Source organism: Glutamicibacter sp. JC586 (genome assembly GCF_009805585.1).
Lineage (GTDB): Bacteria > Actinomycetota > Actinomycetes > Actinomycetales > Micrococcaceae > Glutamicibacter.
The window spans coordinates 1-57,671 of the sequence record NZ_VHIN01000022.1; the positions used below are offsets into that span (position 1 = coordinate 1).

Consider the following 57,671-nt stretch of genomic DNA (forward strand, 5'->3'; position numbering starts at 1 on the left):
AGGGGTCAGGCTTGGGCTTGGCTTCTTTCCCTGCTTAAAGACCACTGACCAGCCGGCCAGCAACTGGCGCTTTCTCACTGTTGCAAGCAGTAGAGGCAGCCGGTGTCGACAGTACGTTATGAATGGCGGGCACCGTGGCGCCCGCCTATGACGATGAACCATCAGGGTGAAGCCACGGAGAGATCTAAAGAAAGTTGTGCGTGGGTGCAGTACGCCCCTGACTGTCGTAGATGCAGGGACGGACCACTGGCATCAAAACGAAGTAGTAGTTAGCAACGCCCCGCTTGAAATCGTTGGCTGGTCGCACTTGCTAGATGGAACTTGCTAGATAGAACGAGCGCACTGATTGACGAAGTGCACACGTGAACCAGGCATGGTTGCTCATGTGGTGCTCGCTGTGGGCGAGGGGTCCCTAGACAAGGGTTATTTTGGCAACCACTGAATTTGCTGTGGCAGCAGGCGTTGTGGGTATTCGTCCTTCAGGCTTGAGCAATGAATTCTTGATTCAAAAGCGTTGCCACCACTGCTCCATTCTTGTAAGCGACGAACTGTGCACCCTGTGTCGGCCTATGGTGAAGGCCACTCCTTCTAGGGGCCCTCGGATTGGTATAGAGGCCTTCAGACTGATATAGTTATGGAGTTGTCGCAATCGCGGATGACACCGTAGTTTTCCCATGGTTAGCCATGAGGTATAGAGTTACGGCGATCATAGCGTGGGGGAAACGCCCGGTCCCATACCGAACCCGGAAGCTAAGACCCACAGCGCCGATGGTACTGCACTCGGGAGGGTGTGGGAGAGTAGGTCATCGCCGGGCATAATTTGCCGAAGGCCCCGAATCTAATTCGGGGCCTTCGATGTTTAACTTGTAGCTAGCCCACAAAGAAAGCCGGCAACCAGATTTGTTTTCTGGTTGCCGGCTTCTCTCATTGACTAGATGTCTTCTAGACGAGCGCCAGTTTCGGTATCGAAGAGATGCAAGTGCTGCGTACGCGGGGCGATGTTAATCCGCTGTCCACGCGCTGGTGGAGTGCGTCCATCTACACGAACGACAACGATCTGCGATTCTCCGGCTAGTTCAGCTGAACCGTAGATGTACGCATCAGCGCCGAGCTCTTCAACAACATCAACTACGATTTCCACTCCCTGGCCAGCACCGACGATTTCGATGTCTTCGGGACGGAAACCCAAGGTTGTGCCACCGTTTGAGCCTGGAGCTGGGATCAGTGTGTCGCCGAAAGCAACCTGCCCATTGGAGGATTGCAGCTTGACCAAGTTCATGGCTGGGGAGCCGATAAAGCCAGCAACGAAGACGTTGCGTGGACGGTCGTAAAGTTCACGTGGAGTGCCAACTTGCTGCAGCTCACCGTCTTTGAGTACCGCAACGCGGTCACCCATGGTCAGGGCTTCCACCTGATCGTGAGTCACATAAACGGTGGTGACGCCGAGGCGTCGAGTCAACGAAGCGATCTGGGTACGGGTCTGCACACGCAACTTGGCATCCAAGTTAGACAGAGGCTCATCCATCAAGAACACCTGAGGAGAACGAACGATAGCGCGGCCCATAGCCACACGCTGACGCTGACCACCGGAGAGTGCCTTTGGCTTACGACTCAGGTATTGCTCGAGGTCAAGAAGCTTCGCCGCTTCTAGTACGCGACGGTTGCGCTCTTCCTTGTCCACGCCAGCGATCTTCAGGGCAAAGCCCATGTTTTCAGCGACGGTCATATGTGGGTAGAGCGCGTAGTTCTGGAAGACCATTGCGATGTCGCGGTCCTTGGGAGGAACGTTGGTAACGTCCTTGTCGCCAATGAGAATTCGACCCGAGTCCACTTCTTCCAGCCCTGCGAGCATGCGCAGAGTGGTCGATTTACCGCAGCCCGATGGGCCAACGAGTACGAGGAATTCGCCGTCTTGAATTTCGAGGTCGATTGCATCTACTGAGGGTACTAGCGCGCCTGGGTAGATACGGGTGGCCTTATCAAAGGTCACAGTTGCCATGATGACAATCCTTTCACGGGCAGGTACGTGCCCGACGATCCATTGTGAAAGTGAGTTGGGACACTTTAGTTTCGCACGGAAATCAGAAATTGCAAAAGATCTGGTAAATCTTGTGGTGAACCGATACGATGCCGTGCCAAGGTGGTGCCCGAACCGACTTTAACGCCTAGATCGGCAGGAGTTAGTACCTTGAAGCCGTTTTCGTCGGTGACATCATCACCGACAAAGAGCACGGCATCGACCTGTAACAATTCGCGCAGCCACGTCAAACTCTCTCCCTTATCGCCTTGATGTACTGAAGCTTCCAGGACAGATTTACCCTCCAGAAGTTTGACTCCATGAATAGAATTGAGCGCATGTTTAGCTTCGGCTATGGCAGAAATGCCAACCTCGCGTGTTGCGCGGCGCACGTGGAGGACCGTCGCTGAAGGCTTATATTCCAGGGTGACATTTTCGTGGGTCTTGGCAACCATTTCCAGCGCCTGACTCAGCGACTTCAGCCGCTCAGACTGAACCATGGTGAGTGGCTGGTCATCCCAATGCGCGCGTAGACTCTCAGGCAGTCGCCGCTCAGCTCCGTGAGAACCAATGCAAATCTGTGGCATCGGTTCTGGATAAACAGCAGCAAGCGAAGCTAAATTGCGTCCAGACACCAGCGCGGTATGGACCCCTGGTTGCTGGCTCAAGGTTTCAAAAGCTAGCGCTGAGGCAGGCAAAGGACGAGCGTCCTCGGGGCGGTCCACCAGCGGTGACATAGTGCCGTCGAAGTCTAATGCCACCAAGATTTGTTCGTGGGCTGCAAACGTTGCTAATGCAGTGTGCAGGTCGGCGTTGATCTCAGACAAGGCGACATCCATTCTTGTTGTCATCTACAAGGACTCCTGGATTACTTGACGCCAGCGTTGGCCGAGGTTGCAGCACCAATTTCAGCCAGCTCTGCCAAGAAGACTTCTGACCAGCGAGTCACATCGTTGATTTTCAGATGCCGATTCATGCGACGCATCCGCTTTTCTTGTTCAGCTTCATTCATGTTCACGGCGGCGATGATCTTATCCTTCATACCGTCGATGTCGTGTGGATTCACGAGCACAGCCTGAGTGAGCTGATCGGCGGCGCCGGTGTACTCGGAGAGCACTAGCACTCCGCGCCCGTCTTGATGGGCGGCTACGTATTCCTTGGCCACCAGATTCATGCCATCGCGCAGGGCGGTAACGAGCAAAACATCTGCAGCCAGGTACATGGCGATCATCTCGCGCAACGGGTAAGACTGATGTAAATAGCGCAGTGTGGTGTGGCTCAGGGTGTCGTGCTGACCGGTGATCTGCCCGACCATCAGCTCCACCTGATCACGTAGTTCCACATAGGTATCAACGTTCTCGCGGCTGGGACTTGCAACCTGAATCAGGCAGACGTCGCCTGCGCGCAACTGCTCGTCGGCCAATAGTTCTCCATAGGCCTTCAAACGGTGGCGGATGCCCTTGGTGTAGTCCAGCCGATCCACGCCAAGAATGACGGTCTTGGGATTGCCCAGCTCATTTCTAATCTGCGCGGCTCTGGCGATGATTTGTGGATCGCGCGAAAGCTTGGCAATTTGCTCCGTATCAATGGAGATCGGATGCGCCTTGGCTTGGCACAGGTTCTGCATTTGATTGTCTGCGGATGGCGTTGCCACGTCACCCTTGGTTGAGTAGTCAGTAAATCTACGCAGGCAACGAAGGAAGTTTGATGCGTCGGTTTCACGTTGGAAGCCAACGAGGTCTGCGCCGGCCAGGCCCTGCAGGATCTGGGTACGCCACGGCAACTGTGAAAAAAGGCTGGCGGCTGGGAACGGAATATGAAGGAAGAAGCCAATCTTCAGGTCGGGGCGGGCCAAGCGAATCATTTGCGGAACCAGCTGTAGCTGATAGTCGTGAACCCAGACGGTAGCGTTCGGTGCCGCAATTTTCAGGACGGCATCGGCGAAGCGCTGATTGATTTTCTTGTAGCGATCCCACCAAGTGCGGTGGTACTCCGGGGGAACAATAACGTCGTGGTAGAGCGGCCATAGGGTGGAGTTGGAAAAACCTTCATAATAGAGCTCAAGGTCAACTTCACTCAGGGGGACTGGGACCAGATGAATGTCGTCTTTATCAAAGCTATCTAGTTCTTCGTCAATGCCCCCATGCCATCCAACCCAAGCTCCGTCGGAGGAGGCCATTACCGGTGCGAGTGCTGTGACCAAACCACCTGGCGAGCGCCTGAAACCCTGGGTTCCGTCTGGATTAGTGATCCGGTCAACGGGCAGTCGGTTGGCTACGACCACTAGGTCGTAATTCTGTTCGCTGGTGTTGTTTGGTTCTGGGGTACCCACTTTAAACCTCCTGGTTTGATCAAACTGTGCACCGTCGCGGTGCGGACTCGTCGGTTCTGAGTGAATGACTTTGTATTCAGTTATCGTGGTGTTTGGTAACGACCCTAGTGAAAAGTCGTTCTGAAGCAAATCATACTGAATTCTTGCTGGTTTAGTGAGGTATGGCACGTTAAGTGACGTGAGGTGGCGAGGCGTTGATGCGCAATGAAGAGAGTCCCGGGTGACTTGGTTGAATGCTCAAGTAATGCTTTCGGTACTGCTTTGGGCGCTGTGTGCGGAAGTTATGTGAGTCCTGTGAAGGGTGGGCAATCTGAACTTTTCAGGGATATTTGCCTGACCGATTGGCTAAGCTTGATCCAGATGACCGTTCTCCGCTGACTGAGGAACCACCACATTTATGTCTACGAATAATCCGCGCCCATCGAAGGCGCAGCGCAACGCCAGTGCACGCGAAAAAGCTGCCCAGCTGCGCGCGACCGAAGAAGCTGCCAAGAAGCGTAAGTCCCTAATGGTCAAGCTCGGGGTTTTAGCTGCTGTCGTATTGGTCATTGCGCTGGTTGTGACGCTGATCGTGCGCAACAACAATGCAAAGATTGCAGACGCTGGCGCGACACCTCAGGGCGCTACCGCGGCGGGTGGCATTGTTGTCACCTCCTCGGATACGGTCGCACAGAAGACCGCTGATCAGGTGGACATTAGCAAGCTTGAGCAGCCGGAAACGGTGCCAGATACCGCCAAGCCACGCGATTTGACCGTGGCCAAAAAGGGCGAGCCGATCAACATCACCATGTACGTGGACGCTAACTGCGTTCACTGTGCAGACTTCGAAGCAACCTACGGCGATCAGATTGATAACTGGCTGGCTAGCGGAGATGTAAACGTCGAGTACCGCAATGTGGGATACCTTGACGGCGGATCGCCAACCAATTACTCCTCACGTGGCGGCAATGCTTTGGCTTGTGTTGCTGACGTGAGCCCAAGCGCATACATGAAGTTCGTCAAGGCGCTGTGGGGTCACTACCCAGAGGGTGAAATGAAGAACTCCGAATTGGCGCAGATGGCGATCGACAACGGTGCTGACGAATCGGTGAAGGATTGCATCGATAGCGATAAGTTCCGTCCATTCGTGAAGTACGCGACCGCAGCAGGTCAGTACGACGGTGTGAAGGGAACTCCATCGATCTTCATTCAGGGCAAGGAATTCCAGCTGGGCACCGATGACTTCCCAACCGAAGTTGAAGCTGCCATCAAGGCCAACAAGTAAATCCAGCTTGTTGCTCTAGACATCCGTGTGAGATTCGGTAAAATTCGATATTGATCTCGCACCTCGATAAAGGGGAAGAAACTCGTCAACGGGTTTCTTCCCCTTTGTCTTGCGCGCAGTGTTTCTCGATTCGCGGTCTACCGGTGTTTTCGGATATTCTTATCCGGTACGCCCCCTTAGCTCAGCTGGCCAGAGCGTCTGTCTTGTAAACTGAAGGTCACCGGTTCGAATCCGGTAGGGGGCTCCACTAAATCCTCGGAAGATTGGCTCAAGTGCTGATGTCTCCGAGGTTTTTCTGTACCTGCGTCATCCCGCCAAGCAGCGTCGCGCCTTCAGAAGGCCTGTGCGGATCCCCGCTAGAATTATTTCAAGACCACAACACATGAGCAGAGCCACGACGGCTAAATGTTCAGCTTTAGAAGGAGCCGATAATGGCCGGAGGCCTTGTAGCGCTGTTGGACGATGTTGCCGCCCTGGTGAAAGTCACCGCAGCGTCCCTGGACGACGTGGCCATGGGCGCGGCAAAGGCCAGCACCAAAGCCATGGGCGTAGTGGTCGACGACGCCGCGGTCACACCGCAGTACGTGGATGGTATTTCGCCGAAGCGCGAGCTACCGATCATCTGGAAGATCGCGGTCGGATCGATCCGCAACAAGCTTCTGATTATCTTGCCGGTAGCTTTGCTGCTCTCATACTTCGCTCCGTGGGCGCTGACCCCAATCCTGATGCTGGGTGGCGCCTATCTAGTCTTTGAAGGCGCGGAAAAGCTCCTTGAAGCCCTGGGTTGGATCAAGCACCATGGCCCGGGTGAAGAGGGCAAAGACCGCGACGAGAAAGTAATTATCGGCTCGGCGGTCCGCACCGACTTGGTTTTGTCCGCCGAAATTTTGGTGATCTCGCTTAACGAGGTGGCACACGAACCATTCCTGACCCGTGCGCTGATCCTTTTAGTCGTCGCCATCATGATGACCGTGGTGGTTTACGGAGCGGTGGGCCTGATCGTGAAAATGGATGACATCGGTTTGCATCTGGCGAAAAAGCCGCGGGAGTTTTCGAAGAAGATTGGTCGAGGCCTCGTTAAGGGCATGCCTATTGTCATGTCGGTCTTAAGCAAGGTCGGTGTCGTGGCCATGCTGTGGGTGGGCGGACACCTGATTCTTGTGGGTATGGACGAGCTCGGATTCCATGCACCATATGGCTTTGTACACCACCTCGAAGAGGCAGTTCACCACGCCACCGGATCCGCTGGTGCGGTCCTGGGTTGGTGCGTGAACACTGCGCTGTCCTGCGTTGCCGGATTTATTATGGGGTCGATCATCACGGCCATCGTTCTGGGGATCGGAAAGCTGAAAAACAAGGGCAAGACCGAAACCGCCCACTAGGGCCATTAGCGGCCAGCCAAACTGTCTGGTCGCCATGGAAAGATCAATGCGTGTTGAGTAAAGAAGTACAAGAACAGGCCACCGCTCGCCATGCGCGCGGTGCCTACTTCACCCCCGAACCTGTCGCCAGATTTATGGCGCATTGGGCTTTGGCGGACCACGGAACCAGGATTCTGGAGCCTTCTTGCGGAGAAGCGCAATTCCTTGAAGCGGCCCACAGAGAACTGGAAACAACGGATAGTTCTGCGCAGCTCTTTGGCTTTGAGCTCCATCAACCAAGTGTTGACAAAGCGCAGGAACGCCTGGCGGCCCAGGGGATCGAAGCTGAAATTACCCAGGCCAACTTCTTTGAGATGACCGGGGCCGGCGACATGGACGTCGTGATCGGTAATCCGCCCTACGTCCGTTATCAGTTGCACCGTGGGATCGAACGGCAACTGTCGCGACGTGCTGCTAAGGACTCCGGGGTGGAGCTGAGCGAACTGGCCAGCATCTGGGCGGCCTTCGTGGTGCATGCAACCAGTTTCCTGGCTGCCGGTGGTCGAATGGCTTTGGTACTTCCGGCAGAGTTGATGTTCGTGAACTATGCCGGAGCAGTTCGTGAGATGCTGCTCGAACGATTTGCGAACCTGCACTTAGCTGTTTTTGAGGAACGGCTATTTGCTGACGCGCAGGAAGAGGTCGTGTTGCTATTGGCCGAGGGCTACCAGCTGGGGCCGGCCAGTCACTTTAATCTGCATCAATTCCGCAATGCGCAGGAGCTGGAGTCCTTAGGCGCTGGCACCCAACACGTACCAACGCACAAGACCGAGCGCTGGACCGGCTCTCTGGTGGGCATCGAAGCCCAAGGGATCCTGGCCGCAGCACTGGCCCAAGGGCAGATGAGTACGCTCAAAGCCTGGGGTGAAACCTCCCTGGGGGCGGTGACCGGAAACAATAAATGGTTCGCGCTGACCGAGCAGCAAGTCGCCGAGCTGGACCTGGAACAGCACGAGCTGATCCGTATTTCGCCTCCCGGTTCCCGGCACCTGCGGGGGCTGGAACTAGATGAGACTGCGTGGCGACGTCTGGGCGAACACGGTCTGGCAACGTACCTGTTCAGGCCTGCGGCCGATCCAAGTGCCGCCGGTGAAAGCTTCATCGCTCGCGGTGAGCTACAAGGGGTGGATCAAGCCTACAAATGTCGGGTGCGTTCGCCGTGGTGGCGAGTGCCGGTGCTTTCGGTGCCGGATTTGTTCATGACCTACATGAACGCGGATACGCCACGACTGACCACCAATGAGGCCGGTGTGCACCACATCAACTCGATCCATGGTGTCTACCTTGGTGCGGATGTGCGCGAGGTAGGCCGCGAACTGTTGCCGCTGGCGTCACTAAATACGCTGACCATGCTCGGCGCGGAAATGGTCGGACGCTCCTATGGTGGTGGCATCCTTAAGATCGAACCTCGCGAGGCTGACGTACTCCCGGTGCCTGCAATCTCCATGGTCCAGACCCACGCAGAGAAGTTGCGAGAGATCAAACCTACGGTGCGTGAGTTACTGGCCCAAGGAAAAAAGCAAGAAGCGACGTTGCTGGTGGACCAGATCGTTCTGCGAGGCATGCTTGAGTTAGATACCGATGGGGAGCAAGCAATCCGTGCGGCACGAGAAAATATGCTGGCGCGCCGGAAGGCACGGAGCAAAGCGGTGAAGGGCTAAACGTGGCAAATCCTGTTCTTGAAAAGACCTTGGCCTTCGCGGAGTTTGATACCACGCTGATGTCAGCGCCGAAGGACTCGCCGTGGTTGAACAACGGGGCGGTCACCGAAAAATTCAATCCTTCCTTCGCCGTGCTCGAACGCTTGTTAAGCATTCCGGTGCGCACCAAGGCGGTGACCAGATCGGGCCGCTTTGCCCAAGGCGTTGATGCGTGGTTGGCCCATGAACTTCGTCGTGCCGGTTTTGATGCTGACCTTGTCTGGCCTAGGCCCGAAGCCCCGAGGGTGCTTTCTAGCGACATCTTGGATCTGCTGCGCAAGCTGCCAGATCGCCTAGCCGACGAAGTCCATGAATCCATCATGAATGGCAAGGCCGGAAGCACCGACGCAAGAATCCTTGGCCGTGCCTACATGAAGCAGACCGACGTGGTGATGACCCATTGGTCTACCGGACCGGAGCTGCTGCTGAGCACCAAGGCAATGACCTCATCCTTCGGTAAAAACTTGTCCAACCGTTACGAAGAAGCCTATGGCGACGCGGCAAATCTTCGCGCACGCTACCCCTTGGCTGCTGTCGGATTTTTCTTTGTGCAGCGGGCCACCATTCTAGAAAGTGAACCTGCGGCGTTTCGTAGAACAGTTGACATGATCCGCAAGCTACGCGACTTTGGCGACGGCTTTGGCTACACCGCCACCGGACTGTTACTTGTTGACTGGGACGATGACGCGCAAGACCCAGAAGTTCGATGTGTGCACCCACCGGTGCCCGAGGACATTGCCACACCGCAGTTTCTTAATGCGATGGTGGACGCAGTATTGAAGGTGACACCCATCGACCTACATGAAGCTGCTCGCGCTCGCCGTGCCGGTGAAGTTGCCCCGTTGCCCGGCCACGAGTCGGTGGATGAGCAACAGGACGCGCTGTTCTAGAAACTAGATCATTGGTAATACCGACCCCTGATCGCCACTGCGCAGTGGCATACCGAATACTGGTGCACCCACCGCGGACAGCGCAAGAGTTCCGATAGAATCCACCGCTTGTTGCGCGGTGGGTACCGGGGTTATGATGGTGAGCCGATCCTCGGAAGCCTGAGGCAAGTTCTCCACCCACATGAAGGCTGCCTCGGTGGCGCGGTAAATAAACTTGAGGTTCCCGAGGTGTTCGAAGCTGCGCTCGCGTTCCCACAGTTCGGAGCGCTCGTAGTAGGCCCATGAGGCGGGATTTCGGGCATCGATCACCACGATCGCTGTCTTTCTTGAGCGCACGGCATGCTCTAGACGTAAGGAAGTCACGTGCTGGCGGATGCCCAATCGGCGATATTCCGGCCGTACTGCCATGCAGCCTAATTCAACCGCGTTCATCGAATCGGTGGGTGCCACGATCGAGTCGTGCACCAGACCAGCAGCGACCAAGGAACCACGCTCACGGACCGTCACCAGAAGTCTGAGGCGGTCAAATTTCTGGTGCCAGCGCTGGTCTGTTTCGGGGTAGAGTCGCGCTAGTTCTTCACGCTGCTCTGGCTGAAGGCGCAGTGGTGACAGGGAAAAGTTCAGGTTTTCAAACACTGGGTACGGTCCTAGAGAAAAAGAACGAACGAAAATAAGGCTTTGCTAGATAGGCGGTTACCTACCTCGCGGTTTCGTTGGCCTTGAGGGGACCGATGCCGGTGGCTTCCGGCAACTTCCTTGTGGGGTCCAGTTTCAGCTCGCTGAGCTAGAAAAATTATGGAGTCTCTAGTCCCGTTTTGACAAGTGAAAACAGGTACTTTTAAGTGAAGAGAAAATAAACTATCTGGCGCTGTTTTTCGGCTCTAATCACCAGTCGGATCGACAAGCAGAGAGTTGGCCGTGCAAGTTGCTTGCGGGGAAGTGGATTTGGTCTGCAAGTACGCAAACGCTAAGATCGATGAGGTGCTTGATCTTGTGGTCAAAGCCCACTTTGGATCTTTAGCTCAGTTGGTTAGAGCGTTCGCCTCACACGCGAAAGGTCGCTGGTTCGAGTCCAGTAAGATCCACAAAAACGCCACCATTGATGGTGGCGTTTTTCTTTTGTGCAGATCCGGTGCTCACCTAGAGGTCATCCTTTAGCCGGCTTCATCCCTTTCGATGGTGCGGGTCGGGGCTCCCTGAGCATACTGGCCTGGTAGCTCGGACAGGATCTCACCTTCAGCCTTCAGAATTCAGAGATACTCATGCATAAGCTGTTGAGCTTCTTTGGCGGGGATTCGGGTGAAAAATTCGAAACCTTCAATGTTAGGCCTCCAGTGATTTCCCGACTGCCATCGAAGTACACGGCGACAAGACGATAGAATCTCGGTTCATCTTCCGGAATCTCTTGTGGACGCGGCCTAGCTTGGATTGAGCCCGATGGTGGTGTTCTGCACCAGAATGGTTCTAATAGTCACCTGTTGTCCCTGGCGCGGGCTATCCCGATCACGGCAGCATCGATAAACCGTTGAGCATGTGGGCCGGTAAGGATAATGGCCGAGACTGTGCCGTCGGCATCGAGCATTTTGACCGGGTCATGAAGTTCATGGGCAGGTATCTCGACCAAAGAGCTGGCATGACCCACAGTCAATTTTTACGATGCGTATGAATTCTCTGGACGCGACGTCAAATCCCGGCATCGACCTTTCCTCTAGTGAGTTGCTCTCGACAAGAAGAGGCCTGGTTTGGCACCTGCAGGGATCGAGCAAAACAAGAGGCCCTCGCCTTGTTTCTAGTCATAAGCGATGTCTGGTGTTTAGACCGCTAGCAGTTCGTGCACTCGTGGTTTGACTTCCTGACCTAGAAGCTTAATGCTTTGCATCATTGACTCATGGGGCAGGGTGCCAGCGGAATACTTGATATCTGCGCGCGAGAGGCCTAGCAGTTTGGTGGCCGATGCGAGCTTGGCAGCCACGGTTTCAACGCTTCCGGCCATCATGGCGCCTCGTGGGCCCATGGCTGCTTGCAAGCTCATTTTGCTTGCCGGTGGCCAACCGCGCTCAGAACCTAGACGGTTCATGGTTCGTTGATAATGAGGCCAGAGGGTTTCTAGAGCTTCCTCGTCACTGTCGGCCACAAAGCCATGGAAGTGAGCGGCCACGGGCTGCTCCTGATGGCCGTATTCTTTCAATGCGCGTCGGTAGAGGTCGGCGAGGCCGGCGAAGGCAGAGGGCTGCCCGCCGATAATCGCCAAAAATAGTGGGAGTCCGTGGCGTGCAGCGCGAACCACTGATTGTGGGCTGCCGCCAACCCCGACCCAGGTGGTCACCGGCCTGTTTTCGAGCAAGGGGTAGACCTGGGTATTGCGCAAGGCTGCGCGGTGCTCGCCGCGCCACACCACCGGATCTCCATGGCGAAGCTTGGCCATGAGGTCCAGTTTTTCTTCAAAAAGCTTCTCGTAGTCGTCGAGGTTTAGGCCGAAGAGTGGGAAAGATTCTACAAAAGAGCCGCGACCGGCGATGATCTCACTGCGACCATTGGAAATGGCGTCCAGGGTGGCAAAACGTTCGTAGACCCGTACCGGGTCATCGCTCGATAGGACCGTGACTGCGGTGCCTAGTTTGATCTTTTGGGTCGTGCTAGCCAAGGCCGCTAGGACGATTTCCGGTGAAGAAACTGCGTAATCATCACGGTGATGTTCGCCCACCCCAAAGAAATCTAGATCGGCAGCTTCCGCTGCTTGGCCTTCTGCGATCACGTTGCGGATGACCTGCGCGTGGCTGAGTAGGTTACCTTCGGCGTCCTGTGAGATGTCGCCGAATGTCTCGGCACCAATTTCTGGTAGCAGCGGTTCCTGGCTCATGTTCATTCTCCAATTTGCATGCAAAGACATATAAGTTCGTTCAGGTGTAACCGTGCCACTATCCGCTATATTCCGCAGGATCTAAAATCGGGCAAAATGTGTTCGGCGCTACCTAGTGATTTACGTCCGTTCGCCACAAGTTATTGCCCATCGGTTGTATCGTAAATTGCATGAGGAATCGTAGGCTGAGGGGGCAAAAGAGTGGCGCAACGATCTGACGAACAGCACAGCATGCACTCAGGGCCAAAGGGCGAAGATCCAGCACCTTCGGCTATCGCCTTGCCACGGATTTCTAGCAGTGAAATCAACATGGGTTTCCACGCAGAAGAACCGCTGGAAGAAGCACCGGTGGCCTCCGAACTTCCGCTGAACACAGCGGTGAGTGCCAACGTGGCTGCAGCAGATGCCTCCGACATCGAGTGGCGCACAGGTCAAGTTCACACCACCGACGAAGGCATCACCCTGATGCCGACCCGTGCCAACCCTGTGGCTAGACGGTTGTTGGCCAAGATGTGGATTTCAGATACTCCACCGACCGAAGCGCTAAATATTGTTGAGCGACTTCAGGGCACACCTTACGCCAACCCCAAAGTCAATAATCAGCAGGATGCTTCCTCCCGCCGCACCATGGAGTTCGCGTTGGATCTAGGGGAGACCCTGGTCCGCTATGGGGCTGGTTCCTTGGAAGTGGAAACCAGTATCATCGCCGTGACCGCAGCGCTGGGGCTAAGCCACCTAGACGTTGATGTCACCAACCAGTCGTTACACCTGAACTACAGCCCACCAGACGCTGAAAGTTACTCGGTACTGCGTGTGGTTCGTTCCTACACGTCTAACTATGCCGGTCTGGTCTTGGTCCATGAACTGGTCTCAGACATCATCGCCGGTGGCGTTTCACGGACGGCTTCGGCTAAGCGGCTGAAGGAAATCACCAAAAAGCCAAAGCCCTTTCCTCGGTGGATGGTCGCCTGTGGCCGAGGATTGTTCGCTGCTGCCTTCGTGCTGTTTATTGGCGGCTCGTGGCCTGGCGCATTGGTAGCTATGGTTTCCTCCAGCTTGGTCACACAGATTGGCCGTTATGGTTCGCGCTGGCGCGTTCCAGAATTCTTCACCGTTGCTGTGTCTACCATGGTCATTACCGGAATCGCTTTGATCAGCCATCAGCTTCATGCTCCGATGGACCCCGCATTGGTGGTTTCGGGAGGCATCTTGCTGTTGCTACCTTCGGGGCGATTTGTCTCTGCACTTCAAGATGCCATCAACGGCTTCCCAGTCACTGCTGTGGGTCGATTGTTTTCGGCAAGCTTGACCTATGGTGCAATCCTGAGCGGTATTGCTGCCGCCCTGGTGATTTCCGACGTTCTGGGTGGCGAAGAAGTTGACGTGCACCAGATCGTCACGACGCAGTACCCTGCATGGCTTTTGATGCTGCTCGTTGCAGTAGCGATTGTTGCCGGTGCCGTTTCTGAGCAAAGTGCACTGCGGCTCCTGCTGCCCACGGCTGCCATTGCCGTTGTCGGCTACGCGGTGCAAATGCTTGCTGAGCAGTTGGGGTTGGGAGAGCGTGCCATGCCAGCTGTCGTAGCCACCGTCATCGGATTCGCTGCACGTTATTCTGCAGATAAATTGCGGACTCCGCAGCTAGTGCTCGCCACTCCCGCGGTGATGTTCTTGCTTCCAGGTCTGATGATTTTCCGAGCTATGTACGGAATCGTTATTAATATTGACGATATGGCTACCGGACTGGTGGAAATGTTCAATGCTATGGCGATTATGCTCTCGATCGCCGGGGGCGTGGTCTTCGGGGAGACGCTGTGCCGCCCATTGACCTCAAATGCTCGACGTGAACGTCGTCGAATCCGACGCCGTTAGCTCAACGGTAAAGACCAATTGATCGGCTCCTGTCCCTGAAGGGATAGGAGCCGATTGGTTTCTGAGAACGGTTTTGAACCAAAAAACCCACGCGATGCGGACAGCGGAGAAGGGTGCGCCGTGCGGATCTGCGGCGTATTGGAAAGCAGCGCTGAATGCTTTTGAGCATGGTTGCCCCAAAGAATTGAGACCGGAGGAGTAGCGCGATCATTGATCGCGGTGAGGATTGCTTCGAGAACTGGGGACCAACCGATCTTCTGGTGAGCTGCCGCGTGGCCGGCGGCCACAGTAAGTACCTGATTGAGCAATAACACTCCCTGATCTTGCCAGGCGCTCAGATCAGGATGAGGTGCTGGGGTGATGCCCAGATCTGTGTGTAATTCTGTGTAGATGTTATTCAACGAGCGCGGTAGCGGGCGTACATTTTTGTTCGCGGCGAAGGCCAAACCGTTGGCGTGGCCTGGAGTTGGATACGGATCCTGGCCGATGATGAGAACTTTGACCTTGGCTAAAGGTAATGTCAGTGCGCGAAACATCACCTTAGGCTCGGGGAGAATGACTTCGCCCTGAGTCGATCGTGCAGCCAATTCTATTGCTAGCTCACGAAGATTCTTATCTACCGTGGATAGGGTCGAAACCCAGTCGGAGGCAATAAAACCGGTCTCTGACATGGATTGCGCCCCATGAAAAAACGGAAATTCTTCGGGAACATAAACCGGAAGTTTCGGTGGTGGTGGAGCATCGAAGAGGGCCTGTTGCATTTCATCCATAGGTGCCATTGTGCCGTTTTTCTGGCGTGCCTGTGCCCGGCCACACGGCGATAGGCACACGGATTGGTTAGAATATCGGTGGTATGTCTACCAACGGTGGAGTACAAGCATGGCCAAAACGCAGAAAAACTAGGTTCGGAGCAGGGGTGAGAACGCGTGGCTGAGAATGAGCTACTGGCAGATTTTGTGATGAACCCAGACTCGGAACTCGACGAGCGTTCACAACAGATCCTGAGCCTAGAAAAGTTGTGGTGGAAGTATGCAGGAGCCAAAGAGCAAGCGATCACCAAGCAGTTCTCTTTGTCCCCAACCAACTACTATCAGCTGTTGAATCAGCTGATAGAGACGGATGCGGCCATGGCCTACGACCCGATGCTGGTAAAGCGACTGCGCAGAACTCGTTCAACAAAACGACGTGTGGGCGGTAAGGTCGGCTCGGGGAGATAACCCAGCCTGCCGCGACCAGTTAGACCTCGAGCAAGGACAAGAATGACCAACTACCCGCGTGACGAATTTGATCGCGTACCGGAGTTCAACACCCGTGTGGGTTCACATCACGCACATGGGTGGGCACAGTCTGCTACCTCAAAGTCGACCGAAGGCAAGTTGCTGTGGGTAGTGCTCGCTGCAGTGGTTGTACTGATCATTGGTGCGACCTCCTTCATTTTTGGTCCTCAGCTCAAAGACAGCGCTGCCGGGGCTACTGCGAGCGAAAGCTCGCAACCAAGCGAAGATGCTGAATCAAGCGCACCAACCCCCAGCGAATCTGCATCGCCATCAAGCACCATTGATGACGACGATGTGCTTTTTGATCAGCGCTTGGGTGTTTACAACGGCGCCAGCGTTGCTGGGGTGGCCAATGCGGGCAAAGAGGCAGTCATGGAGGCCGGCTTCACGAATGTCATCACCGATAACTGGAACAAGCCAGCAGCAACCTCAACTGTTTATTACATGTCAGAGGCCGAGCGCACCACAGCGGAAAAAGCGGCCGAGGCACTGAATATTGATGAAGTTTTGCAGACCGAGAACATTCCCAACCGAGTTACTGTGGTCCTCGGATCCGATGACCCGCTAGAACTGAAAAAATAATTCAGTAACAATTCGATTCGCTCAGAGCCGATCGGCTTGCACTCGCAATGCGAGAGTGCCAATATTTGTATTAGCACTCTTGCGTTGCGACTGCTAACGCCGGTCGGTTTTTGCGTTCTTTACCGAATGCTTGAGCCACGGCGTGAACGGATCCACGCAAAGTGCGGAAAATACCTCAGATAGCGAGAGCTGAAACGGTCGCTGGCCAGATGCCGCACCGGTGAACTCGTCCGTCGCGGGCGCTGTCTGTCGGTTGCATTTTCGCAAAATCGTCCCGAAAGGACCGAAAGCCACTATGGCCAAGATGATTGCATTTGACGAGGAAGCACGCCGCGGACTCGAGCGCGGACTGAACACCCTCGCTGACGCGGTAAAGGTTACCCTCGGCCCACGCGGCCGCAATGTCGTATTGGAAAAGAAATGGGGCGCCCCTACTATCACCAACGACGGTGTGTCCATCGCTAAGGAAATCGATCTCGAGGATCCTTACGAGAAGATCGGCGCAGAGCTGGTCAAGGAAGTTGCTAAGAAGACTGACGATGTTGCCGGTGACGGTACCACCACCGCAACTGTACTTGCTCAGGCATTGGTCAAGGAAGGTCTGCGTAACGTTGCAGCAGGCGCCGATCCAATCGCACTGCGTCGCGGTATCGACAAGGCTGTAGAAGCCGTCACCGCTGAGTTGTTTGCTGCTGCAAAGAAGATCGAATCCAAGGAGCAGATTGCTGCTACCGCTTCGATCTCCGCAGGCGACAAGGAAATCGGTGGCCTGATCGCTGAAGCTCTCGACAAGGTCGGCGAGCAGGGCGTTATCACCGTTGAAGAGTCCAACACCTTCGGCCTTGAGCTGGAACTGGCAGAGGGCATGCGCTTCGACAAGGGCTACATCTCTGCTTACTTCGTCACCGACACCGAGCGCCAGGAGACCGTTCTTGAGGACCCATACATCCTCATCGTGAACTCCAAGATCTCCTCGGTCAAGGACATGGTGACCCTGTTGGAGAAGGTCATGCAGTCGAACAAGTCGCTGCTGATCATCGCCGAAGACGTTGAAGGTGAAGCCCTGGCCACCCTGATCTTGAACAAGATCCGTGGTCTGTTCAAGTCTGTAGCCGTCAAGGCTCCAGGCTTCGGTGACCGCCGCAAGGCTATGCTTACCGACATCGCACTGCTCACCGGTGGCCAGGTTGTTTCCGAAGAAATCGGCCTGTCCCTGGACAACGTAGGACTCGAAGTTCTAGGTACTGCCCGCAAGGTAGTTATCACCAAGGACGAGACCACCATCGTTGAAGGCGGCGGCGAAGCCGACGCTATCGAAGGCCGCAAGGCTCAGATCGCAGCCGAGATCAAGAACACCGACTCGGACTACGACCGCGAGAAGCTGCAGGAGCGCCACGCAAAGCTCTCCGGCGGTGTCGCTGTACTGAAGGCCGGCGCTGCAACCGAGGTTGAGCTCAAGGAGCGCAAGCACCGCATCGAAGACGCCGTGCGTAACGCAAAGGCCGCCGTTGAAGAAGGCATCGTTGCCGGTGGTGGCGTTGCACTGATCCAGGCTGGCGCAGCAGCATTCGCCAAGCTTGAGCTGGATGGCGACGAGGCAACCGGCGCGAACATCGTTCGTGTTGGCATCGAAGCACCACTGAAGCAGATCGCACTGAACGCTGGTCTTGAGCCAGGCGTTGTCGCTGACAAGGTCAAGGGTCTGGCCGCTGGCCACGGCCTGAACGCCGCTACCGGCGAGTACGTCAACCTGCTTGAAGCTGGTGTGAATGACCCAGTGAAGGTTACCCGTTCGGCACTGCAGAACGCTGCTTCCATTGCTGGCCTGTTCCTCACCACCGAGGCTGTTGTTGCAGAGAAGCCAGCTCCTGCTGGCGCTGCACCAGCTGGTGGCGATGACATGGGTGGCATGGGCGGAATGGGCGGCTTCTAATAAGCCACCCGCTGCACCCGTAGCGTTCATCTACAACTGATGGCCTGGTACCCACGTGGGTACCAGGCCATCAGTGGCTTAAACGGTGCTGACGAAGCAGTCAGAGCCAGCCGCGCAAAAGAATCAGCTCACGATTCAGATTTTCTCGGGCCGCTACTTCCCACAGCTGCTTTCCTCGTGAGGTTCCGTAAATCGAGCCCTTGGCAATCAGCGTTTCTAAAATCTGGATGCGTCCCTGAGCCAGAACGTCGCGGGGTAGATGCTCATACTCTTGATAAATGGCTTGCGCATAACGCTGATAAGCCGGCTCAGGCCGAGCTAAAACTTCCAAATCCGCATCGCACAGTATGCGTCCCAGATTATCGGCGTCGGATGGGGTATGCCCTGCTGTGAGCATGATCAGTTCACTAACCGTAGACACGGAGCGCTGATCGAGGATCCCACTGAGGAGCTTACGGGCAAGAGACGCGGACTTGAGCTCATCCTCGCTTGTTCCCTCGTACACGGCATCATGGAACCATGCTGCCAGCTGTAGTTGCAGTAGCTCTTCACCATAAACTGCACCTTGGGCCAACTGATCAATGGCTTCAAGTACCGAGAGCAGATGAACACGGTCGTGATAGAAGCGATGTGCTTGGGACCAAAGTTCGAGCAGTTCTTTACCCAGAGCAGGCTCGGAAGGCAGAGTCCGACCCCAACGCGTGAGCAAAATACCATCTAACTTTTCCGGACGGTGCTTGGCGGGGATCCGCAACCCTGAGGAGACTAACGACCGAACCAGATGGCTTCCGCTAACCTCGCGCGCACCTGCGCTGACTAGCTGGTCATAACGTTCTTGGGGAACGTCATAATGGTCCTTGTCAAAGGCTCGCGATGAGATTTCTTGCGCCCGGGCGAAGTCATGTAGTTCCTGAAGAGAAACATCGGAGACCAAATGGGAAAAGAGGGTACCGTGCGCCGGCCAGCGCGGCGGGTCGATCAGAATGCTCATGAGCTAAGCCTACTGATCAACGCGCCGCGGCGTAGTCCGGGGCTAATAACGGAACAGTGAGGTGTTGACTTGTTCAACCTCCTCGTACTGCATCGAGGCATGATTCAACGCCGAAGCGATGCTGCTTAGCGCCTCTTCGATCTGAACATGGGTGGAACGCCATTCGGCCACAATGGACTGGAACGAAGCTGCGGCCGATCCCTGCCATGTTCCTTGCAACTGGTCCAGATTCATTTGCATCGTAGAAACTTCATGACGCAAACGATCAATGGTGTTCATGACTGCCTGAGACTTGACCTGCATTTCACCGGTATTTGTGGAGAACGTACTCATGGACTTCTTCCTTTCCTTCAAGGCTGTATCGATTGGTCGATACAACCAAGGTAGAAAGAAAGCAGACGATGCCGTTCAGGGCCTGCGCCAGATGTGGATAACCCTGATGATGGTTATTCCCGAGCGGAATCCTCGTCCTCGATTTCTGGCTCGGGCCGTTCAACCACCGGGACGTATGGCATCGAGATGGACATGGTGGCACCGCCTCCAGCGGTATCGGACAAAGCCACGGAGCCACCATGCTGTTGAACGATGGCTGCAACGATGGCCAAGCCAAGCCCCGAGCCACCGGTTTCGCGTTGGCGGGAGCTATCTGCACGGTAGAACCGCTCAAAGATGCGCTTGGCGTCATCAGGGGGAATGCCCGGTCCGTGGTCACGGACTTCAATGACCGCATCCATGGCACCAGCCACCAGAGAGCGCACGCCGACCGCAATCTCAATCGGCGTACCTTCGGGGGTGTAACGCAAAGCATTGGTGAGCAGATTGGCGATGACCTGGCGAATTCGCGCATCGTCGCCAACCGTACTGGCGGGGCTCGGGCGCTCAGTAGTAAGGCCCACGAGCTTCACCGTACGATCTGGGGCACGAACCTTGGTATCTTCCACGGCATCCTGACCCAGAACCAGCAAGTCCACTGATTGCTTTTCCATGGGGCGCTGCTCATCAAGTCGGGCAAGCATCAAGAGGTCCTCGACCAGTCGAGCCATGCGCTTGGATTCGGACTCAATGCGGCCCATGGCCGAGTCCATGGCTTCAGGATCTGCCAGTCCACCATAACGGTAGAACTCGGAATAGCCTTGAATAGTCACCAGCGGAGTGCGCAACTCATGAGAGGCATCCTGGACGAAGCGGCGCATTTTTCGTTCCGAGGCTTCGCGATCCAAGAAGGCCTTTTCAATCTGTGCCAACATGGCGTTCAGAGAACGGGAGAGCCGACCAACCTCGGTCTCGGCGGGGTAGTCCTTCACACGCTGGGAGAGGTCACCCTCGGCAATCATCGAGGCTGTGCGCTCCACATTGATCAGCGGCCGCAGTGACCGACCGGTGAGCCCGTAAGCGATCATCGACATCAGCAGGGTCGCGAGCATGCCGGTGGACAACACCAACACGGCAGTTTGTCGCACGGTGGTATTCACGTGATCCAACGGAAGGGCCAGAAACAGGTTTAGGTTGCTGCTCTGCAGTGGCACCATCATCGTGCGCCACCCTGCCGAGTTGCGATAGCTTCCGGGCACGGTGGCGGGCACCAGAGGATGTTCTGAGAGCTTTTGGATCTGTTGCGGATCAAGCAGCGGTTGATCTGACCCCGTAGTTGGTGCAACCCGGGATCGAGGCATGATGTACACCAGGGTGCCGTCGGCATCGCGGATGTCGGCATAGGAGCTATTTAGCCCCATCAGCGTCGGATCAAAATCTGTGCTCGAACCATCTTCATTCAGCGAATGAATGTAGGCCTTGTTCAGCCCATAGGCCATGGTGGGCCATGAAGCGTTCAGCTGCGCATCGATCTGTTTGCTCATCGAAATCTTCAGCGTGTGAGCTGAGCTGAGTGCGGTGGCAAAAATAGCAATAACCATCAGCACGAGCATGACGATAACGAGCTTGGTCCTCATTGAGGTACGCCGCCAGTGGGACCTAATCGACTTCATATGCTGACTTTACAAGGCCTTAGAGTTACTTGAAGAATTCCTAGCGACGATCTGGGGTGCGCATCAGATAGCCCACTCCACGCTTGGTCTGAATCAACGCTGGCCACTCAGGACGATCAACCTTACGGCGCAGGTAGGAAATGTAGGACTCAACGATCGACGCGTCGCCGTTGAAGTCGTATTCCCAGACGTGATCCAAGATCTGCGACTTGGAGAGCACACGGTTAGGGTTCATCATCAGGTAGCGCAGGAGCTTGAACTCGGTAGGGGAGAGATCAATGACCTCACCGGCACGAGTGACCTCATGTGCGTCGTCGTTCAGCTCCAAATCGGCGACCACGATTGTGGCGCTTTCTTCTTCTCCGCTGGAGGTGCGGCGCAGTACTGCGCGGATACGAGCGACGACCTCATCGAGGCTAAATGGCTTGGTGACGTAATCATCGCCACCGACAGTCAAACCAGTGACCTTGTCGCTGGTGTCATCGCGGGCGGTAAGGAAAAGAACGGGGAAGTGGCGGCCTGCGGCGCGCAGCTTACGGGTGATGGTGAAACCATCCATGTCCGGGAGCATGACATCAAGGACCGCGAGATCCGGTTCGTCTGCTTCTACGGCTGCAAGTGCCTCGCGACCATTGGCGGCTGCAACAACCTCGAAGCCAGCGAAGCGCAACGAAGTGGAGAGAAGTTCGCGAATATTTGGTTCGTCATCAACTACGAGAAGTTTTGCTTCAGTCGGTTTTGCACTCATGGACTCCAGTTTGCACAAGAAGTCTGGGAGTCGCCTGAGTGAGAGCTGATTTTGATTTTTAGTTGTTGCGACGCTTGGCGATGTTACCTATGACGACAACGATAGCCAGGGCGAAGGCCAGTGGTAGGCCCCAAACGCAGAACGCCATCAGCACTGCAGGGATCGCGATGTTCTGGAAATAAAGAACCAGCGTGCCAACTAAAGCCAGCGCCGAAAGTACTGCGATGATGATCGCTAAACGTGAAAGGACCGTCATGGTTTTGGATGTAGTGCTCACGAGTTCCAGTTTAGCGTCGTTGCCGTAGGAGCAACTCGTCAGGCAAAGCAAAGCACGCAAAGATGAATTGTGCTCTAGAGATGACATAATCTTAGATATAGGACTTGAAGCGATTTCGTAGGTTGAGTACCCGGCAAGAAGCAAAGAAGAATCCCGGCTGTGACTCCGCGACATCGTACGTATGAATATGCATGGCGTAGTGAAAGACTCGGTCATGCAACTTAGCTAAGAACGAACGAGGTAAGTGATCATGCCTAGCGGCAAGGTTAAATGGTATGAAAAGGCCAAGGGCTTCGGTTTTATTACCGCTGAAGACGGCAAAGAGATCTACGTCAACGCCGCCGCGTTGCCCGAAGGCGTACACGATCTGCGCCCTGGAACCCGTTTGGAATTCGGTGTTGCTGACGGGCGACGTGGACCGCAGGCGCTGAGTTTGCGCCTACTTGAACAAGCCCCATCGGTTGCCCGAGCCAAGCGTAAAAAGCCGGAGGCAGAAGCGGTCCTCATCGAGGATCTCATCAAGCTGCTCGACAACGTTTCCAATAGCTTGCACAAGGGGCGTTATCCTGAACAGGCATATGGCAAGAAGGTTGCTACCGTACTTCGTGCGGTAGCCGACGATCTGGACGCATAAATAATGGCCCGTAAACCAAAGCTGGACACCATCCTCGCCGACGCAGTAGATCCTGCTCGTGTCGCGCTCGCAGAGATTGCTAGCGCGTCCGAAATCGGTGAATACCTCGGGGTGACCGCCGAAGGTGAGCGACTTGTCACCCATAGATTTGTCTCCCATAAAAAGGGGTATGAGGGATGGACCTGGTTCGCGACGATCGCACGTGTTCCACGGGCCAAAACCAAGGATCTCACGGTGTGCGAAGTCGGTATTATTGCCGGCGAAGATTCGCTGTTAGCCCCTGCTTGGGTTCCGTGGGCGGACCGTTTGGCCAAGGAAGAGATCGAAGCTGCAAAGGCGGCCGAAGAATCTGAAGCGGCAGGCGAGCATGGCGAACCACAGGATTCTGCGGAGTCAGCTGAAGAATCCTTAGAGGCAGAGTCAACAGAGGCTTCAACAGCGAAAGAACTATCAGAGCAACAGCAAGCTGATCAGGACGCGGCCTCGGAGGATGGCCAAGGTCTAACGCACAAGTCACCGGCAAGACGTCAAGTTCGACGCCGTAGAACTGCTCAACGTACGGCCGCCCGCCGCCGGGCTGCGCAACGAAACCGTACGCGCAAAGACAGCTAGATCGTTATTAAGAAAGAAGCGGGAGCTTCGAAGAATCAGTTGATACTGATCTTCGAAGCTCCCGCTTCTTTAGCTACGCCTTAGAGCTGCTCAATGACGTAGTCAATGCAATTGAGCAAGGCCTGAACATCGCTTGGGTCGATCGCGACAAAGGTCGCGATTCGCAGCTGGTTGCGGCCAAGCTTGCGATATGGCTCAACATCAACCACGCCGTTGGCACGAAGCGCCTTGGCAATGGCCGAAGCATCCACCGATTCATCAAAATCAACCGTGGAAATAACGTTCGAACGGTGCTCTGGATTAGCCACGTAGGGGGAAGCGATCGACGAAGCCTCAGCCCAAGCCTGTACCAGACCGGCAGATTCAGCTGTGCGCTGTGCAGCCCACTTGAGACCGCCATTGGAATTGATCCATTTAACCTGAGCGTCTAGACCTACCAGCGTCGTGAGCGACGGGGTGTTGTAGGTCTGGTTTTTCAGCGAATTATCCAACGCGGTCTTCAGATCCAGGAAGTCTGGGATCCAGCGATCGCTGGCAGCAATTTCTTCGATGCGAGCAATGGCAGCAGGGGAGACGAAAGCAAGCCACAGTCCGCCGTCGGAGGCGAAGTTCTTCTGCGGAGCGAAGTAGTAAACATCGGTTTCGGCCAGATCGACATCCAATCCGCCGGCGGCGCTGGTGGCATCAATGACGATCAGCGCATCGTCGTTGGCGCCAGCAACGCGCTTTACCGGTGCAGCTGCACCGGTAGAGGTCTCATTGTGAGGCCATGCGTAGAGGTCAACATCGGGTTCTGCCACAGGGGCAGGAACGGTACCTGGTTCGCCCACGATGATCGACGATGCTTCCAAGAAGGGAGCCTTGTCGGTGGCCTTGGCGAACTTGGATCCAAATTCGCCGAAGGACAGGTGCTGCGCCTTATTACGCACCAAGCTAAATGTTGCAGCATCCCAGAATGCGGTGGAACCACCAACACCAAGCAGAACTTCGTAACCTTCAGGAGCGTTGAACATCTCTTTGAGCCCGTCTTGAACGGAAGCTACAAGATTCTTTACCGGTGCCTGACGGTGGGAAGTCCCCAACAACTTGGCTCCAGCATCGACGATGGCCTGAACCTGTTCTGCGCGTACCTTGGAAGGCCCCGCACCGAATCGACCATCAGCGGGCAGTAGGTTTTGTGGAATTTGGATGTCCGTGCTCATCGCGCTCCTCTTGTAGCGATCGTTTGAAGTGCCTGTCTGGCCACCGATACCAAAGGTTCGGAATATAGAAGGATGGCCTTGGCGTTTCAATAGATATCTTCGCAAATTGCGGAGCTTGAGGGAAAAGCGAGACAGTCGGTTACGACGACTGTGCGGCGGGTTTCATCACTACTTGGTCTGATAGACCAAGTAGAGTGGGATATATACGCCACGTTAAAATCGAGCGAACTTAATTGTTGTGACTTCCAGGAGCGGCTACCGTGTCTGATCTTATCGATACAACTGAGATGTATCTGCGCACTATTCTTGAACTACAAGAAGAAGAGATCGTGGCTTTGCGTGCCCGAATTGCGGAGCGTCTTGGTCACTCAGGTCCTACAGTGTCGCAAACCGTTGCCCGTATGGAGCGCGACGGCTTGGTCGTAGTTTCTTCGGATCGACACCTTGCGCTGACCGAAAAAGGTCATGAATTAGCAACAAGCGTGATGCGCAAGCACCGCCTGGCCGAACGCCTACTGTCAGACATGATTGGCCTGGACTGGGAATACGTTCACGACGAGGCTTGCCGCTGGGAGCACGTGATGAGTGAACGTGTGGAGCGTCGACTTTACGACCTACTGGGTAAACCGACTGTCTCCCCGTACGGCAACCCCATTCCTGGTCTTGAGGTACTTGGTGGGCCCAGCGTGGCTGAAATCTCACATGAAGTACAGAACTTGGATGACGCATTGCTGGCCGGCAACATTGGCCCAGTGGCCATTGAACGATTGGCCGAGCCGATTCAAACGGACCCAATCCTGCTTGGACAACTGAACGAAGGTGGGATTCGTCCCGGTGCCATCGTCACTTTGGAGCGCGCCGACGACTACGTAGTTGTCCGTGTTCAGGGCATCGAAGGTGCGCTGGAGCTTCCAATTGAAGTCAGCGGACACGTGTTCGTTCGGTCTCAAATTAGATAACGAAATTGTAACTTTACCGGATGACCGGTAACGTTTAGTTTTGATGTCATCGCTCTGATGTGCATCATCCGCCTCTGTCGCCACCGCCGAGTGTTGCCCTGCGTCAGAAGTAGGTAAATGGTTTTTGAGGGCAACAGCGGGGGACCCAATATTTTGGCGTGCAAACGCCTTGGGGTGAAGCTCTGTAATTTACAGGCCGACACAATTCTCCATCGTCGAACCCGACAGCTAACTTCGTAGGCGTAACAGTGAGAGGAATGTTTTGGTCGAAACCAAGACTGCGGGACGACGTCGCGCTGCGGATACCGAGATTGATGTGATTACTGAGATCACCGCCTCCGTTACCCAGCGGGCCAACGGACGCCGCGCATCACGCGCCGCTTCTGCTGCTCCCGCAATTACCCCGGTCAAGCCGGTAAATGCAGACTTTGTGGGTCGTCGCTTCGACTCCATTCAGCGCTACGGTGTAGCGCCAGCTCAAAAAGACCTTGCAGCCAAGGATGCTCAGAGCAACGTTGTTTCGCTGCCGCAACGCACAGAATCCCAGACTGCCCCAGCGGCGTCGGTTGATACTGATAGCAATGTCGAGTTCATCGCCACGGTCAAGCACAAGGATCGTAAGTCAAGCCGCGCCGGCTTCAGCCACAAGATCGCTGCCGTTGCTGCGGTATCAGGTTTGGCGTTGGCCGTCGTTGCTCCACAACTCTCTGGTAGCACCGGTGAAGAAGACAAGGCAGTCGCTGCCGAACAGCGCACAGCTACTTCCGCCGTTATCGACGTCAAAGCACCAGCGAGCGACACGGAAATTTCTGTGGAGCGCGCAGCGCTTTCCTCGAAGGTGAATAAGAAGGTCGCCAGCGAAGATAAGTTCTCTGAGATCATGACTGCCTCGGGCGGCGACGTCGCAACGATCAAGGAAACCGCCGGTTTGCTTGACGCTCCGGTAGACAGCCAGCGTATTACATCGAGCTTCGGGCACCGCAAGAATCCCACTGGTGCAGGTTTCATGATTCACAGTGGCACCGATTACGGCGTTGCTAGTGGAACCAAAGTCTACGCAGCCGCCGATGGTGTTGTTGAAGTTGCTGGCTGGGCCGGGCACTCCGGTAACCGCGTTACGTTAGATCACGGCAACGGACTAGAGACCGGCTACAGCCACAACAGCCAGGTATTGGTCAAGGTTGGCGACAAGGTAAAGCGTGGAGATCTCATCGCTTTGTCGGGAACTACCGGCAACTCAACCGGACCGCACGTGCACTTCGAAGTGATCGTTGACGGCCAGTTCAAAGACCCTGCAGGTTGGTTATAACGACGTTCGTCACTATTTCGTGATCAAAACGTGACATTTCAAAAATCATCCTATAGGCTTATACCCGTGCCATGGGGAACCCATGGGCATCTTTGCGTGAGAACCGAGCACTGCCAACACGCAATGAGCAAGTTTTACACAACTCGTACGGCAGTGGCGGGGGAACCATTATCGGGTCATTAGCTTTGGCTAATAACCCTAGGGGTGAAGTGGATAGAGAAGGAAACTTCGAATCCACCGAGGTAACTCCACTTCGAACCCGACAGCTTACCTCGTAGGTATCAAGGAGAGGCATTATTTTGACCAAGAGTCATGCACATGGACGTCGCCGCGCCGACGTTGCACGTACCAATTCGCTACAGGCGATTTCCCAGGCCGTAGCGTCTAACGCTGGCTCGGTAGGTCGTCAGGCTGCCGTCGTAGCAGCAGCATCAGGTTTGATCGTTACCCTGGGTGTTCCAGGCCAGGCTACCGCGCCACGCGATGTATCGGCAGCTCCTGTCGACACTATCAACCCAGAGCGCGTAGCCGTCAAGTCGGTTAGCGTTGCTGCCGACAAGGATGCTTCGGTAAGCATCAAGCGTGCCAGCTTCACCGCTGACGAGAAGCCAAAGCCAAAGCCAGTTGTTATCGCAGTAGCAGATAACATCGAGCCAACCACTCGCACCAGCCAGGCTTCGACTTCGACCGCGTCGACTTCGACCGCATCGTCTTCTTCGACGTCGACCGCGTCGGCAAGCTCCGATTCAGATTCGTCTGATTCGATGGCTCCTACGACTCGTTCGAGCCGTAGCAGCGCAACGAGCACCCAGACTGCCACTCCAAAGGCAGAAGCAAAGACCGAAACCAAGACTGAGTCCTCATCGCAGGTCGCTGGTCTATCCGGAATTGCTGCTACCGCTGCTCAGTACTCAGGCGTTCCATACGTATGGGGCGGCAACACTCCAAGCGGTTGGGATTGCTCGGGCTTCGTCAAGTACGTTTACGCAAAGCACGGCATCAACATCGCCCGCGGCACCTCGGCCATCCTTGGCTCGGGCCAGTTCAAGCGCACGAGCAGCCCTAAGCCAGGCGACCTTGTGTTCCAGAACGGTGGCGGTCACGTTGGCATCTACCTCGGTGGTGGCAAGATGATCGGTGCACAGAACCCAAGCGTTGGCACTTTGGTTCACGACGTATCGCGTAACCCGCTGTACGGCTACTACACCCTAGCTGGCTAATTCCAGTTTTTTCGATGGCCATCGGACGACAATGTCGTGCGATGGCCATTGTTCGTTTAAAAAGATGAACGAAGAATATCCGTAAGGTGAAAAATGCTGGATTTCTTTCGCAAGACTCCCAAATCACCTTGGTCTTCGCATAGGGTATCTCTAGAGACACTCCGATAAGGACGCGAGCTCCATCAATGCCAGATGGTAGCAATCGGTCCAAGAAGGAAGTACGACACATGCGAACACTGGTATTAAATGCAGGATACGAACCCTTAGCGGTCGTAACTTTTAGACGAGCCTTGGTCATGGTCATGACAGATAAAGCCACCATCGTGCTCCAAGATGATGATTCACCAGTTCGCAGTTCCCACGGGCAGTTACCCAGACCCACTGTTATCGTGCTCAAGCGCTATGTAAGACGCCCCTACCGAGACATGCAACATGTCACGCGTAGGGGCGTTTTGCGTCGAGATGCCTTTACCTGCGCCTACTGCGGTAAGTCTGCGAACACTATCGACCATGTGATTCCACGAAGCCGGGGAGGGCAGAACACTTGGGAGAATCTGGTGGCTGCTTGCCTGCTCTGCAACAGCCGTAAGGCCGATAAGATGTTGTCTCAGCTCGGCTGGCAACTTCGGGTGACGCCTCATCGACCGCGGGTTGGGGGACACTTGGTTTCCGGGTTGCAGCATATCGATGCGGCATGGGACGAATTCCTACAGGCCAGCTAGGCGTTGGAGACTACTATCGTTCGTATCTGTACAGGTGGTCACTTCTGGGCGCTGCTGATTGCTTGAGGGAGCACGAAGTCACGAAGTAGTGGTGCGATGTCCTTTCGGAGCAAGGCATCTTCTGGTGCTATCCATAGCACTTCTTCGAGTTCAGCTAGGGGAGTGAGCTGCCCATCAAAGCGCGCTGAAAACAAGGATGCATGGATGGAGGTATCTTCCTCGTTGGCCGCTGGTCCGACCCACTCACCGTCAAAGGTGAGCTTTTCAGGGGTGAACAAGAGGCCGAGTTCTTCGTGAATTTCTCGAATGACGGTTTGTAACGCAGACTCGCCGATTTCTGGCTTGCCGCCTGGTTGCATGAACTTTGAGGTGCCACGCTTTCGCACTAAGAGGATTTCTCCTCGACTGTTGATTAATCGTGCGGCTGATATCGTCAAAATTTTCTTCACTAAAACACAATATCGCGTGAATCCTCACATTAATAGTGGTAACGTGCTTAATTGGATCTCCAACGTTTTTAGTTGTTTCTCCCAGTGGTCAACTTACTCGCAGTATGGCAGACCAGTAGCTGGTTGACAGTGAATCTGTTGGAACAGAAAGATCGATCCATCTACTTTACAGAACAATGGAGCAATAATGCGACGGGGTACAAATCTAGGCCGCTTGGGCGACTTCAACCAGGCAGTCATTCTCGAATCAATTCGACGCGCGCCTGACGGCATCAGCCGTGTAGAACTTGCCGGTTCCACTGGTCTGTCGCCACAGACCATTTCCAATGTTGTCCGTCGTTTGCTGGATGACGGAATTGTCCGAGAAGACCGAACGATTGTATCCGGGCCAGGCAAGCCTCGCACCGTCTTGGAGCTTGAAGGCAACCGCCTGGTTTCCATTGGCATCCACCTAGACCCGAGCGTCATCACCTTCGTGGCGATGAACCTGCGTGGCGAGGTATTGCGTGAACGTCGTGTTGAACTTCCTAACTTGGAGGTCGCTAACGAGACCATCCAGCTGATGGCCACCACCGTCAAGGAACTGATTGCTGAAATTCGTGTGCCAAAGAAGCACATCGTTGGTGTAGGTATCGCTGTTCCAGGTCCGGTTAACGTGGAAGAGGGAATCGTTCTGAATCCGCCACTGCTGGACGGCTGGGCTGATGTAGAGCTCGTCAACCCACTACGTAAGCTGTTGCGCTTACAGGTCATCATCGAAAAGGACACCATCGCTTCCGCTGTTGGTGAGTTGTGGCAGTCGAAGGAAGAGAAGAACAACGACTTCGTCTTCGTCTACTGTGGCCACGGCTTCGGCGCAGGTCTTGTGCTCAACAACGATGTTCACCACGGCGCGAGCAACAATGCTGGCGAAATCGGACACTACTCCACCGGTCACAAGTCAATCGTCTGTGAAGAGTGTGGCGCCGATGATTGCCTCGCAGCAGGTACTTCGTACGAGTACCTCTCGGCACAGGCCAAGGAACGCGGTCTGGATCTGCCAAGCTACGAGATCGTCGGCCCAGAACAGCGTGCAGAAGGCATGAATAAGCTGTACGAATTGGCCAATAGCGGCAACAAGGTAGCCAAAGAACTGGTAACCGAGTCGATGGCTCTAGTTGCCGAAGTTGCAGGTCAGCTCGCCAACTCACTGGATGTCCGCGAAGTCATCTTCGGTGGCCCGCAGTGGGGCAAGGTCCGCGAACTCGTTGAAAACGATGTACGCGAGTCCGTCGAACGCCGATTCGCGCTGCGTGGCGTTCACGACATTGAAACGCGCACTTCCGATCTCGGCGCCAATGTCGGAGCAGTCGGTGGCGCTTGTGTCGTCATGGATGCTTCACTATCACCAAAGGCAACGGCACTGTTGCTTCGCTAGTCGAAAAATCTACTCAAAAACTGTGGGGCACATTCTTGATGAATGTGCCCCACAGTTGTATCCCGGATATGAAAAGAGCTTTGTTTTCTGAACGAATCAGAAAACAAAGCTCTATATGTGCCCCTGACCGGAATTGAACCGATGGCCTACCCTTTAGGAGAGGGTCGCTCTATCCAACTGAGCTACAGAGGCGAGGGCGTGAAAACACCAACAACACTATCTTACTAGGATGCTGGGGGTAAATCTCACGCTTGTTCCTACTCGGTTCCCTCGCGGATAGCCAGAATCTTTTGTTTCAGTGCGCGATTGGCGCGTACCCCGCCGATACCGACGATAAGACCAGCAGTAATTATCAATAGTGCCCATCGGATAGTGGTCAATATGGACGCCAGAGCAACCAGACCGGGGGAGAGCTCGCCAGTAAAGAGGGCATCAATCGCGAAGTTTTCCCAGATATCGATGACGGCAAAGCCCAATGGGGCCAGCCATGCTAACCAACGCCTTTGGCGGTTGGGAATCCATCGGATGAACAGCAGCATGGAGAAAACGGCAGTAAACATCGGAAAGAGGAACCCGGCGGTCTTGTGTAGATAGTTAAGCTGGCCGATAGCGTCGGCATTCATCGCTGAGCGCAAGGCCTCGATGTCTGCAACGGTGTAGCCAAAGACTCGTTGATCTGGCATGGACAGAGAATCGCTCAAGTCTTTCATTTGCACCATGGTCAGTACGTGGTAATAGACAAATAGAGCCAAGCAAACCACTAAACCAACCGATATCAGGAGCATCGGGTTCGACTTATTTTCTTGAGAACCGTTTCTTGCTACTCGAGCGGCTACTGGGTTCGCGCGCAGTTGTTGCTCTTGCGCGTTAAAATGACTTGCCTTGCGATATTCTTTGGTTTTCTTGACCTTCTTTGCCATACAGTCCATTATGCCTGTGCCTTGGCCTGCACTTTTCAACGGCCACCGGAAAGTGTCCGTATGGACACGTAGACTGGCTACATCATGGATTTTCTTTTTGATGATTTCGCTTCGGATTCCGCACAGCCAGTCATGCCGACTGCAGAGGAATTATTGATCGGCATGAACCCCCAACAGGAGGAGGCCGTACGCTATGCTGGCGGCCCACTGCTCATCGTTGCCGGCGCAGGTTCAGGAAAGACCCGAGTGCTAACTCACCGTATCGCATACCTGTTGGCGACCGGTCGTGCCCGTCCACACGAGATCCTGGCTATTACCTTCACCAACAAGGCCGCCGCCGAAATGCGCGAACGTGCGGCCGAGCTCATTGGCGAAGACAAAGCGAAAAAGATGTGGATTTCCACGTTCCACTCATCGTGTGTGCGGATCTTGCGTCGCGAAGCGGCAACCATCGGGCTGAAGTCCAGCTTCTCCATCTACGACTCGACTGACTCATTGCGACTGATCACCCTAGTTGCAAAGTCATTGGAAATAGATCCGAAGCGATTCACGCCCAAAGCGATAGCTCATAAGATCTCTTCTTTGAAAAATGAACTCATCGATGATGAGGACTATGCGGCGACGATTAATACCAACGACCCGTTCTCTCGGGCTGTTGCTGAGGTCTACCGCGGTTATACGCGGCGCATGCGTGCGGCTAACGCGCTGGACTTCGATGATTTGATCGGCCAAGTTGTATACATGTTCCGGGCGTTCCCACGTCTGGCAGATAGCTACCGTCGCCGTTTCCGACACGTGCTCATCGATGAGTATCAGGACACCAACCACGCGCAGTACTCGTTGATTCGTGAACTTACTGGAGTTGAAGGGGAGACCACGCCGGGAGAACTAACGGTTGTTGGCGATTCCGATCAGTCGATTTATGCCTTTCGTGGCGCCGACATTCGTAACATTATTGAGTTCGAGAAAGACTACCCGAACGCAGCAACGATCAAGCTGGAACAAAACTATCGTTCCACCCAAACGATTCTGTCAGCCGCCAACGAAGTCATTAAGCGCAACCCGGACCGCAACGACAAGCGTTTATGGACCGCCAGCGGCGACGGGGAACTCATTACCGGTTACGTCGGCGAATCCGAGTCCGATGAAGCACGCTGGATCGCTGAAGAAATCTTGCGACTCAACGATGAAAACGACGTTCGTCCTGGCGACGTTGCCATCTTCTATCGCACCAATGCACAATCACGCGCGTTGGAAGAACAACTCATGCGTGTGGACCTGAAGTACCGAGTGGTTGGTGGAACTCGGTTCTATGACCGCAAAGAGATCAAAGACGCGCTCGCCTATCTGCGCGCTTTGGTGAACCCTGACGATGACATCAATGTTCGGCGAATCCTCAACGAACCCAAACGAGGCATTGGTGATCGAGCCGAAGGCGCGGTGGCTGCTCTGGCTGAACGCGAGCGTATTTCCTTTATGGAAGCCTTGCGCCGTTCGGACGAGGCACCCGGATTAGGAACCCGTGGAATTAAGATGACCACCGCGTTTGTTTCCTTGATGGATGACTTGCAGACCGTCGCGGAAGGCTCTGGCCCTGCCGAAGCGTTGGAAGCGGTGTTGGAACAAACTGGATATCTAGAGACGCTGCGCCTTTCCACCGACCCGCAGGATGAGTCCCGGGTAGAAAACCTCGCCGAACTGGTGGCAGTCGTTCGAGACTACGTCAATGATGAACCTGAAGGCGGTTTGGGTGGCTTCCTAGAGCGGGTGGCTCTGGTCGCCGATGCAGACCAAATTCCACAAGCCCCCAGTGATGATGAAGGCGCGGCCATGGCGGCGAAGGAAGGCATGGTCACCTTGATGACCCTGCACACTGCCAAGGGTTTGGAATTCCCGGTGGTCTTCTTGACCGGTATGGAGCACGGTGTCTTCCCGCATCAGCGCTCAATGACCGATGAAAAGGAACTAGCAGAAGAACGTCGCCTGGCATACGTTGGCCTAACCCGTGCACGTGAGCGCCTCTACCTTTCTAGAGCAGAGCAACGAAGCTTGTGGGGTCAAGCCCAGTACAACCCTGCAAGCAAGTTCTTGGAAGAAATTCCAGAACAACTGATCGACTGGAAGCGTGAGGGTTCTACTGGCGGAGGATTCGGCTTTGGCAATTCTGCGGTGAATTTCGCCACCAGCAGATACGAACGTGGTTCTCATTGGGGAGCCGGTTCTGCATCCTCCGCACCAGCTCGTGGCACCAGTGCCGCCCCGGTAGCCAAGCAACGAGTCGTACAAAACAAGGACATCACTATTCCCAAGGTTGGGCAATCGGTGAAGCATTCCGCGTTTGGCTTGGGAACTGTTATCGCTCTGGAAGGAGCAGGAGACAAGACAGTTGCTAAGGTTCAATTCCCAGATTCAGAAAAGCGACTGTTGTTGCGTTATGCGCCCCTCGAAATTGTCGAATAAGTAAGCGAAGAATTGTGTTGCCTTCGTCACATTCCCCGGCTTTTCGCGCAAATTCCCGAGTTTCTCTACGTGTTGTAAAAGTGGGAACTTTCAAGAAGTCGGGATAGTCTGAGAGGTGCGCACGGGCTACGGCGCCTTATGACGTCCGTTTGTTGCGGTGCGCTCTCTTAGGTATGGCATGGATTTCGGTCCGTGGCCATGCCGCGAGTCAGCATGAACTTCGAACGAAGGACACAAACCCGTGGACCTGTATGAGTACCAGGCGCGCGATCTATTTGAGGCACACGGTGTTCCCGTGCTTGCCGGTATCGTCGCTTACACCCCGGAAGAAGCCAAGGCCGCAGCTGAGAAGATCGGCGGCGTAGTTGTAGTAAAGGCACAGGTCAAGGTCGGTGGCCGCGGTAAGGCTGGCGGCGTTAAGGTCGCTAAGACTGCCGATGAGGCTTTCGAGCACGCATCTGCCATTCTCGGTATGGACATCAAGGGCCATACCGTGAACAAGGTAATGATTGCTCAGGGCGCCGACATCGCTGAGGAGTTCTACTTCTCGGTACTGCTGGACCGTGCAAACCGTAACTACCTGGCCATGTGCTCGGTAGAAGGTGGCATGGAGATCGAGGTGCTCGCAGTTGAGCGCCCAGAGGCTCTAGCTAAGGTCGCCGTTGACCCAATCGTAGGCATTGACGCCGCGAAGGCTGCGGAGATCGTGGCAGAAGCAAACTTCCCTGAAGAATTGCGTGCCAAGGTTGCGGAAACCATCCAGAAGCTCTGGGTTGTTTTCAAGGAAGAAGACGCAACCCTCGTTGAAGTTAACCCACTGGTAAAGACCGGCGCCGGCGACATCGTCGCACTTGACGGCAAGGTCTCCCTGGATGACAACGCATCTGAGGTTCGCCACCCAGCTCACGAAGAGCTGGAAGACAAGGGCGCAGCCGATCCACTGGAAGCTAAGGCAAAGGCTGCTGGCCTGAACTACGTCAAGCTGGACGGCGAAGTAGGCATCATCGGTAACGGTGCTGGCCTGGTTATGTCCACCCTGGACGTTGTAGCTTACGCTGGCGAGAACCACGGTTCGGTCAAGCCAGCTAACTTCCTTGACATCGGTGGTGGAGCTTCGGCTGAGGTTATGGCTAACGGCCTTGACGTCATCTTGAACGACCCACAGGTCAAGTCGGTCTTCGTCAACGTCTTCGGTGGTATCACCGCATGTGACGCTGTCGCAAACGGCATCGTTGGCGCGCTCAACACCCTGGGTGATGCAGCGAACAAGCCACTGGTTGTCCGCCTGGACGGCAACAACGTTGAAGAGGGTCGTGCCATCTTGGCCCAGGCCAACCACCCGTTGGTCACCCTGGCAGCAACCATGGATGAGGGCGCCGATAAGGCTGCCGAGCTCGCCAACGCAGCGAAGTAAGAGGGATAAGCGAACAATGAGCATTTACCTGAACAAGGACTCTAAGGTCATCGTCCAGGGCATCACCGGCGGCGAAGGCACCAAGCACACCGCCCTGATGCTCAAGGCTGGCACCAACATTGTTGGCGGCGTGAACGCCCGCAAGGCTGGCACCACCGTCACCCATGGTGATCAGGACATCAAGGTTTACGGCACCGTGGCTGAGGCTAAGGCCGAGACCGGCGCTGACGTATCGATTGTCTTCGTGCCACCAAAGTTCACCAAGGACGCAGTTGTTGAGGCTATCGAGGCCGAGGTTGGCCTCGTTGTAGTCATCACCGAAGGTGTCCCAGTACAGGACTCCGCTGAGTTCTGGGCTCTGGCACAGTCGAAGGTTGACGCCGACGGCAACCAGATCACCCGCATCATCGGTCCTAACTGCCCAGGCATCATCACCCCAGGTGAAGCACTGGTTGGTATCACCCCGAATAACATCACCGGCAAGGGCCCAATCGGCTTGGTTTCCAAGTCCGGCACCCTGACCTACCAGATGATGTACGAACTGCGCGATCTGGGCTTCTCGACCGCAATCGGCATCGGCGGTGACCCAGTTATTGGTACCACCCACATCGATGCACTGGCTGCTTTCGAAGCTGACCCAGAGACCAAGGCCATCGTTATGATCGGTGAGATCGGTGGCGACGCTGAAGAGCGCGCAGCTGATTACATCAAGGCCAACGTCACCAAGCCAGTTGTTGGCTACGTGGCTGGCTTCACCGCTCCTGAGGGCAAGACCATGGGCCACGCAGGCGCCATCGTTTCCGGCTCGGCTGGCACCGCACAGGCCAAGAAGGAAGCACTGGAAGCTGCTGGCGTCAAGGTCGGCAAGACTCCTTCGGAGACTGCACGCTTGCTGCGCGAGGTTTTCGCAGCTCTCTAAGCTAACTTAGAGCTAAATAAATGCCCCAGATCCTTATGGATCTGGGGCATTTATTTGCCCGGTGGCTGTCAGAATCAACACCTAAGCCGGTGGGCCTAACAACAATGCAGGGCGTTGCGAGATCATCTCGCAACGCCCTGCATTGTTGTTATTAGGTTATAGCTAAGCCTGTGGCGTCATGTCCTTGCCGGACTGAGTACCATCATTCAGCTCCTGCTGGTAGCTCTCTTCAAGGGCTGGAACCTGCTCAAAGAGCTCTTCAACATCAAGGTCAGGATTCTCTTCCTGGGTCTTGACCAGCTCGATCGCTTCCTCTTCGGTTGCCACCGAAGGCAGGGAACCTGGCAGTGGTCGTCGCGCCGATTCCTTCAGGAAGCAGATGGCGATGAAACCGGCCACCGAAGTGCCCATAACCCAGAACGCTGGTGCCAATGACGAAGAAGTCATCGTGACCAAGGCCTGCATGATAAATGGTGCGAAGCCACCGAAGATCGCCACCGCGAAGTTGTAAGAAATGCCCATGCCACCGTAACGCGAGGCAGTAGGGAACAATGCTGGCAACGACGAAGCCAAGTTGGCTACGTAGAAGGTCACGGGGAAGGCCAGCAGAGCCAGACCGACCAGGGTGGACCAGATCGCACCGTGCATCATGAACAAGAACGCAGGGACGGCCAGAAGGATTGCCGAGACCGAACCAACAAACAGCACCTTACGACGACCAATGCTGTCCGAGAGCTTACCGGTCAGCGGAATGCACAGGGACATACCCACAAGGATTGGCAGGGTCAGCAAGTTACCATGAACCGGGTCGTAGTGCAGAGTCTCGGTGAGATACGTCGGCATGTAGCTGGTCAACGCGTATCCGGCGGTATTAGCAGCTGAGACCAGAACGAAGCCGGTGAGTAGCTCGCGCCAGTAGGTTTTGATCAAATCAATAACACCCTTGGGTGCCTCGGGAGCGTTCTTAGCGTCCTTGCTCGCGCGGTTGGCTGCCTCCTGAGCCTCCTGGAATGCTGGAGTATCTTCAATCTTGGAACGGAACCACAAAGCGATGACACCCAATGGCAGCGCCACGAGGAACGGAATACGCCAAGCGAACCCTTCCATCACATCGTTGCTCAGCGTGAGCTGAAGGATCGAAACAAAGGCCGCACCAATGGCGAAGCCCATGTACGAACCAAGGTCCAGCAGCGAAGCATAGAAACCACGGCGCTTATCGGGTGCGTACTCGGTAATGAACGTAGTAGCACCTGCGTACTCGCCACCGGTGGAGAAGCCCTGGATGAGCTTGAGCACGATGAGCAGAATTGGTGCTGCTACACCCCATACCGAGTAATCCGGGAGGATACCGATACCGAAGGTAGCCAGTGCCATCATCAGTAGGGTGAAAACTAGAATCTTCTGACGGCCGACGCGGTCACCAAGCTGTCCTAGGATGACGCCACCTAGTGGGCGGGCAACGAACGTCACGGCGAAGACGCCGAGGCTGAACAGGGTCTGAATTGCTGGGTCCACGGTGTCCGGCATGAACAACTTACCGATGATGACGGCAAGATAGCCGTAGACACCCACGTCGTACCATTCCATGAGGTTACCGACGACGGTACCGCCGATGGCCTTCTTCAGCATTGAGTCGTCAACGACGTTGACGTCTTCTACTTTAAGGCGACGCTTTCGTGAGAACCGTTTCTTGCGTGGATTAGCGGCTTCCATAGCTTCACTCCTCGTATCTTTCTTGATCTTGTCGTTTAGCCGGTGTCCAGGACACTGTTTCACTGAGTCAAAAGTTACTCCGTGCAGTCACATTTGAACACCGGGCGACTCATCGAAATCGATAGATTTCTACTCGAAAAACCGACTAATCCAGGGCTCCGAGTGATGAAACGCTTTGGCGGATAGTTATCTACACTACCAAGTAACTTATTCTTTCCCCGAATCAAAGCGTGTCCCACGTCTCATTATCGGAGGCTAAGTCTCGCGGATTCGCAGCCTCGACACTGGCGAAAACCGTTGTTGATAATAGGCATGCAAGCGAATTGAGTTGTGTTGACCGTGGCGGCGCAAGATTGTGAAAAGTGTGGCGAAGGCCTCTAAGTGACACGCCGTAGAATCTGCAGAAAATCGCCTGAAATTCCCCCTCGGAGCACCTATTATTGCGCGGTGGGACGGTGCACTGAATCTCAGGTGCAAACAAGAATGCCCCAAGCGCACCGAGTAGGTGCCTTGGGGCAGACAAAGACGAACCTTAGCTTCGTAGGCCAACAGTCGCTTGAGCATCCGCATCGATACGCAGGAATGAGGAACCGATGACCGCAAATGCTCCAGGGACCAGTAGCATCCTGTGCTTTGGGTTGTAAAAAATCTCGTCGAGCGGAGACGCCAGAATTTGTTTGACCTTTTCCAGCAGGCGATCGTTGTCCAATGACAAGCGTTGGCCTCCAGCTTCGATAACCACACGATCACTTTCAGTACCAACCGATGCGAGCATCCAGTTATCGTCGGGGGTACTGATGGTCTCCGATTTAATCAGGGACACGGTTATTACCGCCTTTATCGTTCGTTTCGCCCGGACGAGGATCCGCTCGGGCCAGTGACACTTGGATGAGCTATGTGTGGAGTAGCGCACACCAAGTGTCTTAACGAATATATCGTGTCTGGCCTACAACGGGTCCTTATTCCTAGAGATTTAATCAACCTGTTACTCGAGTAACCCTCTGATATCCTGTGCGGTCAGTGCTTTGGAGAACCCATCGGCTTCATCCATCACGGTAGAAATCAGCTTTCGCTTGCTCTCTTGGAGTGCTACGACCTTTTCTTCAATGGTGCCTTGGGAAATCATCCGATACACCATCACCTGGCGCGTCTGCCCAATTCGGTGGGTACGGTCGATCGCCTGAGCTTCGACTGCAGGGTTCCACCAAGGATCAAGCAAGAAGCAGTAGTCGGCCTCGGTGAGGTTCAACCCGAAACCACCGGCCTTGAGCGAAATCAAGAACAGCGGTGCTTCGCCTTCCTTGAACTGATCGATGACCTTGGAACGGTTGCGTGTATTGCCGTCTAGGTACACAAAATTGATTCCACGCTGCGTGAGCTTCTCCGCCAGCACCTTCAGGTAGGAAGTGAACTGGCTGAACACCAACGCGCGGTGGCCTTCGCCGAGCACGTCATCAAGTTGATCAAACAGTGCTTCCAGCTTGGAGCCGGGGACCTCCGAGAGCTCCGGATCAACTAGCGATGGTTCCAGGGCCAACATACGAAGGTGAGTCAGCGACTGGAAAATGGTGAAACGGTTTCGGTCCAGATCCTCAACCAGGTGCAGGATTTTCTGGCGTTCGCGGTTCAGGTGAGTGTCGTAAACATGCTGGTGCTCATCGGAGAGACGAACCAGTACCTGTTGCTCCTGCTTTGGCGGGAGGTCGAGAACTACGGACTCTTTGGTGCGACGCAACATAAATGGTTTGATGCGGCGCTGTAGCAGTGCCAACGTCTCTTTGTCGCCCAAAACTTCAATGGGGCGCGCAAACTGACGGTTGAAGCGGCCGGTGTTCAAGAACAAAGCTGGGGCCACCAATGAGAGCAGGGCACCTAGCTCGGACAGGTTGTTCTCCATGGGAGTACCGGTGACAGCAAGCTTAAAATTGGTCTGCAGGTTGACTGCGGTGCGATGCGCCTTGGTAGAACGGTTTTTTACGAACTGGGCCTCGTCGAGAATCAGACCGGCAAAGCGCTGGCTTTCATACATCTCGTCATTCAAACGCAACAGGGTGTAGGTAGTGAGGATAACGTCGTAGTTCTCAGCCAAGTCACGAAGCTGATGCGAGGAATTCAGGGTTCCTTCTACGCTCACCACGCGCAGGCTAGGTGCGAACCTATTGATCTCGGTTTCCCAGTTGGAGACCACCGAGCTCGGCGCCACCACCAAGAATGGTGCACGCTCTTGCTGTGCTGCTGGTAGCTGAGCGCGGGCCTGCTCATCGTTCCACAAACCGTGAGCGTGCAGGATCAAGGCGATGGTCTGAAGCGTCTTTCCCAGCCCCATGTCATCGGCCAAGATTCCGCCGAAACCACCTTCATAGAGACGAGTCAGCCAGCGGAAACCTTCGACCTGGTACGGGCGTAGTTGCGCGTTCAAGGTCGCAGGGACTTCGGCCTGTTTACCTTCGGCGACGCGCAACAATGAGCGCATACGTGCGATGAACAGGTCAGCACCGTCGATTCCTTCGGCGAGCTCATCAAGTTCTTCAAAGATGGAGATCTGGAAAACGGTGAGTTTGAGATCGCCTTCCTTTGGCTTGTCGTTCAGGGCTTGGGCTTCATCCACCAACGCCTTGAGCTTGGCGAAGAGCGGTTGGTCCAAAGAGAACCAGGTGTTGTCGGGCAATTTGATCTTCATCTGACCATTACTCATGGCAGCGACGATTTGCGAGAAAGTAACCTCGTGGTCACCAACGGTGATCAGCAAGCCCAAATCAAGCCAGTCGGTCCGCTCATGATTAACCGCGTTGATTTTTAGCTGGGGGAGTTCGCGCAGTTGTCTGAAGATCGGGCGCGTCCCCTTTTCCTGAAGCTTGAGATTCTCCAGTTGTTCGAGGGCAGGCAGAATGTCAGAGACGAAGGAAATAACGTTTTCGCGCGAGTAGAACTTAGGCGAAAGATCTGGGTTGCCGGATTCGGAGTGTTCTTGGAAAACTTCGTCCACCGCAACTCGAAGTTCTTCTTCTGCTTCGAAATCGTGAACTTCTTGATCATCGGGGACACCGGGGTAGCGGACCTGGAAATCCAGGGTCGCAGAATCATTAGACTCACCGTTTTCATTCAGATCGCGTTTGTAGGTGACGGTGGCCTGAACGTACGGCGGCCGCAGCGCAGGAAGCTGTAATCCTTCGCTGGCGCTGCGCACATCGAAGCGGCGCGCTAAACGAGGGTAAGTCGATTCAAAAAATTCTTCCATCTCTGCGGAAGGGATCCGCACTTCCCTGCGGTCCACGTACCAACGCCGGTGAGCCGCAGCAATGGGTTCCGTGCTGGGAGCCAACCAGATTTCATCAGGCTGGGCTAACTGCGCGTAGAAGCCATGATCCGCGATCGTGCCACTAGGAGAATCAGAATCAAGAGGCAGATGTTGATCATCAATATGCAGCACGCCGCCCAGTTTCAGCTGCTCCTCTTCCAATGAAGCCTGCATGTTGAAGGCTGCGGGTTCAACAATGCGAATGCGCTGTTCATTGCGCGTTGAGATCAGCGCGATGCCCAATTCCTGCGCTTCGCTAAGCAAAGGCCACAAGAGCTCAGAGGCATATTCATCCATGAACAGCCAGTCTTCATCAACCTTGAACTGTAGTTGAGTGTCGCTACGGGCCATGGAAGCAAAACGGGTGAACCAGTGGTGCTGTGCACGCAGCAAGTTCCAGCCGTAAGTCTTAAAACCAAGGGTGGTCCAGCGAAGCTGACCGCGAACCCAACGACCCTCGGTGTTGCGAACCATCGGACGCACACCTAGGCGGAAACGCTTATTGCGCGTCGGGTGAGGAATGGTGCCGGTAGGCATCCACTGCTGTTGCTGGGTGGCATTCTTCGAGTCAAACAGCATGAACTGCAGCCCCATGGGCACGACCGGATCGTTTTGTGAACCGAGTAATCCGTCGGCGGGGCCTGGCTCAGACTCTTCAAACCACGAGCCAATCTGGGTAGCCCAAGCAGCCGAGCTCTTCTCATCTGGAACGACCACCAGACGAGGCATTGAAGCGATCTTGTTGGAGACAATGGCCAACGCAGCGATATGTGGACAGATCCCTGGCTTATCGCAGGAACATTCGCACAGTTCGATCTTCCACTCATTATCGATCTGCTGCACCTGGATCATCGGAGAGAACTCTTCACCGGAGGTCTTGACAGTACCCTCGATCTGTCCAGAGGATTCATCAAATTCCACGTCAACCACGGAATTTTCTTCAGCAGCTATGTTCTTTCCGTAAAAGAAAGGAACGTCGCCCAAAAAGGCCAACAAGTGACGGGCGTCTATGGTTGGTGGAACAGAGTTACTCATCCTCTCATCGTTTCACGTTCCGGCCCGTGGTGAAAGTTGAAGAGGGTCTGTGTGAATAATCCCCACCTATGACGTAGCGTTGTCGCATGTCCCATATTTGGCCCTTTCTGCCGGCCCGCGCGGTGAACATTACATCACTGACCGAATTCGACCGATTGGCCGCCGAAGCCTTGGCTGACCATCGAGCTCGTGGTCACGGGTGGCGAGTTCATTCTGTGGATCTGCGCGAACGAGATACAGTCCTGCGTTCATTGGACCTATCCGATGCCATATTCATCGACTGTCAGTACTCTCAAACCGGTCGCCAATTAGTGCAAAGCACCGGAGGGTTATGCATGAGCTCCGGGGCTCAGCTGCCATTTGATACCAGCACCCGCGAGCTCTACACACCCGAAGAACTCTATTCCGGGATCCGCGAACAGTCCTATGAACACGTGCCGGACGCCAAAATTTATGCCTATTCGCAACAACATGCAACGTCCAACGCCACGGACCCAGAAGGTGCCATGGCCACTACCTTGCATGACCACCACATCGGTCAGGCGATGGTCGCTGAGGTGTACGACGGCGTCTTCAAAGACTCGCCCCTGATCGGTGTCATGGGCGGACATGACATGGCCCGCGGATCAGAGCACTATGCGCAGACCGTAAAGCTAGGCCAACTCATTACTCAGACCGGCTACGCAGTAGCTACAGGCGGGGGACCAGGAGCCATGGAAGCGGCAAACCTAGGAGCGTGGCTTGCCGACTACGCCCAAGAAGAAATGGAATCTGCTCTGCAACTGTTGGCTACCGCACCGGATGCCATTGCCCAACGCACGCAATGGGCCCGCACGGCGCTCGCCGTTCGCGACCGATTCCCGAGCAATCATGAGTCCTTAGGCGTTCCGACGTGGTTCTATGGGCATGAGCCACCAAATCTCTTCGCGACGAAAATCGCCAAGTTCTTCACCAACTCCATTCGGGAAGCAATTTTGCTGGAGCAGGCAAATGGTGGACTGATCGTATTGCCAGGAGCCGCGGGGACGGTACAGGAGATCTTCCAAGATGCCTGTGAAAACTACTATGCCACCGGGGCCCGCGTGGTTCCGATGGTTTTGCTCGGCCGAAAATACTGGACTGAGACTATGCCGGCGTGGCCATTACTCAAGGCGTTAGCCGCTGAGAGGGTCATGGAGCAAAAGATCGCGTTAGTGGATACCGCCCAAGAAGCGATGGAGTTTATTGGTTCGATGAGCACGCTTCGCCGGCGCACCCGCTGGTAGGTGTTTAAAAACCAACTGCGCAACAGTGTCCGTAGCCTATTGCGCAGTTGGTTGTTCCGTGTGTGTTGTTGGCCGTTAGCCCAATTTCACGTCGAAGATCAGCCCCAGGCAATAGGTCACTGCCGCCGCGCCCCAGCCAATGGCCAGCTGTCGCAGGCCACGCTTGAGTGGTGACGCCCCGGAGAGTAGACCTACGACGGCACCGGTCAGCATCAAAGCGATGCCCACCAGGGCCACCGAGAGAATTACGGCAGGTAGGCCCGCCATGCCAAATATATAAGGCAGGATCGGGATGACCGCGCCCGATGCGAAGAGCAAGAAGGAGGTAGCTGCCGCTCCGGTGGCTGAGCCGAGTTCTTCGTGCTCATTCTCTAGCTCTTCCGAGCGTTCTTCTGGGTTCAGCGAGAAGGTGGGATTGCAATCGCAGGTGAATAGTCCCATGCGTTCGGCAGCGCGGTGCTCGGCATCTTCATCGTTCATTCCGCGGGCCTTATAAATCAGCACCAACTCATTGGCATCCAGATTCAGATCCGGGGCCGCAGTCAGGGTGACTTGGGTGGGGCGGGATGCGGTGAGTAGCTCGCGCTGGGAACGTACCGAGACGAATTCGCCAGCGGCCATTGACAAGGCCCCGGCCAACAGGCCTGCGATGCCCGAAAAGAGGACGAAAGTGGCCGAAACGCCGGTGGCTCCGATACCCATGATCAGCGCTAGGTTGGAGACGAGTCCATCGTTGGCGCCAAAGACTGCTGCGCGGAAATTCCCGGAGAGTTGTGCGCGGCCGGCAGTTGCCAGAGCGCGCACGACTTCTTCATGGACCTGTTCGTCGGCTGCCATTTGTGCGGTCGCATCGTCATCATCGCGGTAGGGGGATTTGCTCTCCGAGCGTTGGGCCATGGCCAGAACGAAGACCGACCCGAAGTTGCGTGCCAGGAAACGCAGAACGGTGCGGCGAAGGGATGGGCGCACGGTCTTGGCGTGTACGCCTAATTTTTGGCGCCAGTGTTCTTCGTGCCGGGCTTCGGCAGCGGCTAGTCCCAGCAGAATCTGTTTTTCTTGCCCAGTTTTCTTTTGGGCCAGGGTTTGATAGATGGCGCCTTCGGCGATTTCGTCGGCGAGGTATTTGCGCCACCGTTGGATCTGGGCGCGGGTAGGTTCGGTTGCTGACTGGTTCGGCATCACGAAAACAGCTCTCTTGGCAGGTCGAGTAACGCATCGAAACTCGGTGAACGGATCAGCTATTCATTTTAGTCAGAGGCGTCAGGCTTGGGAATTTGGCAAGGCTAAAAGCGACGCTTCGGCCCTCGGGGTGGCCGATAGATGCAATATGCAGCACCAGCTGCGAGGTGGTTGGTTCAAAGGTGGGGCGAGAAGAGCTGCGCGTGATCAGCTGTTCTAATCGCGCAGGATCACAGACGTAGAGAACATGCCACCGGTCTTGGGCTTTGAACTGAACCTGTCCGGTTTGACGATCAATAATAGGCAGGACTGAAAATGCCATGTGAAGCGCTCTCGCTGAAGTTCTTGCCCGGACGCAATATTACGCTCGGACCGCTTCGTCATCCGAACCACCCATGAATCTGGGGTTGGTGCACGGCTAGTCGGAGCTTAACGCCGTGTCTCGTGAAGCAACACTTGTGATGCTACTCCAGCGCTGGGCGCACGGTGAAGTTTCAGCTTGAAATATTTCCTTGACCCTGATCGGCGGGCGCTGCGGACTGCTTGGCTATTTGGCTGAGTGCAGCGTACTGTGCAGCCCACTGGTCCTGTGAATATGGCGGCAGGTTAGGTGATTGCGCACGTAGTCCGGTGAAACCATCAAGCTGTTCACGCACGATATCTAGGTGGCCGGCATGACGGGAGGTCTCGGCGATCATGTGAATCATGAGTTGTTCCAAGGTGGTGTGTCGGCGCCGATTCCACCAAGGCACTTCTGCTGGTGCGTCTAGGGGCAGGGAGTCGATTCCTGCTTCGCAGTAATCGACGGCTTGGCGGTATAAGTCAATGATGTCGTTGGCGCTCAAATGTGCTGGTGGCAGGAAATCTGCTTGCGGGTCATCGATTTCTAGCAGCTCTTGGACATAAGGATTATCGACCTGCCGCCCGAGGCATGGTCCGAAATATCCGTACTCGGTGATGGCTAGGTGATGAACGACCCCAAGGACATGGGTTCCGGTCGGCGTGAGTGGTGTGCGGGCAGCTTGCTCACTGAGACCTTGAGCTTTGTAAAGCACCGCGTCGCGGGCGTCATTGAGGTATTCACGCAAGAGCTCTTTGCTGTTATCCATGTGCTGAGTCTAGTGAGGGAGGTGAACTGTGCACTAGCTTCTGGTGTGGTCTGCTACATATTTGACGCTTGTTTATGGGAGTCTGTTTACTATTGGTAAACCTGCCCATTCACTAGGGGATGAGGCAGTCCGGCGCCGAATACGTCGCAACAACTTAGTCGATGGAGCGAAAGCATGAAGACCCTGCCCGTGGAATCCAGCGGTGCCGCGATCAATATTGGTTCAAGACTGCGTGGGGTGCGCCAACGACAGCGGATGACCATTGACCAGGTTGCAGAACTTTCTGGATTGACCAAAGGTTTTCTTTCCCGGGTGGAGCGTGACCTTACTAGCCCATCGGTGTCGACACTTTTGAAGTTGTGCGAAGTGCTTGGCATTGACGTGGGCACATTGTTTGAAGTTCCAGAAACGATGTTGGTCAGGTTGGACCAAGCACCACGGGTATCTCTGGGTGGTGACGGGATTACCGAGCAACTAGTGACACCACGCAGTGAAAAGCGGGTGCAGATGATTCGAGCTGAAATTGCACCGCGAGGCGTAGGGGAAGCGGAGCTGTATTCGGTGGATTGTGAGCTGGAAGTCCTGCATGTGATTTCCGGGAAGTTCACCTTGGTCTTACCGGATCAGCGAGTTGAACTGAAAGCTGGGGACACCATGACATTCCCGGGGCGCGAGCCACACAGTTGGGAAAATGAATCTGATGACGTGGCATTGGTGACATGGACCTTGGTCCTCTAAACGGGGAGCCTTACGCGTTCCACTGGGCTGGGGCGCGTATTCTAAGAAGGTGTGTTCCAAATGCGCACACTGTGCTGCGAGCGATAGGAGTGGTGTGAGGACTGGCCAAAATACTGGCACCGGTGACCAGCTACGTTCTATTAGCTGGTTGGCTTCGGTACTCATCGGTTTGCTCGTGGGAACCACGCTGACGTGGATTCGTACCCAGCGCAACTTCTTTTTTGTTGGTGCTGTCATCATCGCCGTGGTGATTATCTTTATCGGAATGCGCACCATCAGACGGCGTGCTCGTTTCCCCCAGATGGCTCAGGCTCACGTGTCGTGGGCCTATGGCTTCTGGACATTGGTGCTGTTAGTGCTGTGCGGTCCGATTCAGCTGGTCTACGTGGCTGATGATCCATCTGAGCTGATGATCAAATCCTTGATTTTATCCGCGGGGTTCTGCCTGGGGATTCACGAACTGGATCGAAGCTTGGTCAATGCCACCAAGAAGTACGTCAGCGAAGAACCTACCACTTAGCGGTTCTTTCCCGACTCGCAGACCTGCACACTATTACCGCGGCCTTTCAAGGCTGCGGTTTTGTTGTTTTTAGCGGACTTTCGCGTCATCCACTCCTTTTGAGTTTCAAAGTCTTGACGTGACCTCGCCAACAAAATAGCATAATAGGAAACTGAAGTTTCATATAAGGCAACTACGGTAGTTGCTGGAACAGTGCCAGGAGGACAGGAACATGAAAGAAGTTCGCATCGAAGAAAACGGCAAGCTTGGGCCGATCAACGCAGCAATGATCCCTCGCTACGCCGGAGCCGGAACCTACGCACGTCTGCCACGCCTGGATCAGGTTTCCAGTGCGGACATCAAGATCATCGGTGTCCCCTTTGATACCGGTGTTTCATACCGCCCAGGTGCACGATTTGGCTCCAATCACGTCCGTGAGTCCTCGCGCCTGATTCGCCCCTACAACCCAGCCACCGACACCTCGCCATTTGCGCAGAGCCAGGTAGTAGATGCCGGCGATCTTGCGGTGAACCCCTTCAATATCAACGAAGCCATCGAAACCATTGAGCATGAAGCATTAGAACTCACCACCGACGGGTCCTCGCTGGTCACCATCGGTGGCGACCACACCATCGCCCTGCCACTGTTGCGCGCTGCCTCCCAGCGTGCCGGTGCCCCGGTCGCGATGCTGCACTTCGACGCCCACCTGGATACCTGGGACACCTACTTCGGTGCCGAATACACCCACGGCACGCCCTTCCGTCGTGCAGTTGAAGAAGGCATCTTGGACACCGAAGCGATCTGCCACGTGGGTACCCGTGGCCCGCTGTACGGCAAGAAGGACCTGGAAGACGACAAGCGCTTCGGCTTCGGCATCGTAACCAGCTCGGATGTCTACTACCAGGGCGTACGCGAGATCGTGGACAAGTTGCGAGACCGCATCGGCAACCGCCCACTGTACATCTCGGTAGATATCGACGTGCTGGACCCGGCCCACGCGCCAGGCACCGGAACCCCGGAAGCCGGCGGCATCACCAGCCGCGAGCTGCTCGAAATCCTGCGTGGCCTGCGCGGCCTGAACATTGTTGGTGCAGACATTGTAGAAGTTGCTCCAGCCTACGACCACGCCGAATTGACCGGTGTGGCAGCAAGCCACGTCACCTATGACCTGATCAGCCTCATTAGCGACTTCCGCGCAAATCAGGGACTGAACAAGTAATGAGCACCCAGTCCCAACGCAACGGCGGCGACCTGGTCATCGAGACCCTCACCGCACTGGGAGCCAAAACCGTGTTCGGCATCCCCGGGCAGCACGCCTTGGGGCTATTCGACGCGCTCTCGCGTTCCAATCTAGAGTTCGTCTCTTCGCGAGTAGAGAACAACTCAGCCTTCGCCGCCGACGGGTATTCGCGGGCCACCGGTGAAGTCGGGGTGCTGTTCCTCTCCACCGGCCCCGGGGCGCTGACCTCATTGGCTGGGTTGCAGGAAGCCTACGCCACCGGCGTACCTATGGTGGTTGTTGCCAGTCAGATTCCACTGGATGGACTGGGCGCACGACGCAAAGGAATGCTGCACCAGCTTGATGACCAGAAGGCCTCGGCGGCCAACGTCACCAAGTTCCAGCAAACCGTGCACCATGCCTCGGGCATTCCATCGGCCATTCAGGACGCTTGGGCTCGGGCCATCACCGTGCCAATGGGCCCAGTATGGGTAGAAGTTCCGCAGGATGTGTTGCTCGCCGAGGTGATGGTTCCTCCGGTACAGGACGCACTGGCTGAAGCCTACGAACACCCACCTCGTGAAGAACTGATCCGCGAAGCGATCAAGTGGCTCTCCGATGCACAACGCCCAGCGATTATCGCTGGTGGCGGCGTGCGTCGTGCCGGTGCACAGGCAGAATTGCTTGCTGTCGCCGAAACCCTGCAGGCGCCGGTACTCTCTAGCCCCGGTGGCAACGGAGCCTTCAAGTGGAACCATGAACTGTCTTTGCAGTCCTGGGTGGAAGATCGTCACGCCACGCAGGTCATGGAAGATGCCGATGTACTGTTGGTGATCGGCTCGGCCCTGGGCGAAGTGACCAGCAACTATTTCACCCTCGAACCACGCGGCAAGATGATTCAGATCGACGCGGAACCACGCGTGTTAGAGTCCAACACCCCCGCACTAGGCATCCGCGCCGATGCCCGCGAGGCATTGAAGTTCTTGGATCGCGAGCTGAAGGAAGCGGGCTACCAATCGCAGGCTTCGTGGCACGGTCTGAGCCCACAACAGGTGGTCGCGCAAACCCTGGAGAAAATTCAGGCACGCCTTGATGCTCAGGACTTGGATAAAGAGCGAAAGTTCATGGCCGACATCCGAGCTGCGGTTCCAGCTTCGATGCAGACCTTCTGGGATATGACCATCGCGGCCTACTGGGGTTGGAGCTGCTGGGACGCCAAGGACGGGCAGTTCCACTCGGCACAGGGCGCCGGTGGCCTAGGCTACGGTTTCCCCTCTGCTATTGGTGGGGCGATCGGTACCGGAGAACGTGTTCTGGCGGTCAGTGGCGACGGCTCCTCGATGTATTCCATCGCGGAACTGGCTACCGCAAAACAGCACCAAGCTCCGGTGACTTGGCTGATTGTTGACGATGGTGGTTATGGGATCCTGCGCGAATATATGGAAGGCGCTTTCGGTAAGGCAACGGCCACCGAGCTAGCTCGACCAGATTTCGTCGCACTGGCCCAGTCCTTCGGGGTTCCGGCCCGCGAAGTAGCTGTCGATCAGATCGGGGAAGCGCTGAAGGAAGCATTGGCTGAGCAAGGACCGAACGTCATTGTGGTCAAGACCCTGCTCAAAATGTTCGCCCCGACGCACCTGTAAAAGGTACACCAGCTACCGACGCAGTAAAGTGGCCTCGGATGGTTAACAATTGTTAGCCTCCGGGGCCACAGCCTTATCTAGAATCGTCAGGCTCTAGTGCGTGAAGTGATACACCACGCCAAAGAGCACTGCGGAAACGCCCATGCTGATACCGATGAGCAGTGGCTCCCAGTCCGAGGACTGAGTTGCCAACATCACTGCGAAGGCACCGAAGAGAACTATCGCTCCGAGACCTCCCAGGATCACTCCTCCGCCTCCATGGTGCCGCACGGCGGAGTGTGCGGTCCGGTGGAATAGTGGTTCCATGCCGCCATGATACGTCCGTTCGGCACAAAAACCGAGGGGTCGGGCCAGAACCTAGAAAATCTCAGCCTACTTAGGCCCTGCCGCCGGTGCGTTTCTCATGGATCTGTTGGGCCGCATTCAACAGTGAGGGGTAATCAGCGCCCGGTCCTTGGGCAATAAATCCGGGGCATTCATGATCAGCCAAACCCTGCTGACCGTAGGATAATCCGCGGAAAGTTCCGTGGGCCATACGCACGAGGTGCGCCCCGGCAGCCACGTCCCACACCTTAGTATCAAAACCAATGGTGGCATCACACCAACCCGCAGCCACATGCGCAAGAGCCAAGGCAGCACTGACCTTTCTGCGCACCGTAGCGAAGTCTTGAATCCACTGGCCAAAGAGTTGCAAGGCGAGATCCCCGTCGTCGCTCAGGGACTCGGCACCAGGGTAGTCAGTCATCAAATTAGCTTGGGCCTGTTCGGGACGCTTGGCCGGTACTAGGGGAACATCATTGAGTAGTGCAGTGTCGAGATTCGCGGTGAATTCGTCTGACGAGATGGGGTCGATAATCGCCGCTGCGACCAGTTGGCCGTCAATCGCTGCGGCAATGGAAATGCAAAAGAAGGCGATGCCGTGGACGAAGTTACTGGTCCCGTCAATGGGATCAACGATCCATTGCACGGATCCCGGAGTGCTAAGACCTGAGGGCGTCGAGATCTGTTCTTCACCGAGCACCCAAGAACCTGGTACCGCGGCGAGCAAGGAGTCGGTAATGATCTGCTGGCTACGCCGATCAATATCGGTCACTAGATCATGGGCATTAGCCTTGTGCTCGACATTTACCGAAGTGCGGAAGGTAGCTTGTAATAGCAGTGCTGCACTTCGTGCCGCGTCGACAGCGGCCAAGCGTAGTTCTTCGGCGTAGGGACTTGCGCAAATTACTGGTTGCTCGCTCACCCTGTCAGCTTATCGCGCATGGCGTGATCATCACGCGTTGGACGGTGAGCAGTGAAACACCGCGTGGAACGTACTGGCCTTTAGCGCCCGGTGCGTACGGCTAACTTGTCACCAAGGTGAATCAGGATAAGCTTCTGCACATGAGTAGCATGCAACCGATCACGCCCAAAGCTTCACTGACCGAGCAGGTCACTACGATGATTCGGGCTGCCATCGTTGCAGGGGAGATGGAACCGGGGCAACATTATTCGGCCATCGGCATCTCCGAAAAACTTGGTGTCTCGCGTACCCCCGTGCGTGAGGCATTGCAACTACTCGAAAAAGAAGGCATCGTGACGGTTGCCAAAAATCGTGGTGTCAGGGTCAACCAGATTTCATTGGAAGACATCGTGGAGGTCTTTCAATTGCGGTTGGCCATTGAGCCACCTGCAGCTGCCCGCGGGGTCATCAATGCCAGCGACAGTGACCGTACCCGGCTAAGCGAATTACACGCAAAGATGCTGAAAATCGGGCGCAGTGGTGATGGTCGTGCAACCTTAGAAGCAGACAAGGAATTTCACCTTTATCTACTGGGGTTGGCTAGCAATAAAAAACTTGACGGCGTGGCGGGGCAGCTACGCAATCTAGTGCTTGCTCATGGGCAAACTACGGTGCCCTATGCCCGTAGTTCTCAAGAGCTCGCTGGCGATCGCGAAGAGATCATGGCTGCCATCCTAGCCAAGGATTCTGCGGCAGCAGCGACTGCCGTGCGCGAGCATATCTTGCGTACCGCCCAGATGCTGATCCGCTCCATCTGTTCTAGGACCGAGGGGCTTGAGCCTCAGCCATTCTTGGATCGCCTAGAAGACTTGATTTCCTAGGGGATAGTTTTTACATCCTTGTCAAAGGTGAGCTGTGCAACATAGAGTAGCATGCAACATGTAACAAAGATTGTGGTCCAGCAACATGAGGTGAAAAATGGGTCAACCGTTAGAGGGCATCAAGGTCATCGATCTCTCCCGCATTCTCGCCGGACCGCTGTGCACCATGACTCTGGCAGACTTCGGCGCTCAAGTGCTCAAAGTAGAAAGTCATAGTGGAGATGAAACCCGTGGGTGGATGCCGCCGGTGACAGCCCAAGGCGTGAGCACTTACTACTGGTCGGTGAACCGCAATAAAGAAGCGGTCATTGCAGACTTCGCCAACGCACAACATCGGGAACGACTGCGCGAACTGATTCAAGATGCTGATGTCCTAGTGGAAAACTTTCGCCCCGGTGTCTTGGCCAAATTTGGTCTGGACTACGCCAGCCTAGAAAAACTGAACCCCAGGCTCATATATTGTTCAATCTCAGGATTTGGCGAGCATCAGGGCGCAAATTTCCCAGGCTTTGACCTGCTCGTCCAAGCCGTCGGTGGGCTAATGAGCATTACCGGTGAACCCCAGGGAACTCCCAGCAAAGTAGGGGTGGCACTCGTTGACGTACTGGCGGCACAAAACGCCGTAGCTGGAATACTGCTGGCCCTTCGAGAACGAGAAAACAGTTCACAAGGTCAACGAGTCAGCATCAACCTGCTCTCGTCAGTGCTTGCTGGCATGACCAACCAATCCAGCAGCACCCTAGCCACTGGAAAATCGCCAGCCCGCCTGGGCAATGCCCACCCAAGCATCGCACCCTACGAAACATTCAAAACCAGTGACGGTGTCGTTGCCATCGCAGTAGGAAACGACCGCCAGTTTGTGGCCTTGTGTCAACAGCTGGGCCAACCTGCGCTCGCCGAAGATCCTCGATTCTCGACCAACACCGAACGAGTGGCACACCGTACAGAACTGAAAACCTTGATCGAGGCGGTAACTGCGACGCGCGATGCAGCTAGTTGGGCTGAACGGTTAATGAAGGCCGCCGTGCCCGCAGGAAAGGTCAATTCCATTGCAGAAGCCATAAGTTTCGCTCAGGAATTAGGCCTTGACCCGGTGGCGATCATCGAAGATCCCACTACCGGGCTAAGAACGACACATATTGCTAGCCCCATCGGGTTATCTCGCACCGGTGCCCAATACCGCAGCGCGCCACCAGCCCACGGGCAGCACCAAAACCTTTTCGAAGATACGGCCCATGCCTAGATCGCCCCAGTGCGAGCCCCCGAACGATAAAACAACCTCCAAGGAGCAAAAATGAACAACGCCGACCACGTCCTTGACCCGGGCGATCTCATCAACTTTGATTCGCTGCTGAGCACGGAAGAACTGGCCCTGCGTCAGACCCTACGTAGCTTCGTCAAAGAACAAATCAAACCAAACATTGCCCAGTGGTACAACGATGCCCATTTCCCGGCGGAGATCGTTCCGCAGATGGCGAAGCTGGGATTACTGGGCATGCATCTGCACGGTTACGGCTGTGCTGGCCGCTCAGCCGTTGAATATGGAATCGCCGGTGCCGAGTTGGAAGCGGGCGACTCGGGGCTGCGTACATTTGTTTCGGTTCAGGGGTCGCTGGCGATGAGCGCCATTTACAAACATGGTTCGGCCGAGCAAAAACAAGAATGGTTGCCAAAGATGGCTGCCGGTGAAGCTATTGGCTGTTTTGGCCTGACCGAACCGACCGCTGGCTCTGACCCCTCGAATATGCAGACCTTTGCTCGACGTGACGGTGATGACTGGGTGATCAACGGAGCCAAGCGATGGATCGGTCTAGCAAATATTGCGGACGTCGCGGTGATCTGGGCGCAGAGCGAAAAGGGGATCCGCGGCTTTGTGGTTCCGACCGACACCCCGGGCTTCACCGCAACCCCTATAGAGCAAAAGCTTTCGATGCGCGCATCAATTCAATGCGATATCGATCTGAATAATGTCCGCTTGCCCGGCTCAGCAGTGCTACCTGAGGTCATCGGACTGAAGGGACCTTTCTCCTGTTTGAACGAAGCGCGTTACGGGATTCTTTGGGGATCAATGGGGGCTGCGCGTGATGCCTTTGAAGATGCCTTGGCGTACTCGCAGCAACGCTTGCAGTTTGATAAGCCGTTGGCTGGATACCAAATGACGCAGCAGAAGCTGGTCGACATGGCTTTGGAAATTAACAAGGGCTTCCTACTCGCTGTGCATATCGGACGGATGAAAGACGCAGGAAATCTAGATCTGCATATGATCTCCGTGGGCAAACTGAACAACTGCCGCGAAGCAATCAAGATCTGCCGTGAGGCCCGCACCATCCTTGGTGGCAACGGCATCACCTTGGATTACTCGCCACTTCGTCACGCCAACAATCTTGAATCGGTGCGCACCTATGAGGGGACCGATGAAGTGCACTCGTTGATTCTGGGTAATAAGCTCACCGGCATACCAGCGTTCCGCTAGGCCAACTTCCACCGCGACCACTCATCCTGGTAGGGCAATGCTTTCGAGTTGGAACCCATAGTTTTAATGTTGATGGCCGTGGTGCAATAAACACGGAACTTGCTGCACGAAGATGTAAATTCGAAGTCACCACCTACGTGCATGACAAAGGGGAGAGTAATCAATGACGATTGAACGTATTCTGGTCATCGGTGCCGGCACCATGGGCAGGCAAATTGCTATGAGCTGCGCATTGAGTGGTTATCACACCGTGCTTCAAGACATCTCTGAGCAAGCTCTAGTGGACGCCCGAACGGAACTTGAATCGTGGGTATCTTCCCGAATTTCCAAGGGCAAGCTGGAAAAGAGCGACGCGGAAGCTGCCTTGGCCCGGTTGAGTCAAAGCACCAACCTTGTACAGAGCGCAGGTACGGCGGACTTAGTAATCGAAGCCGCCGTGGAACGCCTGGACATCAAGGAACAAATCTTTGTGACGCTCGGGGAGCACACCCCAGCTCATGCAATTCTTGCAACCAATTCTTCAACGCTGCCCTCTTCGCGAGTCGCTCAGGCCAGCGGCCGACCAGAGCAGGTGTGCAACATGCACTTCTTCAACCCAGCCTTGGTGATGAAGTGCGTTGAAGTGGTCCGCAACGAGCAAACGAGCGACACAACCGTCGAGGCAGTCACCGAAGTTGCGACGGCATTGGGCAAGCAACCGGTGCTGGTCAACAAGGAGATCCCAGGGTTCATCGCAAATCGCATGATGGGTGCTATAAACGCTGAAGCGTTGAACCTCGCGGAGCAGGGGATCGCCAGCATCAAAGACATCGATACCACTGCGAAGACCGCGCTAGGACATCCGATGGGTCCTTTTGAACTCATGGATATGGTGGGTTTGGATGTCATTGATTTCATTGCTCAGGCCACATATGCCGAAACAGGCGATGAGGCAGACAAACCCCATCCGCTCATTTCCCAGAAAGTTCAAGCCGGATTATTGGGTCGCAAGAGTGGCGAAGGTTTCTACCCTTATTCCTAGTTGAATGACAACTCACGAATGAATGGTGCCATGAATTACGCTCATTGAGCGATCGTCCTTTTCCTAGCCCGGCAGGTGGCATGAAAGACTGTGAACATGAGTCACATTTCGACTGATCAGCGAACTCGTCACGTAGCTTCACGCATGGAAGACAAATTCCATGGCTGGCGTGCCAATCGGGCGCAGGCAAAGGGCCATGTGGCGGTGATTCTTCCTTACACGGGCTATGGTTCAACGGGTCCTGAAGGTGGATGGATCCGTGTTCTTGCGCGTGTGGTTTTGGCCGGTCCGGGTGCCTTCGAATTTGGGCAGCAACAGGCTCAAGTGATCGCTGACGGGATCCGTGGATTCCGCAATTTCATCTCTCCGATTCTTCCCTTTGCGAAGGTCAGTATCGATGTAGGTGAGCAACGCTTTGTAGTCCAAGCGGACCGTGGCGGCGTTGTTGACGTCAAACTCGCAGTTGACCTGCCTGCTGGCTGGCAGGAAGTCCACCTTCATGCCCATGGTGGTGATCAGGCGACCGCACGAATTATGGTCATTGATCAGTCCCAGAAATTCGGTGTCATCAGCGACGTGGACGACACTGTAGTTGTGACCGCGCTGCCCCGGCCCTTGCTAGCGGCATGGAACTCGTTCGTATTATCCGAGCACGCACGAGTAGCTACTCCGGGTATGGCAGTGATGCTCCAGAAGGTTCGACAGTACCACCCCCGGGGACCGATGATCTACCTGTCCACGGGTGCTTGGAATGTTACTCAAACCCTGCAACGATTCATGTCCCGTAATCTCTATCCCGAGGGGCCACTGTTGCTCACCGACTGGGGGCCCACCGAACGTTCTTGGTTCCGTAGCGGTATGCAGCACAAAGTAGACCAGCTACGCAGACTAGCTCAAGAATTTCCGCAAATCTCCTGGATTCTGGTGGGAGACGATGGCCAGCATGATCCTGCGATTTATGCCGAATTTGCCCGCCGTTATCCGGAGTTAGTCAGAGCGATCGTGATTCGTCAGCTAACACCGTCGGAGGCTGTGCTCGCAGGTGGTCGTTCCAATGAGTTGCGCCGCACCACGCCAGGGGTTCACTGGATCTACGAGCCTGACGGTGCAAGAATCCTTGATCAATTGGTAAAGCTTGGACTCGTTAATGACGACGCCAAGTACATGTAGAAAGCAGTTTGAATAGTGGCTGAGTCGGTGCTTCGTGTGCAAGTCCCCATGCGGTGGGGAGATATGGATGCCTACGGGCATGTTAATAACGTCAATCTGATCAGGTTGATGGAAGAAGCGCGTATTGCAGGCTTTGGTGTCCCCGGAGGTACCGGCGCCCCAGGGATGGAACCGAAAGCGGAAATCTTTTCGGCAGTTCCTGCCGGGATCCAGATCTTGGTAGTGGAACACCGGGTACGTTATTCCAAACCTTTGGAGTACCGGAACGTCCCGGTCAACGTTGATCTATGGGTTGCGAACATCAAGCCGGCAAGCTTTGAGATCTGTTACGAATTTCGTGATCCAGTACAGGACTACCTATGCGTCAAAGCCGCAACCACGCTGGCCTACTTTGATCCGCGTACTTCACGAGTTCAACGACTGAGCGCTGAAGAACGCCAGGGGCTGAGTGCCTTCGAAGGCGCCTCAACTTTTCCGAAATAAACTCTTACGCTGCCGTCAATTAGGATTGAGTTATCTTTTCTTATTCAGACAGGGAGTGATGACATGACTCAGCCAGCTGGCGGTCGCATACAAAACGAATCGCGGACTTCGCGGCCTCAAGTGGTCTTGCAGGTGCTCAAGCGTGAACAGATCGCACCACATTTGATACGACTAACTCTCGGGGGTCCTGGATTCGCAAACTTTGTCGACAAAGAGGTGACGGATCGCTACGTCAAATTCTTGTTTGCCAAGCCAGAGCTGGACTTACCGTTGCCATACGACATGGATGAATTACGCACCAGGTTGGCACCAGAAGACATGCCTGTCCGTCGTACCT

At 55.3% G+C, this 57,671-nt stretch carries 53 protein-coding genes, 3 tRNA genes, 1 rRNA gene and 3 riboswitches (1 of these 60 running past the window's edge); of the genes, 33 read left to right on the forward strand and 24 right to left on the reverse strand.

The features are described 5' to 3' along the window. Positions 1-698: 698 nt before the first annotated feature. Positions 699-815, forward strand: a 5S ribosomal RNA gene (rrf, locus tag FJV47_RS13850). 116 nt (positions 816-931) lie between these two features. Here the strand turns inward: rrf and FJV47_RS13855 are convergent. The 3 genes from FJV47_RS13855 to FJV47_RS13865 all read right to left on the reverse strand — a co-directional run bounded on the left by FJV47_RS13855 (position 932) and on the right by FJV47_RS13865 (position 4,349). Continuing rightward, the gene (locus FJV47_RS13855) at positions 932-1,999 is read right to left on the reverse strand and encodes an ABC transporter ATP-binding protein (protein ID WP_159614004.1); all 1,068 of its coding nucleotides are present in this window, start codon (positions 1,997-1,999) and stop codon (positions 932-934) included. A 65-nt stretch (positions 2,000-2,064) separates the two neighbouring features. Then, positions 2,065-2,868, reverse strand: a complete 804-nt coding sequence (gene otsB, locus FJV47_RS13860; protein ID WP_159614005.1) for a trehalose-phosphatase — start codon at positions 2,866-2,868, stop codon at positions 2,065-2,067. 17 nt (positions 2,869-2,885) lie between these two features. After that, entirely contained in the window at positions 2,886-4,349 is a 1,464-nt protein-coding gene (locus FJV47_RS13865) for a trehalose-6-phosphate synthase (RefSeq protein ID WP_159614006.1), read from the reverse strand. A 397-nt stretch (positions 4,350-4,746) separates the two neighbouring features. Here FJV47_RS13865 and FJV47_RS13870 point away from each other — a divergent pair, with 397 nt between their 5' ends. From FJV47_RS13870 to FJV47_RS13890, 5 genes are all read left to right on the forward strand, one after another. Beyond that, entirely contained in the window at positions 4,747-5,613 is an 867-nt protein-coding gene (locus FJV47_RS13870) for a thioredoxin domain-containing protein (protein WP_159614008.1), read from the forward strand. A gap of 170 nt (positions 5,614-5,783) precedes the next feature. Continuing rightward, positions 5,784-5,860 (forward strand) — tRNA-Thr (locus FJV47_RS13875). Positions 5,861-6,044: 184 nt separating this feature from the next. Further along, entirely contained in the window at positions 6,045-6,995 is a 951-nt protein-coding gene (locus FJV47_RS13880; RefSeq protein WP_159614010.1) for a DUF808 domain-containing protein, read from the forward strand. Between the two features lie 53 nt (positions 6,996-7,048). Next, positions 7,049-8,695 carry a class I SAM-dependent DNA methyltransferase gene (locus tag FJV47_RS13885; RefSeq protein WP_200832018.1) on the forward strand — a complete coding sequence of 549 codons (1,647 nt, stop codon included), beginning with the start codon at positions 7,049-7,051 and terminating at the stop codon, positions 8,693-8,695. A 2-nt stretch (positions 8,696-8,697) separates the two neighbouring features. Further along, the gene (locus FJV47_RS13890) at positions 8,698-9,624 is read left to right on the forward strand and encodes a hypothetical protein (protein ID WP_159614014.1); all 927 of its coding nucleotides are present in this window, start codon (positions 8,698-8,700) and stop codon (positions 9,622-9,624) included. A 3-nt stretch (positions 9,625-9,627) separates the two neighbouring features. Here the strand turns inward: FJV47_RS13890 and FJV47_RS13895 are convergent, their stop codons facing one another. Continuing rightward, positions 9,628-10,260, reverse strand: a complete 633-nt coding sequence (locus tag FJV47_RS13895) for a GNAT family N-acetyltransferase (RefSeq protein ID WP_159614016.1) — start codon at positions 10,258-10,260, stop codon at positions 9,628-9,630. A gap of 375 nt (positions 10,261-10,635) precedes the next feature. Between FJV47_RS13895 and FJV47_RS13900 the strand changes: the two genes are divergently transcribed. Then, a tRNA-Val gene (locus tag FJV47_RS13900) sits at positions 10,636-10,709 on the forward strand. A 386-nt stretch (positions 10,710-11,095) separates the two neighbouring features. On the opposite strand, the gene FJV47_RS13905 is transcribed toward FJV47_RS13900, so the two are convergent. Both FJV47_RS13905 and FJV47_RS13910 read right to left on the reverse strand, forming a co-directional pair. After that, entirely contained in the window at positions 11,096-11,266 is a 171-nt protein-coding gene (locus FJV47_RS13905) for a hypothetical protein (protein WP_159614018.1), read from the reverse strand. A gap of 171 nt (positions 11,267-11,437) precedes the next feature. Beyond that, positions 11,438-12,484, reverse strand: coding sequence for an LLM class flavin-dependent oxidoreductase (locus FJV47_RS13910; protein WP_159614020.1), 1,047 nt, complete (start codon positions 12,482-12,484; stop codon positions 11,438-11,440). Between the two features lie 201 nt (positions 12,485-12,685). Between FJV47_RS13910 and FJV47_RS13915 the strand changes: the two genes are divergently transcribed. Further along, a complete protein-coding gene (locus FJV47_RS13915; protein ID WP_159614022.1) occupies positions 12,686-14,356 on the forward strand; it encodes a threonine/serine exporter ThrE family protein in 1,671 nt (556 codons plus the stop codon). Here the strand turns inward: FJV47_RS13915 and FJV47_RS13920 are convergent. Continuing rightward, positions 14,353-15,126 (reverse strand): uracil-DNA glycosylase, encoded by a 774-nt coding sequence (locus FJV47_RS13920; protein WP_235026478.1) that lies wholly within the window; start codon positions 15,124-15,126, stop codon positions 14,353-14,355. The genes FJV47_RS13915 and FJV47_RS13920 overlap by 4 nt on opposite strands. Before the next feature lie 189 nt (positions 15,127-15,315). Between FJV47_RS13920 and FJV47_RS13925 the strand changes: the two genes are divergently transcribed. From FJV47_RS13925 to groL, 3 genes are all read left to right on the forward strand, one after another. Beyond that, the gene (locus FJV47_RS13925) at positions 15,316-15,573 is read left to right on the forward strand and encodes a DUF3263 domain-containing protein (protein WP_235026508.1); all 258 of its coding nucleotides are present in this window, start codon (positions 15,316-15,318) and stop codon (positions 15,571-15,573) included. Between the two features lie 42 nt (positions 15,574-15,615). Beyond that, positions 15,616-16,215: a LytR C-terminal domain-containing protein gene (locus tag FJV47_RS13930; protein WP_159614026.1), complete on the forward strand. Its 600-nt coding sequence runs from the start codon at positions 15,616-15,618 to the stop codon at positions 16,213-16,215. Between the two features lie 295 nt (positions 16,216-16,510). Next, positions 16,511-18,148, forward strand: a complete 1,638-nt coding sequence (groL, locus tag FJV47_RS13935; RefSeq protein ID WP_159614028.1) for a chaperonin GroEL — start codon at positions 16,511-16,513, stop codon at positions 18,146-18,148. Positions 18,149-18,248: 100 nt separating this feature from the next. On the opposite strand, the gene FJV47_RS13940 is transcribed toward groL, so the two are convergent. The 5 genes from FJV47_RS13940 to FJV47_RS13960 all read right to left on the reverse strand — a co-directional run bounded on the left by FJV47_RS13940 (position 18,249) and on the right by FJV47_RS13960 (position 22,149). Further along, positions 18,249-19,139, reverse strand: coding sequence for a DUF4031 domain-containing protein (locus FJV47_RS13940; protein ID WP_159614030.1), 891 nt, complete (start codon positions 19,137-19,139; stop codon positions 18,249-18,251). Positions 19,140-19,181: 42 nt separating this feature from the next. After that, the gene (locus tag FJV47_RS13945) at positions 19,182-19,472 is read right to left on the reverse strand and encodes a WXG100 family type VII secretion target (RefSeq protein ID WP_159614032.1); all 291 of its coding nucleotides are present in this window, start codon (positions 19,470-19,472) and stop codon (positions 19,182-19,184) included. A gap of 113 nt (positions 19,473-19,585) precedes the next feature. Further along, on the reverse strand, positions 19,586-21,088 hold the full coding sequence (locus tag FJV47_RS13950; protein ID WP_235026479.1) for a cell wall metabolism sensor histidine kinase WalK: 1,503 nt from the start codon (positions 21,086-21,088) through the stop codon (positions 19,586-19,588). A gap of 76 nt (positions 21,089-21,164) precedes the next feature. Then, a complete protein-coding gene (locus FJV47_RS13955) occupies positions 21,165-21,872 on the reverse strand; it encodes a response regulator transcription factor (RefSeq protein WP_159614036.1) in 708 nt (235 codons plus the stop codon). A gap of 58 nt (positions 21,873-21,930) precedes the next feature. Further along, complete coding sequence (locus tag FJV47_RS13960) at positions 21,931-22,149, reverse strand: hypothetical protein (protein WP_159614038.1); 219 nt, start codon at positions 22,147-22,149, stop codon at positions 21,931-21,933. A gap of 250 nt (positions 22,150-22,399) precedes the next feature. On the opposite strand from FJV47_RS13960, the gene FJV47_RS13965 reads away from it, so the two are divergent. Both FJV47_RS13965 and FJV47_RS13970 read left to right on the forward strand, forming a co-directional pair. Then, entirely contained in the window at positions 22,400-22,783 is a 384-nt protein-coding gene (locus FJV47_RS13965; protein WP_131090330.1) for a cold-shock protein, read from the forward strand. A 3-nt stretch (positions 22,784-22,786) separates the two neighbouring features. After that, positions 22,787-23,395: a DUF3027 domain-containing protein gene (locus FJV47_RS13970; RefSeq protein ID WP_159614040.1), complete on the forward strand. Its 609-nt coding sequence runs from the start codon at positions 22,787-22,789 to the stop codon at positions 23,393-23,395. A gap of 80 nt (positions 23,396-23,475) precedes the next feature. On the opposite strand, the gene serC is transcribed toward FJV47_RS13970, so the two are convergent. After that, positions 23,476-24,597 (reverse strand): phosphoserine transaminase, encoded by a 1,122-nt coding sequence (gene serC / locus FJV47_RS13975; RefSeq protein ID WP_159614042.1) that lies wholly within the window; start codon positions 24,595-24,597, stop codon positions 23,476-23,478. A gap of 260 nt (positions 24,598-24,857) precedes the next feature. Here serC and FJV47_RS13980 point away from each other — a divergent pair, with 260 nt between their 5' ends. The 4 genes from FJV47_RS13980 to FJV47_RS13995 all read left to right on the forward strand — a co-directional run bounded on the left by FJV47_RS13980 (position 24,858) and on the right by FJV47_RS13995 (position 28,807). After that, positions 24,858-25,556, forward strand: coding sequence for a metal-dependent transcriptional regulator (locus tag FJV47_RS13980; protein WP_159614044.1), 699 nt, complete (start codon positions 24,858-24,860; stop codon positions 25,554-25,556). A gap of 91 nt (positions 25,557-25,647) precedes the next feature. Then, positions 25,648-25,814: riboswitch (cyclic di-AMP (ydaO/yuaA leader) on the forward strand. A 4-nt stretch (positions 25,815-25,818) separates the two neighbouring features. Beyond that, positions 25,819-26,865, forward strand: a complete 1,047-nt coding sequence (locus FJV47_RS13985; RefSeq protein WP_159614046.1) for a M23 family metallopeptidase — start codon at positions 25,819-25,821, stop codon at positions 26,863-26,865. 125 nt (positions 26,866-26,990) lie between these two features. Beyond that, positions 26,991-27,161, forward strand: a riboswitch (cyclic di-AMP (ydaO/yuaA leader). A 3-nt stretch (positions 27,162-27,164) separates the two neighbouring features. Beyond that, positions 27,165-28,085 (forward strand): C40 family peptidase, encoded by a 921-nt coding sequence (locus FJV47_RS13990; RefSeq protein WP_159614048.1) that lies wholly within the window; start codon positions 27,165-27,167, stop codon positions 28,083-28,085. A 227-nt stretch (positions 28,086-28,312) separates the two neighbouring features. Next, on the forward strand, positions 28,313-28,807 hold the full coding sequence (locus tag FJV47_RS13995; RefSeq protein WP_159614050.1) for an HNH endonuclease: 495 nt from the start codon (positions 28,313-28,315) through the stop codon (positions 28,805-28,807). A 38-nt stretch (positions 28,808-28,845) separates the two neighbouring features. Here FJV47_RS13995 and FJV47_RS14000 read toward each other — a convergent pair whose 3' ends face one another. Next, positions 28,846-29,256 carry an NUDIX domain-containing protein gene (locus FJV47_RS14000; protein WP_159614052.1) on the reverse strand — a complete coding sequence of 137 codons (411 nt, stop codon included), beginning with the start codon at positions 29,254-29,256 and terminating at the stop codon, positions 28,846-28,848. Between the two features lie 187 nt (positions 29,257-29,443). On the opposite strand from FJV47_RS14000, the gene FJV47_RS14005 reads away from it, so the two are divergent. Then, entirely contained in the window at positions 29,444-30,673 is a 1,230-nt protein-coding gene (locus tag FJV47_RS14005; RefSeq protein WP_159614054.1) for an ROK family transcriptional regulator, read from the forward strand. A 118-nt stretch (positions 30,674-30,791) separates the two neighbouring features. On the opposite strand, the gene FJV47_RS14010 is transcribed toward FJV47_RS14005, so the two are convergent. Next, positions 30,792-30,865, reverse strand: a tRNA-Arg gene (locus tag FJV47_RS14010). Between the two features lie 65 nt (positions 30,866-30,930). Next, complete coding sequence (locus FJV47_RS14015; RefSeq protein WP_159614056.1) at positions 30,931-31,593, reverse strand: hypothetical protein; 663 nt, start codon at positions 31,591-31,593, stop codon at positions 30,931-30,933. A gap of 84 nt (positions 31,594-31,677) precedes the next feature. On the opposite strand from FJV47_RS14015, the gene pcrA reads away from it, so the two are divergent. The 3 genes from pcrA to sucD all read left to right on the forward strand — a co-directional run bounded on the left by pcrA (position 31,678) and on the right by sucD (position 36,386). Continuing rightward, positions 31,678-34,053, forward strand: coding sequence for a DNA helicase PcrA (gene pcrA, locus FJV47_RS14020; RefSeq protein WP_159614058.1), 2,376 nt, complete (start codon positions 31,678-31,680; stop codon positions 34,051-34,053). 241 nt (positions 34,054-34,294) lie between these two features. Continuing rightward, a complete protein-coding gene (sucC, locus tag FJV47_RS14025) occupies positions 34,295-35,467 on the forward strand; it encodes an ADP-forming succinate--CoA ligase subunit beta (protein WP_159614060.1) in 1,173 nt (390 codons plus the stop codon). 16 nt (positions 35,468-35,483) lie between these two features. Then, positions 35,484-36,386, forward strand: coding sequence for a succinate--CoA ligase subunit alpha (gene sucD / locus FJV47_RS14030; protein WP_159614062.1), 903 nt, complete (start codon positions 35,484-35,486; stop codon positions 36,384-36,386). 162 nt (positions 36,387-36,548) lie between these two features. On the opposite strand, the gene FJV47_RS14035 is transcribed toward sucD, so the two are convergent. The 3 genes from FJV47_RS14035 to FJV47_RS14045 all read right to left on the reverse strand — a co-directional run bounded on the left by FJV47_RS14035 (position 36,549) and on the right by FJV47_RS14045 (position 42,432). Continuing rightward, the gene (locus FJV47_RS14035; protein ID WP_159614064.1) at positions 36,549-38,099 is read right to left on the reverse strand and encodes an MFS transporter; all 1,551 of its coding nucleotides are present in this window, start codon (positions 38,097-38,099) and stop codon (positions 36,549-36,551) included. Between the two features lie 532 nt (positions 38,100-38,631). Further along, positions 38,632-38,922, reverse strand: coding sequence for a hypothetical protein (locus FJV47_RS14040; RefSeq protein WP_159614066.1), 291 nt, complete (start codon positions 38,920-38,922; stop codon positions 38,632-38,634). Between the two features lie 162 nt (positions 38,923-39,084). After that, the gene (locus tag FJV47_RS14045; protein WP_159614068.1) at positions 39,085-42,432 is read right to left on the reverse strand and encodes a DEAD/DEAH box helicase; all 3,348 of its coding nucleotides are present in this window, start codon (positions 42,430-42,432) and stop codon (positions 39,085-39,087) included. Between the two features lie 86 nt (positions 42,433-42,518). Between FJV47_RS14045 and FJV47_RS14050 the strand changes: the two genes are divergently transcribed. Continuing rightward, a complete protein-coding gene (locus tag FJV47_RS14050; protein WP_159614070.1) occupies positions 42,519-43,697 on the forward strand; it encodes an LOG family protein in 1,179 nt (392 codons plus the stop codon). A 75-nt stretch (positions 43,698-43,772) separates the two neighbouring features. On the opposite strand, the gene FJV47_RS14055 is transcribed toward FJV47_RS14050, so the two are convergent. The 3 genes from FJV47_RS14055 to FJV47_RS14065 form a co-directional block, all read right to left on the reverse strand. Further along, entirely contained in the window at positions 43,773-44,876 is a 1,104-nt protein-coding gene (locus FJV47_RS14055) for a VIT1/CCC1 transporter family protein (protein ID WP_159614871.1), read from the reverse strand. A gap of 55 nt (positions 44,877-44,931) precedes the next feature. After that, a complete protein-coding gene (locus tag FJV47_RS14060) occupies positions 44,932-45,198 on the reverse strand; it encodes a hypothetical protein (protein ID WP_159614072.1) in 267 nt (88 codons plus the stop codon). A gap of 14 nt (positions 45,199-45,212) precedes the next feature. Further along, positions 45,213-45,326, reverse strand: a riboswitch (SAM riboswitch). A 44-nt stretch (positions 45,327-45,370) separates the two neighbouring features. Beyond that, the gene (locus tag FJV47_RS14065; protein WP_159614074.1) at positions 45,371-45,985 is read right to left on the reverse strand and encodes a DinB family protein; all 615 of its coding nucleotides are present in this window, start codon (positions 45,983-45,985) and stop codon (positions 45,371-45,373) included. 174 nt (positions 45,986-46,159) lie between these two features. On the opposite strand from FJV47_RS14065, the gene FJV47_RS14070 reads away from it, so the two are divergent. The 4 genes from FJV47_RS14070 to FJV47_RS14085 all read left to right on the forward strand — a co-directional run bounded on the left by FJV47_RS14070 (position 46,160) and on the right by FJV47_RS14085 (position 50,084). After that, positions 46,160-46,723 (forward strand): helix-turn-helix domain-containing protein, encoded by a 564-nt coding sequence (locus FJV47_RS14070; RefSeq protein WP_159614076.1) that lies wholly within the window; start codon positions 46,160-46,162, stop codon positions 46,721-46,723. A gap of 94 nt (positions 46,724-46,817) precedes the next feature. Then, positions 46,818-47,243, forward strand: a complete 426-nt coding sequence (locus FJV47_RS14075; RefSeq protein ID WP_159614078.1) for a hypothetical protein — start codon at positions 46,818-46,820, stop codon at positions 47,241-47,243. 211 nt (positions 47,244-47,454) lie between these two features. Continuing rightward, on the forward strand, positions 47,455-48,441 hold the full coding sequence (gene speB / locus FJV47_RS14080) for an agmatinase (RefSeq protein ID WP_159614080.1): 987 nt from the start codon (positions 47,455-47,457) through the stop codon (positions 48,439-48,441). Continuing rightward, positions 48,441-50,084, forward strand: a complete 1,644-nt coding sequence (locus tag FJV47_RS14085) for a thiamine pyrophosphate-binding protein (RefSeq protein ID WP_159614082.1) — start codon at positions 48,441-48,443, stop codon at positions 50,082-50,084. Before speB ends, FJV47_RS14085 begins: the two co-directional genes overlap by 1 nt. 93 nt (positions 50,085-50,177) lie before the next feature. Here FJV47_RS14085 and FJV47_RS14090 read toward each other — a convergent pair whose 3' ends face one another. Together FJV47_RS14090 and FJV47_RS14095 are read right to left on the reverse strand one after the other, a co-directional pair. Beyond that, a complete protein-coding gene (locus FJV47_RS14090; protein WP_159614084.1) occupies positions 50,178-50,390 on the reverse strand; it encodes a hypothetical protein in 213 nt (70 codons plus the stop codon). Between the two features lie 70 nt (positions 50,391-50,460). Then, on the reverse strand, positions 50,461-51,327 hold the full coding sequence (locus FJV47_RS14095) for an inositol monophosphatase family protein (protein WP_159614086.1): 867 nt from the start codon (positions 51,325-51,327) through the stop codon (positions 50,461-50,463). A gap of 140 nt (positions 51,328-51,467) precedes the next feature. On the opposite strand from FJV47_RS14095, the gene FJV47_RS14100 reads away from it, so the two are divergent. From FJV47_RS14100 to FJV47_RS14130, 7 genes are all read left to right on the forward strand, one after another. Further along, positions 51,468-52,187 carry a GntR family transcriptional regulator gene (locus FJV47_RS14100; RefSeq protein WP_159614088.1) on the forward strand — a complete coding sequence of 240 codons (720 nt, stop codon included), beginning with the start codon at positions 51,468-51,470 and terminating at the stop codon, positions 52,185-52,187. Positions 52,188-52,284: 97 nt separating this feature from the next. After that, the gene (locus FJV47_RS14105; RefSeq protein ID WP_159614090.1) at positions 52,285-53,430 is read left to right on the forward strand and encodes a CaiB/BaiF CoA-transferase family protein; all 1,146 of its coding nucleotides are present in this window, start codon (positions 52,285-52,287) and stop codon (positions 53,428-53,430) included. A 51-nt stretch (positions 53,431-53,481) separates the two neighbouring features. Then, complete coding sequence (locus FJV47_RS14110; RefSeq protein ID WP_159614092.1) at positions 53,482-54,660, forward strand: acyl-CoA dehydrogenase family protein; 1,179 nt, start codon at positions 53,482-53,484, stop codon at positions 54,658-54,660. Between the two features lie 163 nt (positions 54,661-54,823). Then, complete coding sequence (locus FJV47_RS14115; RefSeq protein ID WP_159614094.1) at positions 54,824-55,681, forward strand: 3-hydroxyacyl-CoA dehydrogenase family protein; 858 nt, start codon at positions 54,824-54,826, stop codon at positions 55,679-55,681. A 96-nt stretch (positions 55,682-55,777) separates the two neighbouring features. Continuing rightward, a complete protein-coding gene (locus tag FJV47_RS14120; protein WP_159614096.1) occupies positions 55,778-56,851 on the forward strand; it encodes an App1 family protein in 1,074 nt (357 codons plus the stop codon). A gap of 15 nt (positions 56,852-56,866) precedes the next feature. Beyond that, positions 56,867-57,334, forward strand: a complete 468-nt coding sequence (locus FJV47_RS14125; protein ID WP_159614098.1) for a thioesterase family protein — start codon at positions 56,867-56,869, stop codon at positions 57,332-57,334. 63 nt (positions 57,335-57,397) lie between these two features. Then, positions 57,398-57,671, forward strand: the 5' end (the start) of a protein-coding gene (locus FJV47_RS14130) for a siderophore-interacting protein (RefSeq protein WP_159614100.1). The gene runs 581 nt beyond the window's last position; the window shows 274 of its 855 coding nt (coding positions 1-274); it begins with the start codon at positions 57,398-57,400; the stop codon falls past the right edge of the window.

Coding starts and splice junctions, on each gene's coding strand:
- FJV47_RS13855 (WP_159614004.1), bottom strand. CDS start 1,999: ATGGCAACTGTGACCTTTGATAAGGCCACCCGTATCTACCCAGGCGCG.
- otsB (WP_159614005.1), bottom strand. CDS start 2,868: ATGACAACAAGAATGGATGTCGCCTTGTCTGAGATCAACGCCGACCTG.
- FJV47_RS13870 (WP_159614008.1), top strand. CDS start 4,747: ATGTCTACGAATAATCCGCGCCCATCGAAGGCGCAGCGCAACGCCAGT.
- FJV47_RS13880 (WP_159614010.1), top strand. CDS start 6,045: ATGGCCGGAGGCCTTGTAGCGCTGTTGGACGATGTTGCCGCCCTGGTG.
- FJV47_RS13910 (WP_159614020.1), bottom strand. CDS start 12,484: ATGAGCCAGGAACCGCTGCTACCAGAAATTGGTGCCGAGACATTCGGC.
- FJV47_RS13920 (WP_235026478.1), bottom strand. CDS start 15,126: ATGGATGAAATGCAACAGGCCCTCTTCGATGCTCCACCACCACCGAAA.
- FJV47_RS13925 (WP_235026508.1), top strand. CDS start 15,316: ATGAACCCAGACTCGGAACTCGACGAGCGTTCACAACAGATCCTGAGC.
- FJV47_RS13930 (WP_159614026.1), top strand. CDS start 15,616: ATGACCAACTACCCGCGTGACGAATTTGATCGCGTACCGGAGTTCAAC.
- groL (WP_159614028.1), top strand. CDS start 16,511: ATGGCCAAGATGATTGCATTTGACGAGGAAGCACGCCGCGGACTCGAG.
- FJV47_RS13940 (WP_159614030.1), bottom strand. CDS start 19,139: ATGAGCATTCTGATCGACCCGCCGCGCTGGCCGGCGCACGGTACCCTC.
- FJV47_RS13945 (WP_159614032.1), bottom strand. CDS start 19,472: ATGAGTACGTTCTCCACAAATACCGGTGAAATGCAGGTCAAGTCTCAG.
- FJV47_RS13950 (WP_235026479.1), bottom strand. CDS start 21,088: ATGAGGACCAAGCTCGTTATCGTCATGCTCGTGCTGATGGTTATTGCT.
- FJV47_RS13955 (WP_159614036.1), bottom strand. CDS start 21,872: ATGAGTGCAAAACCGACTGAAGCAAAACTTCTCGTAGTTGATGACGAA.
- FJV47_RS13965 (WP_131090330.1), top strand. CDS start 22,400: ATGCCTAGCGGCAAGGTTAAATGGTATGAAAAGGCCAAGGGCTTCGGT.
- FJV47_RS13970 (WP_159614040.1), top strand. CDS start 22,787: ATGGCCCGTAAACCAAAGCTGGACACCATCCTCGCCGACGCAGTAGAT.
- serC (WP_159614042.1), bottom strand. CDS start 24,597: ATGAGCACGGACATCCAAATTCCACAAAACCTACTGCCCGCTGATGGT.
- FJV47_RS13995 (WP_159614050.1), top strand. CDS start 28,313: ATGCGAACACTGGTATTAAATGCAGGATACGAACCCTTAGCGGTCGTA.
- FJV47_RS14005 (WP_159614054.1), top strand. CDS start 29,444: ATGCGACGGGGTACAAATCTAGGCCGCTTGGGCGACTTCAACCAGGCA.
- FJV47_RS14015 (WP_159614056.1), bottom strand. CDS start 31,593: ATGGCAAAGAAGGTCAAGAAAACCAAAGAATATCGCAAGGCAAGTCAT.
- pcrA (WP_159614058.1), top strand. CDS start 31,678: ATGGATTTTCTTTTTGATGATTTCGCTTCGGATTCCGCACAGCCAGTC.
- sucD (WP_159614062.1), top strand. CDS start 35,484: ATGAGCATTTACCTGAACAAGGACTCTAAGGTCATCGTCCAGGGCATC.
- FJV47_RS14035 (WP_159614064.1), bottom strand. CDS start 38,099: ATGGAAGCCGCTAATCCACGCAAGAAACGGTTCTCACGAAAGCGTCGC.
- FJV47_RS14045 (WP_159614068.1), bottom strand. CDS start 42,432: ATGAGTAACTCTGTTCCACCAACCATAGACGCCCGTCACTTGTTGGCC.
- FJV47_RS14050 (WP_159614070.1), top strand. CDS start 42,519: ATGTCCCATATTTGGCCCTTTCTGCCGGCCCGCGCGGTGAACATTACA.
- FJV47_RS14055 (WP_159614871.1), bottom strand. CDS start 44,876: ATGCCGAACCAGTCAGCAACCGAACCTACCCGCGCCCAGATCCAACGG.
- FJV47_RS14060 (WP_159614072.1), bottom strand. CDS start 45,198: ATGGCATTTTCAGTCCTGCCTATTATTGATCGTCAAACCGGACAGGTT.
- FJV47_RS14065 (WP_159614074.1), bottom strand. CDS start 45,985: ATGGATAACAGCAAAGAGCTCTTGCGTGAATACCTCAATGACGCCCGC.
- FJV47_RS14070 (WP_159614076.1), top strand. CDS start 46,160: ATGAAGACCCTGCCCGTGGAATCCAGCGGTGCCGCGATCAATATTGGT.
- speB (WP_159614080.1), top strand. CDS start 47,455: ATGAAAGAAGTTCGCATCGAAGAAAACGGCAAGCTTGGGCCGATCAAC.
- FJV47_RS14085 (WP_159614082.1), top strand. CDS start 48,441: ATGAGCACCCAGTCCCAACGCAACGGCGGCGACCTGGTCATCGAGACC.
- FJV47_RS14090 (WP_159614084.1), bottom strand. CDS start 50,390: ATGGAACCACTATTCCACCGGACCGCACACTCCGCCGTGCGGCACCAT.
- FJV47_RS14100 (WP_159614088.1), top strand. CDS start 51,468: ATGAGTAGCATGCAACCGATCACGCCCAAAGCTTCACTGACCGAGCAG.
- FJV47_RS14105 (WP_159614090.1), top strand. CDS start 52,285: ATGGGTCAACCGTTAGAGGGCATCAAGGTCATCGATCTCTCCCGCATT.
- FJV47_RS14110 (WP_159614092.1), top strand. CDS start 53,482: ATGAACAACGCCGACCACGTCCTTGACCCGGGCGATCTCATCAACTTT.
- FJV47_RS14115 (WP_159614094.1), top strand. CDS start 54,824: ATGACGATTGAACGTATTCTGGTCATCGGTGCCGGCACCATGGGCAGG.
- FJV47_RS14120 (WP_159614096.1), top strand. CDS start 55,778: ATGAGTCACATTTCGACTGATCAGCGAACTCGTCACGTAGCTTCACGC.